Annotated in this window: 45 protein-coding genes and 1 pseudogene (1 of these 46 only partly in view); 27 read left to right on the top strand and 19 right to left on the bottom strand. The window is 49.8% G+C overall.

Going from position 1 to position 57671, the window contains the following annotated elements; translation table 11 throughout:
• Positions 1-5: 5 nt before the first annotated feature.
• On the top strand, positions 6-905 hold the full coding sequence (lipA, locus tag ACR6Z4_RS08510) for a lipoyl synthase (RefSeq protein WP_479716820.1): 900 nt from the start codon (positions 6-8) through the stop codon (positions 903-905).
• A 130-nt stretch (positions 906-1035) separates the two neighbouring features.
• On the top strand, positions 1036-1383 hold the full coding sequence (locus ACR6Z4_RS08515; RefSeq protein ID WP_479716821.1) for a YbaB/EbfC family nucleoid-associated protein: 348 nt from the start codon (positions 1036-1038) through the stop codon (positions 1381-1383).
• 196 nt (positions 1384-1579) lie between these two features.
• Here ACR6Z4_RS08515 and tftA read toward each other — a convergent pair whose 3' ends face one another.
• Positions 1580-2956 (bottom strand): hormogonium tapered terminus morphoprotein TftA, encoded by a 1377-nt coding sequence (gene tftA / locus ACR6Z4_RS08520; RefSeq protein WP_479716822.1) that lies wholly within the window; start codon positions 2954-2956, stop codon positions 1580-1582.
• Between the two features lie 510 nt (positions 2957-3466).
• Here tftA and dnaG point away from each other — a divergent pair.
• From dnaG to pyk, 6 genes are all read left to right on the top strand, one after another.
• Positions 3467-5494 carry a DNA primase gene (dnaG, locus tag ACR6Z4_RS08525; protein ID WP_479716823.1) on the top strand — a complete coding sequence of 676 codons (2028 nt, stop codon included), beginning with the start codon at positions 3467-3469 and terminating at the stop codon, positions 5492-5494.
• Positions 5495-5810: 316 nt separating this feature from the next.
• On the top strand, positions 5811-6911 hold the full coding sequence (locus tag ACR6Z4_RS08530; RefSeq protein WP_479716824.1) for a Vgb family protein: 1101 nt from the start codon (positions 5811-5813) through the stop codon (positions 6909-6911).
• A gap of 488 nt (positions 6912-7399) precedes the next feature.
• Positions 7400-8920 carry a FecR domain-containing protein gene (locus ACR6Z4_RS08535; RefSeq protein ID WP_479716825.1) on the top strand — a complete coding sequence of 507 codons (1521 nt, stop codon included), beginning with the start codon at positions 7400-7402 and terminating at the stop codon, positions 8918-8920.
• Between the two features lie 122 nt (positions 8921-9042).
• Entirely contained in the window at positions 9043-10431 is a 1389-nt protein-coding gene (locus tag ACR6Z4_RS08540) for an outer membrane beta-barrel protein (RefSeq protein ID WP_479716826.1), read from the top strand.
• Positions 10432-10435: 4 nt separating this feature from the next.
• Positions 10436-10615 carry a hypothetical protein gene (locus tag ACR6Z4_RS08545; RefSeq protein WP_479716827.1) on the top strand — a complete coding sequence of 60 codons (180 nt, stop codon included), beginning with the start codon at positions 10436-10438 and terminating at the stop codon, positions 10613-10615.
• Between the two features lie 450 nt (positions 10616-11065).
• Positions 11066-12487 carry a pyruvate kinase gene (gene pyk, locus ACR6Z4_RS08550; protein WP_479716828.1) on the top strand — a complete coding sequence of 474 codons (1422 nt, stop codon included), beginning with the start codon at positions 11066-11068 and terminating at the stop codon, positions 12485-12487.
• Here the strand turns inward: pyk and ACR6Z4_RS08555 are convergent.
• Positions 12472-13032: a GNAT family N-acetyltransferase gene (locus ACR6Z4_RS08555; protein ID WP_479716829.1), complete on the bottom strand. Its 561-nt coding sequence runs from the start codon at positions 13030-13032 to the stop codon at positions 12472-12474. The two genes, pyk and ACR6Z4_RS08555, sit on opposite strands and share 16 nt — an antisense overlap.
• 221 nt (positions 13033-13253) lie before the next feature.
• Here ACR6Z4_RS08555 and sbcD point away from each other — a divergent pair, with 221 nt between their 5' ends.
• The 3 genes from sbcD (at position 13254) to ACR6Z4_RS08570 (ending at position 17088) form a co-directional block, all read left to right on the top strand.
• Positions 13254-14573 (top strand): exonuclease subunit SbcD, encoded by a 1320-nt coding sequence (sbcD, locus tag ACR6Z4_RS08560; RefSeq protein WP_479716830.1) that lies wholly within the window; start codon positions 13254-13256, stop codon positions 14571-14573.
• A gap of 204 nt (positions 14574-14777) precedes the next feature.
• Complete coding sequence (asnS, locus tag ACR6Z4_RS08565; protein ID WP_479716831.1) at positions 14778-16169, top strand: asparagine--tRNA ligase; 1392 nt, start codon at positions 14778-14780, stop codon at positions 16167-16169.
• 28 nt (positions 16170-16197) lie between these two features.
• Positions 16198-17088, top strand: a complete 891-nt coding sequence (locus ACR6Z4_RS08570) for an Rpn family recombination-promoting nuclease/putative transposase (protein WP_479716832.1) — start codon at positions 16198-16200, stop codon at positions 17086-17088.
• A gap of 88 nt (positions 17089-17176) precedes the next feature.
• On the opposite strand, the gene ACR6Z4_RS08575 is transcribed toward ACR6Z4_RS08570, so the two are convergent.
• A complete protein-coding gene (locus ACR6Z4_RS08575; RefSeq protein ID WP_479716833.1) occupies positions 17177-18910 on the bottom strand; it encodes a flavin reductase in 1734 nt (577 codons plus the stop codon).
• A 12-nt stretch (positions 18911-18922) separates the two neighbouring features.
• Positions 18923-20650, bottom strand: a complete 1728-nt coding sequence (locus ACR6Z4_RS08580; RefSeq protein ID WP_479716834.1) for a diflavin flavoprotein — start codon at positions 20648-20650, stop codon at positions 18923-18925.
• Positions 20651-20862: 212 nt separating this feature from the next.
• Between ACR6Z4_RS08580 and ACR6Z4_RS08585 the strand changes: the two are divergent.
• Positions 20863-21114, top strand: a pseudogene (locus ACR6Z4_RS08585) (restriction endonuclease subunit R); the annotation flags it as partial.
• Positions 21115-21219: 105 nt separating this feature from the next.
• Here the strand turns inward: ACR6Z4_RS08585 and ACR6Z4_RS08590 are convergent.
• Entirely contained in the window at positions 21220-22710 is a 1491-nt protein-coding gene (locus ACR6Z4_RS08590; RefSeq protein ID WP_479716835.1) for a bifunctional orotidine-5'-phosphate decarboxylase/orotate phosphoribosyltransferase, read from the bottom strand.
• Between the two features lie 199 nt (positions 22711-22909).
• On the opposite strand from ACR6Z4_RS08590, the gene mscL reads away from it, so the two are divergent.
• The 4 genes from mscL (at position 22910) to ACR6Z4_RS08610 (ending at position 26837) form a co-directional block, all read left to right on the top strand.
• A complete protein-coding gene (gene mscL, locus ACR6Z4_RS08595) occupies positions 22910-23347 on the top strand; it encodes a large conductance mechanosensitive channel protein MscL (RefSeq protein ID WP_479716836.1) in 438 nt (145 codons plus the stop codon).
• A 44-nt stretch (positions 23348-23391) separates the two neighbouring features.
• Positions 23392-23535 (top strand): hypothetical protein, encoded by a 144-nt coding sequence (locus ACR6Z4_RS08600; RefSeq protein ID WP_479716837.1) that lies wholly within the window; start codon positions 23392-23394, stop codon positions 23533-23535.
• A gap of 9 nt (positions 23536-23544) precedes the next feature.
• Complete coding sequence (locus ACR6Z4_RS08605) at positions 23545-24786, top strand: AI-2E family transporter (RefSeq protein ID WP_479716838.1); 1242 nt, start codon at positions 23545-23547, stop codon at positions 24784-24786.
• A gap of 1262 nt (positions 24787-26048) precedes the next feature.
• Positions 26049-26837: a calcium-binding protein gene (locus ACR6Z4_RS08610; protein WP_479716839.1), complete on the top strand. Its 789-nt coding sequence runs from the start codon at positions 26049-26051 to the stop codon at positions 26835-26837.
• A 438-nt stretch (positions 26838-27275) separates the two neighbouring features.
• Here the strand turns inward: ACR6Z4_RS08610 and panB are convergent, their stop codons facing one another.
• Both panB and ACR6Z4_RS08620 read right to left on the bottom strand, forming a co-directional pair.
• A complete protein-coding gene (gene panB, locus ACR6Z4_RS08615) occupies positions 27276-28055 on the bottom strand; it encodes a 3-methyl-2-oxobutanoate hydroxymethyltransferase (RefSeq protein ID WP_479716840.1) in 780 nt (259 codons plus the stop codon).
• 333 nt (positions 28056-28388) lie between these two features.
• Positions 28389-29546: a metallophosphoesterase family protein gene (locus ACR6Z4_RS08620; RefSeq protein ID WP_479716841.1), complete on the bottom strand. Its 1158-nt coding sequence runs from the start codon at positions 29544-29546 to the stop codon at positions 28389-28391.
• Between the two features lie 216 nt (positions 29547-29762).
• Between ACR6Z4_RS08620 and ACR6Z4_RS08625 the strand changes: the two genes are divergently transcribed.
• Positions 29763-30869, top strand: coding sequence for a hypothetical protein (locus ACR6Z4_RS08625; protein WP_479716842.1), 1107 nt, complete (start codon positions 29763-29765; stop codon positions 30867-30869).
• A gap of 92 nt (positions 30870-30961) precedes the next feature.
• Here ACR6Z4_RS08625 and dprA read toward each other — a convergent pair whose 3' ends face one another.
• The 6 genes from dprA to ACR6Z4_RS08655 form a co-directional block, all read right to left on the bottom strand.
• A complete protein-coding gene (gene dprA, locus ACR6Z4_RS08630) occupies positions 30962-32071 on the bottom strand; it encodes a DNA-processing protein DprA (RefSeq protein ID WP_479716919.1) in 1110 nt (369 codons plus the stop codon).
• 228 nt (positions 32072-32299) lie between these two features.
• On the bottom strand, positions 32300-33262 hold the full coding sequence (cysK, locus tag ACR6Z4_RS08635) for a cysteine synthase A (protein WP_479716843.1): 963 nt from the start codon (positions 33260-33262) through the stop codon (positions 32300-32302).
• 41 nt (positions 33263-33303) lie between these two features.
• A complete protein-coding gene (locus ACR6Z4_RS08640; protein WP_479716844.1) occupies positions 33304-33741 on the bottom strand; it encodes an RrF2 family transcriptional regulator in 438 nt (145 codons plus the stop codon).
• A gap of 160 nt (positions 33742-33901) precedes the next feature.
• Positions 33902-35650, bottom strand: a complete 1749-nt coding sequence (locus ACR6Z4_RS08645) for an iron uptake porin (protein ID WP_479716845.1) — start codon at positions 35648-35650, stop codon at positions 33902-33904.
• Positions 35651-36159: 509 nt separating this feature from the next.
• A complete protein-coding gene (locus tag ACR6Z4_RS08650; RefSeq protein ID WP_479716920.1) occupies positions 36160-36261 on the bottom strand; it encodes a hypothetical protein in 102 nt (33 codons plus the stop codon).
• Positions 36262-36659: 398 nt separating this feature from the next.
• The gene (locus ACR6Z4_RS08655) at positions 36660-37709 is read right to left on the bottom strand and encodes an adenylate/guanylate cyclase domain-containing protein (protein ID WP_479716846.1); all 1050 of its coding nucleotides are present in this window, start codon (positions 37707-37709) and stop codon (positions 36660-36662) included.
• A 329-nt stretch (positions 37710-38038) separates the two neighbouring features.
• Here ACR6Z4_RS08655 and groL point away from each other — a divergent pair, with 329 nt between their 5' ends.
• Both groL and ACR6Z4_RS08665 read left to right on the top strand, forming a co-directional pair.
• A complete protein-coding gene (groL, locus tag ACR6Z4_RS08660) occupies positions 38039-39706 on the top strand; it encodes a chaperonin GroEL (protein ID WP_479716847.1) in 1668 nt (555 codons plus the stop codon).
• A 908-nt stretch (positions 39707-40614) separates the two neighbouring features.
• Positions 40615-40956, top strand: coding sequence for a DUF1815 family protein (locus ACR6Z4_RS08665; RefSeq protein WP_479716848.1), 342 nt, complete (start codon positions 40615-40617; stop codon positions 40954-40956).
• 396 nt (positions 40957-41352) lie between these two features.
• Here ACR6Z4_RS08665 and ACR6Z4_RS08670 read toward each other — a convergent pair whose 3' ends face one another.
• From ACR6Z4_RS08670 to ACR6Z4_RS08690, 5 genes are all read right to left on the bottom strand, one after another.
• Positions 41353-42243 (bottom strand): tetratricopeptide repeat protein, encoded by an 891-nt coding sequence (locus ACR6Z4_RS08670; protein WP_479716921.1) that lies wholly within the window; start codon positions 42241-42243, stop codon positions 41353-41355.
• Positions 42244-42766: 523 nt separating this feature from the next.
• The gene (locus tag ACR6Z4_RS08675) at positions 42767-44740 is read right to left on the bottom strand and encodes an FAD-dependent oxidoreductase (protein WP_479716849.1); all 1974 of its coding nucleotides are present in this window, start codon (positions 44738-44740) and stop codon (positions 42767-42769) included.
• Positions 44741-44765: 25 nt separating this feature from the next.
• A complete protein-coding gene (locus ACR6Z4_RS08680; RefSeq protein WP_479716850.1) occupies positions 44766-44918 on the bottom strand; it encodes a hypothetical protein in 153 nt (50 codons plus the stop codon).
• 20 nt (positions 44919-44938) lie between these two features.
• On the bottom strand, positions 44939-46303 hold the full coding sequence (locus tag ACR6Z4_RS08685) for an aminopeptidase P family protein (RefSeq protein ID WP_479716851.1): 1365 nt from the start codon (positions 46301-46303) through the stop codon (positions 44939-44941).
• 499 nt (positions 46304-46802) lie between these two features.
• Positions 46803-47099, bottom strand: coding sequence for a 2Fe-2S iron-sulfur cluster-binding protein (locus ACR6Z4_RS08690; RefSeq protein ID WP_479716852.1), 297 nt, complete (start codon positions 47097-47099; stop codon positions 46803-46805).
• Positions 47100-47418: 319 nt separating this feature from the next.
• On the opposite strand from ACR6Z4_RS08690, the gene psbB reads away from it, so the two are divergent.
• The 5 genes from psbB (at position 47419) to ACR6Z4_RS08715 (ending at position 53456) form a co-directional block, all read left to right on the top strand.
• Positions 47419-48951, top strand: a complete 1533-nt coding sequence (gene psbB, locus ACR6Z4_RS08695) for a photosystem II chlorophyll-binding protein CP47 (RefSeq protein ID WP_479716853.1) — start codon at positions 47419-47421, stop codon at positions 48949-48951.
• Between the two features lie 121 nt (positions 48952-49072).
• A complete protein-coding gene (locus ACR6Z4_RS08700) occupies positions 49073-49171 on the top strand; it encodes a photosystem II reaction center protein T (RefSeq protein ID WP_479716854.1) in 99 nt (32 codons plus the stop codon).
• Positions 49172-49871: 700 nt separating this feature from the next.
• Positions 49872-50435 (top strand): transcriptional regulator NrdR, encoded by a 564-nt coding sequence (gene nrdR, locus ACR6Z4_RS08705; RefSeq protein WP_479716855.1) that lies wholly within the window; start codon positions 49872-49874, stop codon positions 50433-50435.
• Between the two features lie 396 nt (positions 50436-50831).
• Positions 50832-52460 (top strand): peptide chain release factor 3, encoded by a 1629-nt coding sequence (gene prfC, locus ACR6Z4_RS08710; RefSeq protein ID WP_479716856.1) that lies wholly within the window; start codon positions 50832-50834, stop codon positions 52458-52460.
• Between the two features lie 342 nt (positions 52461-52802).
• Positions 52803-53456, top strand: coding sequence for an RNA polymerase sigma factor (locus ACR6Z4_RS08715; protein WP_479716857.1), 654 nt, complete (start codon positions 52803-52805; stop codon positions 53454-53456).
• A 23-nt stretch (positions 53457-53479) separates the two neighbouring features.
• On the opposite strand, the gene ACR6Z4_RS08720 is transcribed toward ACR6Z4_RS08715, so the two are convergent.
• The gene (locus tag ACR6Z4_RS08720) at positions 53480-53839 is read right to left on the bottom strand and encodes a hypothetical protein (RefSeq protein ID WP_479716858.1); all 360 of its coding nucleotides are present in this window, start codon (positions 53837-53839) and stop codon (positions 53480-53482) included.
• Positions 53840-54480: 641 nt separating this feature from the next.
• Here ACR6Z4_RS08720 and ACR6Z4_RS08725 point away from each other — a divergent pair.
• The 3 genes from ACR6Z4_RS08725 to ACR6Z4_RS08735 all read left to right on the top strand — a co-directional run.
• Entirely contained in the window at positions 54481-55083 is a 603-nt protein-coding gene (locus ACR6Z4_RS08725; protein ID WP_479716859.1) for a hypothetical protein, read from the top strand.
• Between the two features lie 284 nt (positions 55084-55367).
• Complete coding sequence (gene ilvB, locus ACR6Z4_RS08730; protein ID WP_479716860.1) at positions 55368-57299, top strand: biosynthetic-type acetolactate synthase large subunit; 1932 nt, start codon at positions 55368-55370, stop codon at positions 57297-57299.
• 239 nt (positions 57300-57538) lie between these two features.
• Positions 57539-57671 carry the beginning of a TauD/TfdA family dioxygenase gene (locus ACR6Z4_RS08735; protein WP_479716861.1) on the top strand. It continues 875 nt past the right edge of the window, so only the first 133 of its 1008 coding nucleotides appear in the window; its start codon is at positions 57539-57541; its stop codon lies beyond the right edge, outside the window.

The raw sequence follows: 57671 nt of genomic DNA on the forward strand, positions 1-57671 counted from the left end.
CCAGGATGCGATCGCAGGCTAATCACACGTCATCTCCATTGCACAACTTGCCCAGCTGGTTGCGTCGCCCCATTGGCAATGCCAGCGAGTTATCTACTGTGCAACGGATTATCAAACAACGGCAGATTCACACCATTTGTGAGGAGGGTCGCTGCCCCAATCGCGGCGAATGTTATGCCAAACAAACGGCAACATTTTTGCTGATGGGACCCACCTGCACCCGTGCTTGCGCATTTTGTCAGGTGGATAAAGGGCACGCCCCCATGCCCCTCGACCCGGCAGAACCCGAAAAAATTGCCGAGTCTGTGCAGCTTTTGGGCTTGCGGTATGTAGTGCTGACCTCGGTCGCCCGCGATGATTTACCCGATCAGGGGGCAGGTTGGTTTGTGCAAACCATGACCGCCATTCGCCAGCGTCATCCCCACACCCAGATTGAAGTCTTAACGCCCGATTTTTGGGGCGGCACAGCCGGGGAAACTGCACAACAGCAGCGCATTGCCACAGTTGTTGCGGCAAAACCTGCTTGTTATAACCACAATGTCGAAACGGTTAGACGGCTCCAAAATCCAGTGCGGCGAGGGGCAAAGTATGAGCGATCGCTTGCTGTTTTACACACCGTCAAAACCCTCGATGCCACTATCCCTACCAAGTCAGGGCTGATGCTGGGGCATGGCGAGACTCAGGCAGAAATTATTGAAACCCTGCACGATTTACGGGCGGTCGGGTGCGATCGCTTGACCCTGGGGCAATATCTGCAACCGTCGCTAGAGCATCTGCCTGTACAAAAATATTGGACGCCTGAAGAATTTGATCAGTTAGGGGCGATCGCCAAAGAAATGGGGTTTTCTCAAGTGCGATCGGGACCGTTGGTACGCAGTTCCTATCATGCCGGAGAGGCGGATTGAGCACTGGTCAGAAAGCACCGACCAGAATAAGTTCTGTGCCAGGCGCATGGTCAATCGGCAGGAAGCCTTTTATGATGGGTATAACGGTTAGGACGTTATTATCCACACTAGGAATTCATCACAGGAAGCTATGTCAAAAGGACAAGGATTCGGCGGTTTCGGTCTAGGCAAGATGAAAGAACTGACCGAAGCGCTCAAAAAAGCTCAGCAGGTTCAAGAAGGTGCAAAGAAGCTGCAAGAAGAGCTAGAAGCAATGGAATTACCAGGTGAATCGGGTGGTGGACTGGTAAAAATATGGCTGAGCGGCAACCAGGAACCTCGTCGGGTAGAAATTTCTCCTGATGTCATGGGAGAAGGGGCAGACGTTCTCTCAGACCTGGTTTTAGCCGCCATGAAAGACGCCTATGCCGTTTCTACTGCCACCATGCGCGATCGGATGGAACAACTCACAGGTGGGCTAAACCTACCCGGAATGTAATCTGGGTTGCTTGAGACGCACCATCTGGTTGAGGATCGAGGATTTTATCAAACCCAATTCCTTTTGAGAGATCGACGGCTGCGCGATTGATCTCTCAAAAAGAGTCGCAGGTTGATTCAGAACGGTGTTGTGGGGCGCTCCGCGCCCCACAACACCGTTCTGAATCAACGAACTTGCATACTGCTATAAACCATCACTATGTGGATAAGATGCCTGCGGCTTCGTATAGCAACGTGAGGACGGCTGAAATCTTGGTGCCGTACTGAAGATCGGCTGCCCACCGTCCATTCAACTGCTGGATCAGCGGTGCAACACCCCGAGTGACAAACCGAAAGCGCGGATCGACCAGCTCTTGCACCAGCGGTTCGGTGCTGGCATAGGCTTTGAGATGCTGAATATGAGCACGCACACCGATGCGGGCACTGGGGAAGGTGGCACCGGCAGCATCATTGCCAATTGCACCTAAACCAGCAAAATTATTTTGTTCGGGTTTGATCGTCCCGCCAAATTTAAGGTAACTGGTTTCGACACACATTTGAGAAAACGCAATGTCGTGATTAATCCCTTCAATTGCTGCCTCTTCGCGATACAGCCGAGGCAGATCAGGGAATTGGGTAATCGCGGCTTCGTTATGGTTTTTAAGGAACAGCCGTAACTGCGTTTCCGTGGTTTTGCCCTGCCCGGCAATTCGATCGAATTGACCGGGGCAGATTTCCAGCACCGTTCTGAGAATGACCGTGCGATTTGCCCCGTCCCAGCTAACCGAGATTTTATAATCGCGTAAATCGACCGCTCGAACGTAAACCACATTGCCGTAGGAAACACGGGCAACATTGGGCGCATTAGACAGATTGATGCTTAAGCCATCAACCAGATCAATCGGAATATAGGCATTGTTGTTCACCAGGATGCCTTGTTCGCCATAAATTCCTCCATTCAGGTTGATATTTATGGCAGCATAGGTGCCTGGGGTGGGGGTCGGCGTGGGCGTAGGCGAGGGTGATCCGCCTGAAACGGCTCGGCTCCAGGAGGCTAGCCCATCGGCAATGCCCAAGGCAAAGTCGCGGCGACGGGTTTGTAACAGATTGCGATCGTCTGGGCTGGATAAATAGCACACTTCACTCAACAAAGAAGCCCCCGTCGTCCGGCGACAAAAGGCTAAACTACCCAGGCCTGTTTGCGTATCGGGTTTGGCACCTCGGCTGGGGAGTTGGGGTACCCGCCGCAGGAGGGCAAGCAGAAGTAATTCGGCATGGGCTTTGCGCTGGTCGTTGTTGGCGATGTAGTAAACGGTTGCTCCCCGAGCGGTTGGGTTGCTAAACGACTCGGCATGAATTTCCAGGGCGATATCACCTGTGCGATAGCGAAAATTGATCCAGTTGATCGTGCCGTCTAAACTCAAATCATCTGGAACCGCTAATACTTCAAAACCACGCGATCGCAATTCCGGCACAATCAGATCTCGCAGCAAGATCATCTCTTGCGCTTCAGTCGTGCCGTCTACGATGCTGCCAGGGTCGGGTCTACCGTTTTCTACGCCTCCATGCCCTGCTGAAATAAAAATTCGTCCCATACGTCCTCGGAAAGTTTAAGCCGATCAATGGCGGATTTCTGTTGAAATCTTCGGTCTCAGAATTGCCTGCAAATCAGGATAACAGGTGACGTAAATTTAGGCGCATCTTGCATATGTAGTTTTGTAGGGAGAATCGCTTGCGACAGGGGCTTTTTGCAACCACACGCTAACGCACCTGCCAAAATTAGCACAGATGCAGACGGTATAGCGCGTCGCGTATGGATAGATTATGGGTGTTGTGAGAGAGCCGCGCTCCGCGCGGCTCTCTCACAACACCTGGACTGCACGCCCTTGGGAATTGCTATAATTTTGCGATCGCCCATCACCAACCACAACGAAGATAGGCTAGGTTTCTTATCAGTAGCAGACTATAATCGACGAGCCGTGATCTAAATCCAATCTTATGTTTGGTAGAGTGCGGCGGAGCCGCACTCTACTAAACAGGCGATCTGCGTTTCCAGCTTAGACACGGCATAAACTCTACGATTAACCTGTTTGCTTTTAGCACCCATGGACATTCCTCGGCTACACCCTGACACGGTTGAACAGGTAAAACAGCGCGTCGATATCGTAGACGTGGTTTCTGAGCATGTGCTGTTGCGGAAACGGGGTAAAGATTTTGTCGGGCTTTGCCCGTTTCACGATGACAAGTCTCCTAGTTTTACGGTCAGCCCCAGCAAACAGTTTTATTACTGCTTTAGTTGCGGTGCTGGGGGAAATGCCATCAAATTTTTGATGGAGCTGAATAAACAGCCCTTTGGCGAAGTGGTGTTTAATCTGGCGCAACACTATCAGCTCTCGATTCGCACTATTGAACCGGAACAGCGGCAAGAATATCAGCGGCAACAGTCGCTGAGGGAGCAGCTCTACGAAATTTTGGCAATGACAATGCAGTTTTTTCAACATGCATTGCATCAACCCCAAGGAGAGGGGGCATTGCACTATTTGCAGACAGAGCGAGCGCTAGACACCGCTATTATTCAACAGTTTCAGATGGGCTATGCACCAGCAGGCTGGCAAACGCTGTATGGCTATCTGGTCGAGCAAAAGCGCTATCCTGTCGAACTGGTTGAGCGGGCAGGGTTAATTGTGCCCCGGCAAGGGGGCAGTGGCTATTACGATAGATTTCGCGATCGCCTGATGATTCCCATCCATGACTTGCAGGGGCGGGTGATTGGCTTTGGTGGCAGAAGCCTGGGCGATGAGCAACCCAAATATCTCAACTCGCCAGAAACGGAGCTATTTGATAAAGGCAAGACCCTGTTTGCGTTGGATAAAGCGCGAGCGGCGATCGCCAAACAAGACCGAGCCGTGGTTGTTGAAGGTTATTTCGATGCGATCGCACTCCATGCCGTGGGGATCACCAATGCCGTTGCATCCTTAGGCACAGCTCTGAGTATCTTTCAGATTCGGCAAATCTTGCGCTATACCGAATCGAAACAAATCGTCCTCAACTTTGATGCTGATACAGCAGGTGCCAAAGCTGCCGAACGGGCGATCAAAGAAGTGGCAGAGCTAGCCTATCGGGGCGAAGTGCAACTGCGCGTCTTAAATATTCCCCAGGGCAAAGACCCTGATGAATTTCTCAAAACCCACACTGCCGACGACTATCACACCCTTTTGGAACAGTCTCCGTTGTGGATTGACTGGCAAATTCAACAACTACTAGCCACCTTGAATTTGACCCAGCCCGAACAGTTTCAACAAGCGACGGAGGCGATCGCCCAATTGCTGGGAAACTTACCCAATGCCACCCTGCGAACCCATTACATTCATCGCTGTGCGGATCTGCTGAGCCAGGGCAATGCGCGGCTTTCGTTGCAATTGGAAACCGACCTGCGCACCCAGGTGCGGGGGCAGCGCTGGCACGGGCGCGCCCAAAAATGGCAAACTCCGGGCGATCGCACCTTACTTGAAGAAGCCGAAGCCCAACTGCTCCGGCTTTACCTGCATTTCCCTGACTATCGCGATCAAATTATTGCGGCTCTGGAAGAAAGAGATTTAGACTTTGGCATTGCCCATCATCGGTTTCTCTGGCAACAGTTGATGGAATTTCATGGATCAGACCTCAAGGCGATCGCTCAGGCAAACGGGGTTAATGACGACGAGATCGAGGTCATGCCACGTGATGGTTCCCAGGAAATCCTGTGGGATGATGAAGCCGATGATCTAATTGGGCGATTACAAAACTGTTGTGCCGAGTTTCCAGAACGGTTTAACCAGATACAGCCGTTGTTTCAACTCGACGAAAAAAACCAACGCGATATTCTCCGGGCACCGCTAGTCATTCGGACGGCGATCGCCTGTATGGAACGGGTGATGTGCGAAAAACGCTGCCGCCACTTCCTCAACCTTTGGGAAAAAACCAATAGCCAGGAAAGTCCCGAACTCAGCCAATACTATCAACAGCAAATTTACGCAGAAAAACAACGCATCGAAGCCCTCGATCGGCAACAGCGGCAAATCACCTTCGCGGATTTGACCCAGGTTCCCTGGGTGGGCGAGTTCTACAATGCCCTGGAATCGTCCCAATCTTGAGACCACAGATACATCGCTTCGCAGCTGAATGGATTACGCCTGCTATAGGAGAGCCGCGCTCTGCGCGGCTCTCCTATAGCAACTTGTTCTGCGCATCCTTAAGAATTGCTGTATAGCGATGTGCAAGTTCGTCAAGTGCAGAAATGGTGTTGTGAGGTGTGGAGCGCCCCACAACACCGTACTGAATCAATCCGTACAGCGGGATAAACCTTTGATGAAGTATCCGTGAAATTTCGGAAGTTGTAACGGTATGAACACCCTCTGAGAAACGGTTTGAGAAATAATTCAAATCGCCCTACTGTTTTTACACAGCATTATGCATCTCACCTTCAAAACATCACTGGTCACTGCGGCTTCAGTATTAATTGGTACCCTTAGCCCCCTCAGCTTCAGCATCTCCAAAGCAGAAGCTGCCCTCTTAGTGGGCAATACTCAAGGTAATAATGTTCTCTTAGTCGATGAAAGAACAGGGAAAATCGGAGGCGAATTTATTTCCGCACTGGAAGGATATTTCTCTCCTGATGACCTGACCTATGGACCAGACGGCAATCTTTACGTTAGTTTTATTACCGATCCCATTACCTATGCAGGTGTCATCCTCAAATTTGACGGCAAGACCGGGGAATTGCTGGGACGGTTTGACCAGGGTGGCGATCTGGTGCGCCCCTACGGCTTAGCGTTCGGACCCGATGGCTATCTCTATGTCAGCAGTTTCCGTTCCGATGAAATTGTGCGGTATGACGCCGTTACGGGCGAATTTGTTGATGTCTTTGCTATTGGAACAGGCACAGCAGATGGCTTAAACGGTCCCAATGATCTGCTCTTTGACGCCGACGGAAACTTGTATGTCACCACTCAAGGCACTGTTGCCGATGGCTTTGGTGGAGCTACGAGTACTTTTGCCAGCCAGGTTTTGAAATACAACATCTACGACAGCACCGCAACTCCGGTAGTATTCGACACCCCCGAGATTGCCCCCGACAGCACAGGATTTGTGAGCTTGTTAGGACTGGCATTTGGACCCGATGGTACCCTCTTTGTCAGCGACTTTGCTAATGCCATTCGCAGCTATGACGTGGCTACAGGGGCGCTATTGTCCGAGTTTTCCAGCAGCACCTTTGGTTTTATGGGCAACCTGACATTTGACCCAGCCGGTAATTTTTATACCCCGATTTTCGATTTTCTCAATGGCAATATTGGCTCGATTTCCCGCTTTGATGCCAATGGCAACCCCTTACCTGGAGAAGGTCTGAGTGGCGATGTCCTCACACCTGCCGATATCCGCCTGAGTCGTCCCGTTGGCATTGCTTACAGCCCCATTGCAGTCCCTGAACCGACCGTCACACTGGGGCTTTTGGGGATAGGTCTGTTGGGTTTGGCACACCGCAAACGTAATAGCACCGCTAGCGAATCCTAAACCCCGACAATACAGCGTATCAGGATCGGTTCTCAATCATCGTCGGATGGGCTGGGGGGTGAGCGGCATTGCGGCTCACCCCCCAGCTACTATTGGCTTGAGAGTTCTGAACTTGATGTTCAACGGCATGAAGTTCACGGTGTAGTGTGAGAGCCGCGCTCCGCGCGGCTCTCACACTACACCCATCCTCTATCCTGGCTCGAAGCGCTATAGTTGAGCCAAATACTCCATGATTGAAGGGCACAAAAAGCCGCCAACTCAGTCATTACTGATGAGCTTTTCAATAACTGCGATGGGAGAGTCAGGACAGCACCACTTCTGACTCTCCCCACAATGTTCCTTCCTGATGGGTCTTGCACCCTACGTTATAAGGGATCAACAGAGGTTGCATCTGCATTGCTGAAATACCTTTGGACGGCAATTTAGCATCAAAACATAGGCAACGTATGTGCGATCAAATTCTGTCCTGAATTATTTGGAGATTTCCAGTGCTTCGCAAAACCGTCTCAGCATTATGTCTGCCGATGACACTCCTACATCAGCATGCCGCGACGACCCACTATGCCCGTCGTATTGCCGATTCATTTCAGACGGTGCTGATGGCAGGATTGATCAGTCTCTCTAGTATTTTACTCTTGCCCAGCCAAAGTCAGGCGCAAACAGCTCTGAATCAAGCCGTGGTTGAGGCAATCCGCAATCGCGTCGAGCTATTGTTGCAACGGCAAGCGTCTCGCCCTGCCCAACTGTCTGATGTCGTTGCACCGGGAGATGGAGTAGCAACGGCACGCGATTCGTTAGCCGAGTTGCGGTTTAATGATGGGTCGCTCGGTCGCATTGGGGAACAGGCGATCTTCTGGTTTACGCCCGGTACCCGCGACTTTCGCATGTCGAATGGTACCGTTTTGCTGTTGATTCCGCCAGGGCAGGGGCAAACCCGCGTGCGCACCCCTAATGCAGCAGCAGGCATTCGCGGTTCTGCACTATTTGTTCGCTATATTCCCGAAACGGATACCACTATTGTCGGGGCTTTGACCGATAGTGGAATTGAGATGTTTAACCGGGACGGGTCGCGATCGCAAGCCTTACAGGGCGGCCAGATGGCGATCGCCACTGGGGACGACATCGTTGGCATTTATGAGTTTGATTTGAATCGGTTTTATCAAACCAGCGATCTGGTTCGCGGGCTGACCCCGGCTGATTTAGCGGGCACCTCTAATCCGGCGATCGCCAGCGTCCAGGCAGAAATGCAAAGTGCCTTAGCCAGCCAAGCGCCACTGACTGCCAGCGACACTCTCAACACCCCCGACTTTGTCCGCTTACCCGAGCGGGTAGATCTCAGCTTCAATCCCAACTCAGAGTTTGATCCAGCGGTTGAAGACGCCACGACATCGGATCTAAATTTGTCCCTTACGGTCGATAACTCAACGTCTGTGGCAGATTTTGGCACCGAAAACAGTCGATCGTTCCTCAGATTTGTGACTGTCGAGGAAGGTGTGCTCACCCCTACAACCGTGATCACACTGCCAGAGAATACAACCATCAACTTTCCCAACGACCTCGTTTCTCCGGCTCAAGACCCCGACTTGATCACCGGAAGAGGCAACAACGCCCTCGAACCGGGCGACGATGCTATGCCTCAACCTGCCCGAGATAGCTTTGGAGGAAGCCGAGAGACACCAGACACGCCCACGCCTGACGATGATCCGACAACTGAACCGGGAGAAACCCCTGATAGCGGTGATCCAGCAACACCCGAACCCGGTGACACCCCAGGACGGGACAACCCCGGCATCGGCTTTGGTGCCGGTGGTAGGCCTGGTGCCGGTGATGCGCCCGGTGGCGGTGTGAGCGATACACCAGGACAAGATAACCCTGGCATTGGCTTTGGAGCAGGCGGTAGACCCGACAATGGCGGGACTCCGGATAACGGCAACGGCAATGACAACGGCAATGGCAATGGCAATGGCAACGGCAACGGCAACGGTAATGGCAACGGTAATAATCCTTGATGCCTAGAGATGTATAGAAACGGGTGTGGAGAGCGCTCTCCACCCTCGTCCGAGCTGAAGAACTTGCCCACGATTTGCACCCAGGCTGAATTATTGATGATTTGTTAAGTGGTTTTGAAACCATGGGTTTCATTTTTTCTAACGCATTGAGATTGCATCCTCTGATGGGCTGGGTTGCCGCGATCGCAGCCATCGGCTCTGGTTTGCCCCAACCGGCGATCGCCGCTGAGATCACCCCTACACCAGCAACGGTTCCGAACATTAGCGATCGGGTAACGCCCTCTTCCGTTCCTCCGGATCGGCGGCCGACCCGCGACAAATCTCGCTCCATCCCCGCCCTTCCCCCTCAGCAACCTGCTGTCCCTGCCCCTCTGACCACCGTTCCACCCCAAGCATCAGCGACGGTGTTCACACCCATCGTTGAACCGAACCAGACATCTGACGAATCGCCCTCCCCTGGTCAATTCAGGGGAAACCGAACCCTTCAACGTCCCCCAGGATTGGGGAATCTAGGGAGCATCAAGCCCCCAGACGACGTCTGTCTCAACGGGTGTACACCCGGTAGCCCAGCGCCACCGAGTCGCGCTATCCGTGACGAAGTTCTCTGCGTCAGCCCAGTTTCACCGCTGATGAGTCAGCGCCCTGCTGCCGATCCGACCTCTGCTCCCATACCTGCGCCTGACACTCCTACCGATCCAGCCAATCCAACCGATCCGGCAAATCAGGATAATGCCGCAGCCGATCCAGAACTGGGCGTATTGCAACTGCGAGAATTAGAATTGCAACTCCAGCGATCGCCCCAACCACCCAGTGTATTTTTCTCGGCAGGGGTCAGCTATTTTCATAGCGATAATATTTTGCTCGATGAAATTGACCCACTGGATGACCAACTCATTGGCGCACGGCTACAACTCTCAGCAGCCCCACGTCTGAATGCGAGAACAATGTTGCTGGCATCGATCGAAGGCAACCTGATTCGGTATGGCGATCTGAGCGATTTAGACTATAACGAATTAGAATTTCGAGCTGGCATCCGTCATTTTCTCTCCCGTCGTATGTATGGCGAGCTGAGTTTGAGCAACCAGCAACTATTTGAAGCCGATGGCGGCGATCGCTTCCTCAATGACCATTCCGTTCGCGTCACCCTGGCACGACGCGACCCAATCTTGCCTCGTCTGAACCTCAATAGCTTTTATCAACTGCGCCTGAGCTTTGCCGATCCAAGCGATCGCAGCCGCATTCTCAATACCGTTGGTGTCTCCCTCACCTACAACCTGCTCAACAACATGCAGACCGGGCTGAGTTATCAATTTCTTTGGGCAGACTTTACCGAACAAGATCGACAAGACACCTACCAACAACTCATCGCCCAATTGAGTTATACCCTCAACCGCACAACCCGACTTTCGCTCTATGGCGGCTTCAGTTTTGGGCACTCAACCGACTCAGATATTGATTTCGATAGTTCCATTTTTGGCGCATCTATCGATATCAACCTATCGTTATTTTAGGATCATGAATGCCATCAAACCCAATCCTTTTGGGAAGAGCGACGGCGAAGCCGTCGCTCTTCCCAAAAGAATGACAGGTTACAGCCATTTTCAATTGATTAAGCCACAGATTTTTTGTTGTGTGCCGCGCGGAGCGCGGCACACAACAAAAAATCTAAACATACTCAAGCGCGAAGCGCTGTAATTCATTTGTGATGCTGCGGCAAAAACACCCGGCGTCAACTGCATTACCGACAACAGCAGGAACATTTGGGATACTTGAGTTGCCACTCTTTTCGGCAGAACAAAAAGCGAATTGGCAATTGGTCAGCATTAAATCATAAGGTGGCGATCGCACCTCTATCCCTTCACCCCTTCACCCCTTCACCCCTCTATCCCCCATCCCGCTAAACTCACAGCAAACCCACCTCCCCCATCTCCCGTTCGACTACGCTCACGGCAAGCCCATCTCCCTCATCCCTTCATCTCCCCCACCTCCCCCATCTCCCCTATCTCCCGTTCGACTACGCTCACGGCAAGCCCACCTCCCCCATCTCCCCTATCTCCCCTATCTCCCCCACCTCCCCCATCCCTTCACCCCTTCACCCCTCTATCTCCCTCACTCCCCCATCTCCCTCACTCCCCCACCTCCCCTATGCCCTTTCCCTTCCATCGCACCAAAGTTGTCGCCACTATCGGACCCGCCAGCAATTCGCCAGAGGTCATCCGGAAGTTGCTGAAAGCAGGCATGTCCGTTGCCCGACTCAATTTTTCTCACGGCAGCTACGACGACCACGCCCGCACAGTCAAGCTATTACGGCAAGCTTCCGCCGAATTGGATCTACCAGTGGCATTGCTGCAAGATTTGCAGGGTCCTAAAGTGCGGGTCGGACAATTGCCGATTGGCGAAATGCAACTCCAGGATGGCGAAACCGTTGTGCTAATGCCGATCGCCGAATTTGACCATCATCCCCACACTATTCCGATCGACTACCCCTATCTGGCAGAAGAAGCCGAACCGGGCGCACGGGTGCTGATGGATGATGGCTTATTAGAATTGCGGGTAGAAGCGATCGCCGATTCATCGGTAATCTGCCAGGTGATCCGGGGCGGCATCCTCAAAAGCCGCAAAGGAATCAATTTGCCCAGTCTCGATCTGAGACTGCCGTCTCTGACAGACAAAGATAAACAGGATTTGGCATTTGGGTTATCCCAGGGGATTGACTGGGTAGCGCTCAGTTTTGTCCGCCGGGCAGACGATGTGCGAGCGCTCAAACAATTGTTAGCAGATTTAGGCGCAGCCACAACGCCGGTTATTGCCAAAATCGAAAAACCACAGGCAGTCAGCCAATTTGACGCGATTGTGAAAGAATGCGATGGCATTATGGTGGCGCGTGGCGATTTGGGGGTTGAAGTCAATCCTGAAAAGGTGCCGATCATTCAAAAGCAACTGATCCGCATTTGCAATCAGCGCGGTATTCCCGTGATTACTGCCACACAGATGCTAGAGAGCATGATTAAAAATCCTCGACCGACCCGCGCCGAAGCCAGCGATGTGGCTAACGCCATTATGGACGGCACCGATGCAGTGATGCTGTCGGGCGAATCGGCAGTCGGTGATTTTCCGGTGCAAGCTGTGGAGATGATGGTGCGGATCGCTACCGAAGTCGAGCAAACGCTTGATATACCCAATCAACCCCCGGCAGAGGACGATGAAACTCATGCCATTAGCGAAGCCATCAACGTGGTCGATAAAATTCTTAAGTTGCGTAGCATCGCCGCATTTACGACCACAGGCTATAGCGCCCGACTCGTGGCGGCTGAACGTCCCTGCACCCCCATCCTTGCTTTCACCCCCGACATCAAGGTTTACCATCAACTCAATTTAATTTGGGGCGTAACACCCTTGCTGCTAGACCGCCCCGTGACATCGGTTGAAGACCTCGTCCAACAGATTGAAACTGAACTCAAACAACGGCACCTGGTCACAACGGGGGACAAAATTTTGATTTTGGGTGGCAGTCCCGTGCAAGCGACTCACAGCACCAACTTCATCAAGATTCATGTTTTGTCCTGATGCAAGTAAGCCCCTGCCCATGGTCCGATCGGTTGGTCGGGCAGCGCTTCAATACACTGCGTTTCTTGATAAATTTGCAATCCTCTCGCTTGATAGTTTGCCAGCGCATAGGGACTATCTAAATCGCACGTATGAACCCACACCCGCTGTGCCCCCATTGCCCATGCCTGCTGAATCCCTGTGGTCAACAAATGTCCGCCAATGCCCTGCCCCATAAATGGTTTGAGCAACCCAAAGTAAGCAATTTCGACCTGATGGTTGGCTTGTGCGTCTAGCTCGATATAGCCAGCCGGTGTACCTGAAACATAGGCAACCCAGGTCTGAACGGCATCACGTTGCAGATAGTCTAACCATTGCTGATACGACCAACTCAAGCGCTGGAGCCAATACCAATCGCCACCGACGCTGGCATACAAAAACCGACTGAATTCGGGTGACGGGATTTCAGCGTGCTGGATTGAGAGATGGGGATGATCGGAAAATTTGGGACGCAGTTGCGCCGGATCGAGCATTTCCAGATACCAGGTCGTGATGGTCGCTTGCATATCAATAAAACAGGAGTACTAATCTATGACGTAGAATGCGGTATGGTTAGGATAAGCTGTTGCGGTGCAAACGTCATGGCACTCGCAAGACCCAGAATTCTGAGCGCCGAAGATTTAGTGTTGTCAGCGCGGCGTTGCCGCGCTGACAACACTAAATCTTCAGGGTTGATCGATCCACGATTTTGAGCATCCTACGGTTCTAGAAAGGTTGGGAAACCTCCATGATCAAAATTCTCCATCTTTCCGATATCCACATGGGCAGTGGATTTTCCCATGGGCGGATTAATCCTGAAACGGGTTTGAATTCGCGCTTAGAAGACTTTGTCCAGACCTTAAGCCGATGCATCGATCGGGCGATCGCCGAACCTGTCGATTTAGTCCTGTTTGGCGGCGATGCCTTTCCCGATGCCACCCCTCCGCCAATTGTGCAACAAGCCTTTGCCAGCCAATTTCGTCGCCTGGCAGATGTACAAATTCCCACCGTGCTATTGGTCGGCAACCATGATCAACATTCCCAAGGACAGGGTGGAGCCAGCCTCAGTATTTACCAGACCCTGGGTGTTCCCGGATTTGTCGTCGGCGATCGCCTGGAAACCCATACGTTAGAAACCCGCAACGGAGCCATCCAGATCATCACCCTGCCCTGGCTCACCCGCTCCACTCTCCTTACCCGCCCAGATACTGAAGGACTCTCCCTAGCCGACGTTAATGAATTATTGATCGATCGTTTAAGGATCGTATTGGAAGGCGAAATCCGTCGCCTTGACCCAAGCTTACCCACGGTGCTGCTGGCGCACCTGATGACCGATACCGCCCGCTATGGTGCCGAACGATTTATGGCGGTGGGCAAAGGGTTCACAGTGCCGATGGCATTACTCACCCGTCCGTGTTTTGACTACGTTGCTCTGGGGCATGTGCATCGCCATCAGATCCTCTGCGAGCAACCCCCCGTGGTCTATCCCGGTAGTATCGAGCGCGTCGATTTTAGCGAAGAGCACGAAGATAAAGGTTACATGTTGATTGACGTCGAACGCGGCCAAACGCAGATCGAGTTTTGTCCGTTACCTGTGCGTCCCTTTCGCACAATTCGAGTTAATCTATCCGAATTAGACGAACCCCACACCGCTTTATTGAAGGCTATTCAGCAGGAAGCGATCGCCGATGCAGTCGTCCGATTAATTTACCAGATTCGCCCCGACCAACTCGAACTCATCGACAACACGACCCTGCATACCGCTCTAGCAACGGCTCACGCCTATACCATCCATCCAGAACTCGTCAGCCAACTGGCACGTCCGCGATTACCCGAGTTAGGCGTTGGCAGTGCCATCGAACCGCTCGATGCCTTAAAAACCTATTTAGACAACCGCCCCGACCTGCGCGACCTCGCCCACGAACTGATGCTGGCAGCACAGGGTTTGATGACCGAAGAGATAGAGTCTCCCAGTGATCAGGCGGACTGGCAGTTTGATCCGCTGCCCGATCCAGCCCTTTCTGAAGCTCTGGTAGAACCGATGACCTCGCAACTGAGATTGCTCTAATGCGATCGCATTAACCGCTCTGCCTTGAACCTGTCATACCAAGACCTGGTTGCAAGGTGTTGTGAGAGAGCCGCGCGGAGCGCGGCTCTCTCACAACAACCGTCATCTATCTAGGCGCGAAGCGCTATAGTTTACAGGGGATATATGACAGGCTTTGCGTTCAGACAGTAGACTCTAGAAAGGATTATTTCTAGTCACGCCAACATGAGCAGCCATCGTATCGCAGAACTTCTCCGCAGTGGTCAGCCCGATGAATCCGTCCACATTCAAGGATGGGTGCGCACCAAACGCGAACTAAAAGAATTTTCGTTTATCGAAGTCAATGATGGGTCGTCCCTGGCAAATCTTCAGGTAGTAATTAACCAGGACTTTCCCAACTATGCCGAAACGGTGCGTAAGTTAAACACAGGCGCGTCAGTAGATGTTGCCGGGGTGTTGCTGCCATCTCCCGGAAAAGGACAACGGATCGAACTCAAAGCAGACACGATCACCGTCTATGGCGATGCCGACCCCGAAACCTATCCACTCCAAAAGAAACGACATTCCTTTGAGTTTCTGCGCACCATTGGACATTTGCGATCGCGTACCAATACTCTGGGTGCCGTATTCCGCGTACGGAATGCCTGCGCCGCCGCCGTTCACCAATTTTTCCAGGAGCGCGGGTTCCTCTGGGCACATACGCCCTTGATCACAGCCAGCGATTGCGAAGGGGCAGGCGAACTGTTTACCGTCACCAGCCTGGACTTAAACCAGGTGCCCAAAACGAAAGAGGGAGCGATCGATTTTAGTCAAGACTTTTTTGGCAAACGCGCCTACCTCACCGTCAGCGGTCAGCTCGAAGCCGAAATCATGGCAATGTCGTTCACCAACGTCTATACCTTCGGACCAACCTTTCGCGCCGAAAATTCCAATACCTCGCGCCACCTGGCAGAATTTTGGATGATTGAGCCAGAAATGGCATTTTGCGACCTGATGGGGAATATGGCGTTGGCAGAAGAATTTTTGAAATATGTCTTCCAGGCGGTGCTAGAGAAGTGCCCGGAAGATATGGAATTTTTCAATCAACGCATCGATAACTCCGTTCTGACAACAGCAGACAATATTATCAACAACCAGTTTGAACGCATTACCTACACCGAAGCGATCGCCCTGTTAGAAAAAAGCGATCGCACCTTCGAATATCCTGTGTCCTGGGGCTTAGATCTGCAATCAGAACACGAACGCTATCTGGCAGAAGACTTGTTCAAAAAGCCCCTGATCGTCACCGACTACCCCGTCGGCATCAAAGCCTTTTATATGCGCCTCAACGACGACGAAAAAACGGTTCGAGCCATGGATGTGCTGGCTCCCCGCATTGGTGAAATCATCGGCGGTTCGCAACGGGAAGAACGATTAGATGTCTTAGAACGCCGCATTCAAGCAGCAGGAATGCCTCTCGAAGACCTCTGGTGGTACCTTGATCTGCGTCGCTTTGGCACCGTCCCCCATGCCGGATTTGGGTTGGGCTTTGAACGACTGGTGCAATTCATCACCGGCATGACCAATATCCGCGATGTCATCCCCTTCCCGCGTGCGCCCCTCAGTGCCGATTTTTAAATCTTAGCCGTTGATGCAGGCACGTTCCGTGCAAACCGATTCCCTCTTTTATCGACTATTTCAAACCGCCCCAGGGCTTTTCTTCGAGTTGATTGGTCAATCGCCTCAGCTCGCCCAGGGCTATACCTTTCGGTCTGTAGAAATAAAGCAAACTGCCTTTCGCATAGATGGCGTATTTCTTCCCTCCAAAGGTACTGCATCCAGAGTCTATTTTTTAGAAGTACAGTTTCAAAAGGATGAATTTCTCTATCGACGATTGTTTGCAGAAGTCTGTCTATTCCTGCGCCAAAATCCTGACATTTTTGATTGGCAAGCAGTGGTACTTTATCCAGAGCGATCGCTCGAACCCACCGACCTGCGCCCTTACCAAAGCTGGTTGGCGTTACCGGAGATTCATCGCATCTATCTGGATGAACTGAACGACGTACCAGAATCTCCAGGGATCGGGCTGATACAGCTCATCATCGAACCAGAGTCTAGCGCCGCTGACAAAGCTAGACAATTGCTGAACCAGGTACAACAAACAGCGATCGCCGGACTAAGTCAGCAAGCGATAATAGAATTGATCGAAACGATTGTGGTGTACAAATTTCCCCAATTGAGTCGCCAGGAGATTGAGCAAATGCTGAATTTGAGTGACCTGAAACAGACCAGAGTCTATCAAGAGGCGCTGGCAGAAGGCTTAGAGCAAGGCTTGGAGCAAGGCTTAGAGCAAGGCTTAGAGCAAGGGAAACAACAAGAAGGAATCGCTCTTATCACCCGACTGTTAACCCGAAAGGTTGGGACTCTGCCGCCCAATGTGCGATCGCTTATCGAACAATTATCTCTGGCTCAGGTCGAGGCGTTGGCAGAAGATCTGTTTGACCTATCGACGATATCGGATGTGTTGATCTGGTTGCAGGCGCATCAGCAAAAGTAAAAGCGATCGCTTTTCCTGCCCGTCATAGAAATAGCGATGATGGTGTAGAGCAGCTCTGCCGCTTTACACCATTACTGCTGGATGTCCTTTAATAGCTGCTGCCTGTTTTACGGAACTGCACCGCTGTCACGCCAACCGCTTCCATGACTTTGCCATTATCTACCGTGGCGTAGACCAGCCAGTGGTCGCCGCATTCCATGCGGTTATGCACCGTACATTCTAAATAAGATAGGGCTTCGTCCAAGACTAAGCAGCCATTGCTTGCCGGGTGGGTTGCCAGATTCGCAAATCGATCATCTCCGGAGACAGGTGGTTTTTGAAAATATCGTCGCAGGGTGCGTCCTTCTTTTAAGACATTTAAGACAAAGCCTTCGCCCGGTTGACTCAATTGGTTGTCAAACTGAGCTTTCGGAACGGCGATCGTCAGTCCAGGCGGGCTAAAGGTAGCTTGCGATACCCAGGAGGTCAGCGTGCCATTGTGCGTGTCTCCGGTTTTCGTGGTTAACACACACAGAGACCCAATAATTCGACCGACGGCTTGAGCGGTGCGATCGGCTTGGGGGTCAGCTATCAGCTGGCGCGGTACCCGTACCTTTTTCACCTTACGCAGAGCCTGAGCAAACTCGGTTCCCGCCGCTTCGCATTGTTGGATGGTGTCATCGGTGGGTTTAAATTTCACCCGAATTGGCTCAAACCCAAAGCTATATCCAGCATCCTGTAATTTACTTTCCAATAAATCGATCGCTTCGCCACTCCAGCCGTAGGAACCAAACACCCCTGCCAACTTGTTTTTAGTAGCCGTTGAAAGGACGATACCCAGCGCCGTTTGCACTTGAGTAGGGGCATGACCACCTAAGGTGGGAGAGCCAATGATAAAGCCATCGTTTTCTTCGATCGCTGTTGTAATGTCGCCCGGTTTGGCAAATTCACAATTGATCGATTGTACGGAAATGCCCGACTGCACTAACCCCTGGACGATCGCCGCTGCCATGGTTGCGGTGTTGCCATAGGCAGAGGCATACAGCAGAGCCACCGAAAAATCCTGGGCTTGCTGCCGTTCGCACCAATAGCGATAGTCAAACATTAAGCGGCTAACGCTATAGCGAATCAAGGGTCCATGACTGGGGGCAACAATCCGGGCGGATGCCGCAAAGGACGATAATCGCTCTAAAGCAGTTTCAACTTGTTTTGCCTGGGCAGCATGAATGCAGTCGAAATAGTATCGTCGATCTTCATCCAACTCGCGCCAATTGCGATCAAACAATTCATCGCTGCAAATGTGGGCACCCAAAAATTTATCGCTATAGAGAATGTGGGTAGCAGCATCGTAGGTGCAAAGGGCATCGGGATGACGTGGGGTGGGGGTGGGGATAAAGTGCAAGATATGACCTTGCCCCAGGTCGATCGTTTCTTCGCTGTTCGCCACGATAATCCGGAGTTTTTGGTCAGGAAACGCGGCTCGTAAGGCAACTTCTCCCGCTCGCGTACAGACAAAGGTAATTTGAGACGCAACTTCTACGCCAATCAGTGCTTTTAAAGTGGTGCAACGATTGGGATTGACATGTCCTAAAACAACGTAATTGATCCGTTGTAGATAAACATGATGCGCTAATTCTTCAATGAAGATTTCGGTAAACGATTCGCCGGGTGGGTCAATCAGTGCGGTGCGATCTGCCTGAATCAAAAAGGAATTAGCTGTGGTTCCCTTTTGTCGGGCATATTCAATCTCAAACTTGAGCCGATCCCACGTGCGCGATCGCAATACCTGCGTATTAGCCCCGATTTCGGCAACCTGAACATCCCGTGGTCTAATATCAGCCATAATTTTTAGAGTTTAGTAATGATTTCCGACCTTGCGATGATGGACAGCCGTCAACCCATCGAGATTAGAGACTCGTCCCGCGTCCACGGAGCTATACACCACCCAGTGATCGCTACATTCCATCCGACTGATCACCTCACATTCCAGATATGCCAATGCTTCCGCCAGAATGGGAGAACCATCACCCGCCGGATAAGTTTTGACATCGGCAAAGCGATCGGCACCGGGTGGAAACCGCTTGAGAAAGTGCTTCATCAACGCCTGGTAATTGCCCTCTTCTAAAATATTGAGAACAAAGCGATCGCCCACATGCATCAACGATTCGATCGCCCGATCTTTGGCAACGGCAATAGTAATCCCCAATGGTTCCAGGCTGGCTTGTGCTACCCACGATGCCAGCATGGCGCTAGACACATCTCCCTTCTTCGCCGTGATGATATAGAGTCCGCCACTCAGCCGCCCCAGGGCTTTGTCTAAATCGCTATCGAGCGATTTCATTTGCTTCACCGTGCGATCGCGCGTCAACCACTGCCCCATATCGGTGCCAGCTTCGTTGCACAGTTGATAGGTGGATTTGTTCGGGGTTTCTTTAATCAAAACAGGCGGAAAAGCTTCGCGTAAGCCAATCTCTTGTAACTTGTTGCGCAGAGGATAGACCGATTCATCATTGCCGCCACCGCTTTCAAATAGTCCAAAGGCTTGCTTAGAGTTGGTCGCTGCAAGGATCGTGCTCAGGGCAGATTGCACTACTCCTACATTTTTGCCGGTTTGCGGTGGCATACCAATAATCACACCCGACGATAGCCCCAGGATTTCGGTGACTTCATGGGGGTCAGTGGATTTTAGATCGACCATTTCAACCTGTACCCCCGTCTTGGCAATACCCTGGGCGATCGCCTCGGCTAAGCGATCGGCATAGCCATACTCTGTCGCATAAAACAGTGCTACTGTCGTCTGAGCCTTTGCCTGAGCACGACTCCATTCGCGATAGCGACCGACCAATTCCGGGACGTTGTATTGCAATAACGGTCCATGCCCCGTAGCAATGGTTTTGATCTCGCCCAATTCACCCATCCGCTTTAATGCCGACAGTACCGAACGAGCATTGGGTCCCATGAGACAGTCGTAGTAGATCTGAAAGTCGGTTTCTAACAGTTCTAAATCTTCGTCATAGGTGTGATCGTCGCAATAGTGCATGCCAAACGCATCACAGGTGAAAAGAACCTGGGTTTTATGGTCGTAGGTAAAGATGGTGTCAGGCCAGTGCAGGTTGGGTGCCGAGACAAACTCCAAGACATGACCGTTGCCCAGATCCAGGCGATCGCCATTCTTCACAATCATGCGCTTAAACGGTTGATGCACCAGGTCTTCAAGAAACTGAATGGCAACTTTTGCCCCGACGACCGTGATATGAGGAGCCAGTTGCAGAACATCTTTGACCAAGCCACTGTGGTCAGGTTCGGTGTGGCTGATGATCAGATAGTCGATTTTCGACAGGTTGACCAATCCCTTTAAGGCATCGAGATAGAGGGTACGAAATTTTTCGTGAGACGTATCAATCAACGCCGTGTGTGCCGCTTGAATTAAGAAAGAGTTATAGGTCGTTCCGTTTTGCAACTCAAACTCAATATCAAAGCGATCGCGATCCCAATCCAGCGATCGCAGCGTCTTGGTATCGGCAGCAATCTCTAATGTTTGCATGGTTAATCTGTGCTGGGTGCGTTCTTCGAGCATCACCATAGCCAATACCTCCAAATGAATAGACTCTCAATACTGCGTCTGAGGAAAGGGGGGTTCACTTAATTGTAGAGGTGCAATGGCTGCACCATGAATTTGCAAGCTCCGCTGTCAAAAATCTGACAAACAACCATTGGATCTAATTCCCCTATTGTCGCCTATATCTCCGTTCTGTAAAGTTTCAATAAGAAAACTCATCTATTAGCTAATTTTATAGAGTGCTCCCTCAGACACTTGCGTATATGTTGAGCAATCCAGCGTTGAGCAATCCAGCGATCGCCCAGCCAACCTTTGGCATGATTACGAACGGCAATGAGTTTTTATTTTTGAAGGCAATGCCCCCACCCACGGCGGAATATGCCAATTCCAAATTGTTTTCCCTGGTGAATCCCAATAATGAACTGTATGGTGTGTTGCAAGTACTGAAACGATTAGGAGAAATGGTCGTTGCAGTTGACTCGGTATAACCTATTGCGATCGCCAAATATCCTGCACCTGCGACGTGGGTGGGGTGGGCTTTGCCCACCCCACCCACCAGGTTTAGATTAGGACGAACTGGCGTCGATTCCACTTCATTGCAAGTCATGAATGCCTAACGCAGCAAATTGCTGATCATCCAATCGACCGGCTTCATATAAGGTCTGGGCGATCGCAGAAATTGTTAACACGGCATGAGCTTGATATCCCTGGTGTTTCAGCCGATCTTTTACCCCTTTCTCATGATCGATAAACACGACAATATCCTGCACCTGTAAGCCAACGGATTTCAACTTACCTGCCCCTTCGATCGCACTATTGCCCGAAATCAAAATGTCATCGACGACGACCGCTGTTTCTCCAGATTCATAGTGACCTTCGATCAACCGACGCGCCCCGTGGGCTTTGACTTCTTTGCGAGGGAAGATCATCGGACGATTGAGCCGCAATGCTAACCCTGTAGCGGTCGGCAGCGCTCCATAGGGAATTCCGGCAATGCGATCGAAGACTAAGGTTTCGAGAATCTCAGCATATGCAGCAATCACCTGTTCAAAAATCTGGGGATTGGAAATGATGGTGCGCAGGTCGATGTAGTAAGGGAATGTAGCACCCGAAGCCTGGACAAATTCGCCAAATTGCAAACAGCCAATGTCAAACAATTGCAAGATCAGTTGTTCATGGGCATGGTGCTGAAGCAGACAAACATCGGGCATCCACAAGGTGCAGTTGGGACTGGTCTGCATCACCGTGTCTCTCACCCGGTTGACGTCGTCTCGCAAGGATTGGATCAGGGTCGGTGCTTCCGTCTGGGATAATACGTCTGGCGAAACCGGAATCAGTAATCCACCGCCACTGGAATTTAAACCTACCTCTAGCGTTTGAGCAATATCACTGCCTTCTGTCCAGACACTCCGTGCCAAAATCACCCGTTCTGGGGCGATCGCCCGAATCCGTGCCAAGACCGACGGCTGCGCTGCGCCGACTTCCAACCCCAGTTGTTCCAACGTGCCCCAGGTTTTGGCTTCTTCAATCAATCGCAAATAAAACGGATGCTCTGGATCGGGATATTCCTGCAACGCTCTGGCAGCAGGATTGGTTGTCGTGCAGACCACAAACACAGCTTTGTCAGGATAGACCAAAAAGGGAGCCGCTAAATCTTGCCCTGCATAGGTATTCAGGGTAACGGCATCAACCTGCCAGTCTAAAAAAATTGTTTGGGCAAAAATGCTACTGGTGTTGAGGTCACTGTGCTTAGCATCCAAAATCACCGGAATATCCGGGGGAATCGCTTGCAACAGGTCGAACAATAATTCCAGCCCCGGTGCGCCCAAAATCCGATATAACTCGGGGTTGACCTTATAGGCACAGACCAGCGATTGGGTCTGCTCAATCAGACGCTTGAGCTGATCGTGTAAATGGCGGAAGGGCGGAACCGTGGGCTGAGTCTGGGCAGAGATTGGCGCGGCTTGGGTGGGGCGGATAGCCTCGTAGCAGGCTGACCAGGCATCAGGGGTTGGGTCTAAGCCAATATACAACAGACTCTGATGATTAGCGATCGCTCGATTCAGCTTGTCAAAGAAGTTCATTTACAGCTCCCCGCAGCCCTTTTTAAGAGCCTATCTGAAAAAGGGTTGCGAAGTTCAACCCCGTTCATGTTGAGGCGGATATTAGGCTGATATTAGCTGGAACCAAAGCGAATTTAATCGATGCTCGATCCGTTGCCCCTAATCAGGTACTATTTCAGGCATAAAGCGAAACTCGTTCGTCAACACATAGGGAAATCGTATGGCACTACAACGGGGAAGAAGAGCAACTGGAGGTTTCATTAACGACTTCCGCGATTTCATCATGAAGGGTAACGTCGTCGATCTGGCAGTTGCTGTGGTGATCGGTGGCGCATTTGGCAAGATTATTTCATCGCTGGTAGAAGATATCTTGACGCCCGCTATCTTAAACCCTGCATTAAAAGCGGCAAATGTCGAAGATCTGGCAAACCTATCCATCAATGGCATTAAGTACGGCGTATTTCTAGCCGCTGTCTTAAATTTTTTGGTGATTGCGCTAGCCATGTTCCTGGTAATTCGCTTATTTGAAGATGCTAAAAAGCAGGTAATTCGCCAAGAAGAAGCCGCTCCGCCGCCGCCCGATCCAGCAATCACAGCACAGGAAAATCTCACCCATGCGATTGAACGGCTGACCCAAGTCATGGAATCAAAAGAATAAGCGATCGCTCGTCTGCCCGTCTTCTCATTTGATCACACGTCTCTTTGACTACAGACGAATTGTCCTGGAGAGATCTGGCGATCGCCATCCCGGTGCGTTTTTATAGCACTATTGCCAATCTCTATGTCAAGTCAGATGCAATCTGCCACAAGGTTCAGGATAATACCAATATCACTGCTCAACAGTAAGATGGTTTCATGGTTAGTTCCGGGTCATCCCCACCCAAAAATCGGCTTATTATCTGGTGGGAGTCGCTGACTCCATCATCACGGCTGCTGACGTTCGCCCTTGTCGCACCGCTGACAGTTTTGAATGCCTGGGCATTCTCCACCATCTTTGGCTATTTTCAGTCTCTCTTCATCATTATTCTGGTGGCAGCTCTGTTTGCCTTTCTGCTCAACTATCCTGTGAGTTGGCTAGAAGGTAGAGGTTTAAACCGCGAACCTGCCGCCATCGTAGTGTTCTTATTAACTATTCTGGTCTTATCCGTACTGGGGGTGACCTTACTACCGTTAGCCTTTGGTCAAGCCCAACAACTGGTCGCCCGCTTGCCAGAATGGATCGACTCCGGGCAACGACAACTGATGATTCTCAATGAGCGGGTCGATAATATGGGCTTGCCCCTCAGTCTAGACGGACTGATTGCCCAAATTAATAATCGCCTCAAAGCCCAACTGCAAAGCATCGCCGGACAAGCCCTAAATCTCACACTCAATCTGGCAGTCTTTACGGTATCCAAAGTTCTCGATGTCTTGCTTACCGTTGTTCTCACCTTTTATCTCCTCCAACACAGCAAAGATATCTGGGTGAGTTTAATTGAATGGCTGCCCACCCGCGTGCAACAGCCTTTCTCTAAAACGCTACGGCTGAGTTTCCAAAATTATTTTATCGGCCAAATTATTATTGCGACCTGTATGGGGTCGGGCTTGACCTCCAGTTTTCTGCTATTTAAAGTTCCCTTCGGCTTGTTATTTGGCTTAACCATCGGGTTTATGGCATTGGTTCCCTTTGGTGGCACTGCTGGAATAGCCCTGGTAACATTGCTGGTTGCCCTGCGCGATATTGGTATGGCAATTCAGGTGATCATTATTGCCGTGATTGTTCAACAAGTCGTCGAAAATCTAGTAGCACCCAGAGTGCTAGGCAGCATTACCGGCTTAAACCCGTTTTGGGTATTTATTTCAATTTTGACGGGGGCAAGGGTCGGCGGATTGTTAGGCGTCGTCGTGGCAGTGCCCATTGCAGTCGTGATTAAAGAAGCCTTAACCGTCGTGCGTTCGGTTCGCAGACCCGATGATGGTCATGATCTGGCGATCGCCAAATCGCATCCCCCTGCCGAAACCCACCTGCAAAAAGTAGACGCATCCTTGGAGGCGCAAGAACCTACGCTACGGGAAGGCAATCAGCCTGTACCGACCAGCCAACCCTCCAATCCTTAATCACAGGAATTTACTACTTTGATCTGGGCTTCGACTGCGCTCAGCCCACAAATCCGAGCGTTGAGCGCAGTCAAAACGTACTCAGCCCATGAATTTTTCAATGGACAGGAGTATTCCAGGTCATCAGCAGGTACAGGAACAGCGCATGATATCAACCTGATGACAGCAGGGTAAGCTTTGACACAGCCACTTCAAACAGATACTCCACGAGGATAGGCACCGCCCAGCTTTTTCTCAGAACACCTATCCATAAGATTTCGTAAACAGTGCCCATCCCACAAGCTGCACTGAACGAAGAGACACACGGCGATAACCCCGATGGAGATCAGATCTCAGCGCTCTGTAATAGCGCAGATAGCACGTTATAAATTTATCTCTTCTTCATCAAAGACTATGGATTATCACTGAATTAAACAACAAAAACTAAAGCGTTATTGAAAGTTCAGTCTTATTTTTTAATGTCCCTGATACCGCAGCAAAAACAAGTAGTCATCCGTCGCAAAATCCAACGATTCTTTCAAATCATGCCAACACTTTAAGCGACATCTTTGTATTTATATACATACTTAACGCACAAGCCCAAAAGATACGTTTTAAAAAGTAGATACATCTTGATTTCAAGATGAAATCAGGATTAATTTTCTAGATCTTTATATCTCATTTGAGGTTATCAAACCATTTCAGCTGTCTAGAATGATCCAGACTTTTTTAAATAGATCAGTTCAGATCAGTTCCCATAAAATGGGTATGATTTTTTTGCTTTGACCCTCAGCCTCCTCTCCATTCTGAGGAGTTGATAAAGCTAAAAACCTTACTTCGCATGAGTTTTAGGTGCTAACCATCTTACTAATACTCCAGTCTTCGATCCACTTATTCCCATTAATACAACCTTATTTTAGAACGGCTGATTTTTGCCAACATCAACCTCTACACAGTCTTATTAAGACAAAACATCAAAATTTTATCGAATCTTTTTAATCTCTTCTCTAAACATAGAAACATATTTCATTTTTCTTATAGAGTCATTCTTTACTTCAATATCCAGGTTTTTGATGACCGATCGTTCCATTACCAAGGAAATAATTAGATCGTATTTTTCCGGTCTAAAAAATGATTAATCATAAAAATTTCAGTGTTTTTACCAATAACTAAAGTGGGAACTTTTTCATGTTCAGTACGTTCATATAGATTGGTGATACGTTGATTTTGTTAGGTTTTAATCGGTGTATCACAGAACAATTAATTTACTGGAGGTACGAAAGATGGAAAGTTCTAAAGGACACAAAGGAAACACAGTCAGACTCGGCAAGGGTGACAAAAACGTTCGTGGCTCTTTAGGTGATGATTTTCTCTACGGCAATGGGGTGTCCAACATCCTACGAGGAGGAGCAGGACGCGATCGCTTAAAAGGCGATCGCGGTAACGACACCCTCGAAGGTGGCGTAGGCGATGATCTCCTGTTGGATGGGGGTGTGGGCAATGACACCATCCTCGGTGGGTTGGGCAGCGACATTATGCTGGGTGGCAACGGCAAAGATACGCTGTGGGGCAACGAAGGCGATGACAGTCTTGAGGGCGGCAATGGCAACGACTTGCTCTACGGTGGCATCGGCAATGACTTGCTAGTGGGTGGCAATGGCAAAGATGTTTTGGTCGGCACAGATGCCTTTTCTAGCGACACCAACGTGGCTGAAGTCGATAGTCTCACCGGCGGTCGTAGCAGAGATACCTTTGTCTTGGGTGTTGCAGCGGAGGGCACAAATCCTGCATCTGTCTTCTACAGCAAGGGAGGCGATGCTGACTATGCACTGATCACAGACTTCACCAGGTTGGATACTGTGCAGTTGGCGGGTGCGACGGAAGACTATGTCGTACAAGACTTCTCCGTGCTCACAGGCACAGGCACAACCGTCGCTGGCGCTGGCATTTATCATCTGGGCAGCACCACCGTGAATGGCGTGGTCACACCGACTACTGAACTGGTAGCTGTATTGCAAGGAGTTGCAGCCAGTGGCGTTGACCTGACAGCTCGAAACTTCAGCTACGTCTAGGTTGAAGGGTCTAGGCTGAAGGCGACAATACTTCTAATCACGCCTCAATGAACCGTGAGCGATCGCAGATGTGCATCAGGGTTGCCACAGGGAACCTCAATTCATTGAGATGATACCCACTACCGCTTGAATACAGGTTTGAATCTAGATGTCGTGTCTAATGCGCTACGTTCGGCACGACATCACACCATCAAAACAGTTTGGGTAGGAGAGTCACGCTTTCCTGCCCAAATCCTATGGCAATTTTCAGACAATATTTCAAACCATACATATAGCGATCCTACTTGATTCGTGAAAATGATCAGTTGTGAAAGCGCCCGCCCTGCGGGCGGGCGCTTTCACAACTGATTTAGGATCGCTATATAATCCGCTGCAATTCAGTCAGGATAATGGATGGATTGAAAAGTGGCGCGGAGCGCCACGGTTTAATCAATCCCGTTAGACCGGAAACTGATGATCGCGGACTTCAGCCGAAAAGGTCTGCACCGCTTGCACCACTTGTTCGCGCAGATTTGCGTAGGATTTTGCAAACGGAGGTTGCCAGCTGGATAACCCCAACAGATCCGGTGTTACCAACACTTGCCCATCACAATGGGGACCTGCACCAATGCCAATGGTGGGAATCGTCAATTTTTGGCTAATCTGCAATGCCAGGTCAGACGGAATGTGTTCTAGCACGATCGCAAATGCTCCTGATTGTTCCAGGGCGATCGCTTCTTGCAAAATTCTTTCTGCCGATTCTGGAGAGGTTCCTTGCTTACGAAATCCACCAAACTGATGCACAGACTGAGGGGTAAGACCGACGTGACCCAGCACAGGAATGCCCACCTGCACAAGTCGGGCAACCGTTTCTACCATGGCTGGATAGCCCCCTTCTAACTTCACCGCCTGGGCACCCGTTTCTTTCATGGCGCGTCCAGCCGAATGCAATGCCTGTTGCCAACTTTCCTGATAACTGAGAAACGGCAAATCCACCACAAACAGCGCATTTTTTACGCCCCGACGCACCGCCTTTGCATGGTGCAACGTTTCATCCAGGGTTAGTGGCAGAGTTGTCTCATATCCCAACGCCACCATTGCCAACGAATCGCCCACCAAGATCAGATCGACTCCCGCTTCATCGAGCAAGTGAGCAAATAAATAATCCCAGGCAGTCAGCGCAACGACGGCACGACCTTCACGTTTATAGCGGATCAATTGTTGGGTGGTGACTGCCATTGTTGAATGCCGAGTAGGGACACAGATTAAAAATAGGTCGGCGTTGCTGATGCCAAAGCTCGTCTGGCTAGTGAATTCGTTGGGTTCACAGCAAAACAAACTGCTATTCGGCAATGCCCGTCAATCAGGGGCTAATGAAGCGAGGGTGAGCGCCTGAAACTTCAGTCCCTTTTATTCAGCATCTTAGCAAACCTGGTTGCGGATTATAGTGTTGCTGGTGTTGACGCCATCACAGCCGATCGGTTTTCTATAAAACACCATCTCAGTTTTGTGGTGGCGCGGCTCTGCCGCGCCACCACAAAACTAAAGATTGAACCCGTAGATCCGTAACGCCTATGTTTGACAATGGGCGGCTGAGAGCCGTTGTCGGCAGGCGGCTTGTTCGGTAGCGGTTAGGTTTTCCCACTCAAGGTCGCGACGAATAACAAACCCTTGATTGGCAGCAATGCTTCTGGGTAACTCTTGCTGATCGATCACCTGCAAGGCTTGCATATCAAACGTAGTGTAAGTGGTTGAAGCCGAGCCGAGGTTGATATCCACCAGAGTTAAGGTTTTTCGGGGAGGTAGAGTGCTGTTAAGCAATTGCCGAGGCCCACTCCCTAACGCCCCCGTATGGAGAAATTGTAATTGCCCCAAATGCCCAGGATAGTAAGCATGATGGTGTCCACTGATGTAGGTATGAACGTGATAGCGCTCCAGTAAGTCGTGCAACACTTCAGCATCCGTCAGTACTTCACCCACGCGATCGCGCCCTACCGCAACGGCATATAACGGCAAATGCCCAATCACAATCCGTAATTTTGCCGTCTGAGCCATCTCACTGGCTAAGCTACGCTCAACCCAAGCTCGATCATTCGGGGGCATCCGTGAGCCACTCGACGCATCCCACACCAGATAAAACACGTCATTTTGCTGAAACGTGTAATAAAACGGAAAGCGATCGCGATCAATAAACGCTAGCCCCGGATCATGCTCTGTAGCATTCCAATACGCGGCCGCTAAATCTCGATCACGTTGATAAATCAAGCGATCGCCCTGCATCGCACGAGAGGCATCATGATTACCCACCGTAAAACCAAATGGCAACCCTGCCTGCCGCAACGGTTGCGCGACATAGCGATCAAACCCTGCCCACATCGCTGCAATTTGAGCTGAGGTCAGATCGCTATCCTGTCCAGCCACCATATCGCCGCCACATAACACCAAATCGGGTTGCCAGGACGGCAATAACGCGATCGCCCTGGTCAGATCTGTACCGTACGTGGTAGACCCATAGCTATCATTGAGATCACTGATCACCGCAATGCGCACATCACCGCGAGGAGGGTTGGATAACCCGGCGGGCAGTGGGTTTTGTGCCAAGATCAACGAATCAGGAACCTCAGCAGGCTGATCGGAAGGAGTAGCAATCAGCTTTTGGTTGAGGGCAGCGCAACCTACCCCTAAAAACGCTCCACCGAGAACCAGAACCTGACGACGCTTCCAACCCATTGCAACATCACCAATATCAATACCTGTAAAACGGTGATGTTCTAGATTTGTTGTTAATTTTTTGGAAAGGCTCGCGGAGCGAGCCTTTCCAAAAAATTAACAACAAATTTGAAACACTACCCTGTAAAACTTTATCGCGTTTGCACCGATGAGTCGCTACACTCAGGTTTGCGGACATCATCTGCCGATTCTATCTGCCGATTCGAGGAAGGGTTCATGTCTGAGCAGCAGCCTAAACAATCAGAATTTGAGGGTCAGGAACTAGACTCCACACCTGTAGACTCCACACCTGCCTCTGAAGCTGATGGTACAGGGCAATCTGAGCCAGCCCACACCAGTGATACAAGCGATGCAGCCTCTACGCCGTCTGCCGCGACAGCATCCTTTGTGGTGGACGATCCTTGGGACACTGATTCAGATCCACCGATCGATGTTCCGGGCAACTCTGCCAATTCTTCTAGTTTTGATAAAAAATTTCCCCGACTTTCTCACCGTTCTGGGTCTGCGAAACGTCAGCCGACGGCTGCGCCAAAACGGACAACGGATGGCGATCGCCCGGTTCAGCCCTCCCAACCGGGTTTAACCAATCTGACCTCTTGGTGGGAAACCAGTATTACAACAGCGGTCGAGTTTTGTCTACGACAGATCGAACACTGGAGTCCACAGCTTGAGTCGTGGCGCAGTCAGATACGTCCCCAATTGCAGAAATTGCAAAAACTATGGGCGATCGCCCTCGGCAAATTGCGTAGCGTATTACCTGCCACCTGGAACGATAAACTATCTGACTCCATCCTCAACAGCATCGTTGTCGGCGTTTTGACCGTCCTGTTACTGCTCACCTTTAGCGGCGGTAAATCCTCTCAGCCAACAGTTCAATCGCCCGATGCCGCTCCACCCGCCGCAGTCGTGGCAGAACCATCTCCGCCGCTACCCGACCTGAGTCGCATGACGGAACCCTTACCGGCGTTGCTGCAACCGACACCCACCGCTGCACCACCCAATTTAGAATTAACCCCGGAGCAAAGCCTGATTGCAGCCATTCAAGACCAGGTTGCCGACGTGACTAATCAGTACAGCAACGGGTTAATTCAGTCTATTCAAGCCAACTTTCGTAGCAGCGTGCTGCTGGTCAAAATGGGTAGCGGCTGGTACGACCTCAGTTTTAGCCGCCAAGATCAGTTAGCCGATGATTTGCTCAAGCGATCGCGCGATTTAGAGTTTCGTAAGCTAGAAATCACCGATGCTGAAGATGCACTGCTGGCACGCAGTCCCTACGTAGGCTCAACCATGGTCATTCTGAACCGCACGGGGGAAACAGAATAAATGCGTCGGGTCATCTTCCTCTGAAGGGATGAATTGGAGAATAAAACCCAGGTTTCACCCGCCAATTCATTTACACAATCTGCGCGATCGCACTATGCCCGTTGATAGCGCATTCCAGGCAACTGATTGACCAGTCCCATTAATTCCAATTGCACCAGAGCGCTCAACACCTCATCGGTGGGCAAACTGGCGGCAGCGACAATGCCATCGATCGCCATAGGGTCGGCAGAGATCGGCTGCAAAACAGATGCCAGTTGGGGCGGCAAATCTAACAGGGGCAACTGGGTCGTTTCTGAGGGCAAGGGATCGAATTGGGGCAAGGCTCCTAATGTTTCTAACAGTTCATCTGTGCCCAAAATTAAGTGCGCCCCAAAATTTAATAGCTCCAGACACCCTTTGCTGCGTGGGTTGTCTAGCGAACCGGGCAGGGCATAAACATCTCGTCCATAATCATTGGCAAGGCGGGCTGTAATCAACGCACCCGATCGCTGAGGCGCTTCTAGCACCAGCGTCGCCCGACACAGTCCAGCAATAATACGATTACGGCGAGGAAAATTAGCCCGATCGGGCTGGGTTCCAGCAGGATATTCACTCACCATCAACCCTGTCTGTTCAACTTTTTCAGCCAACCCTCGATTTGACCAGGGGTACACCACATCAACACCTGTTCCCAAGACCGCAATCGTGCGTCCATTGAGGCTCAAACATTGACGATGAACTTCGGTATCAACACCTTCCGCCAAGCCAGACACAATCGTAAAACCGGCATTTACTAAAGCGGTGGTGATTTTTCGCGTCCATTTTCTGCCGTATTCAGACGGGTTCCGGGTGCCGACCATGGCGATCGCCGCTGTCAGCCCACGATTTTCACTGCGATTCACTTCGCCCCGGTAGTACAACACGGGCGGCGGATCAGGAATTTCTAACAAAAGCCGTGGATAATCCGTATCGGCGGGCGTCCAAAAACAGGGATTATCGGACTCGTGTTGGGTCAGCAAACTGTCAGGATCAATTTGCGATCGCCGTTTAGCAACCGCCATAGCCGTCTGTGAACCTAAGCCATCCACCGCTTCTAGTTCGGTAGGGGAAGCTTCCCAGGCGATCGCTAACGTACCGAAATGCCGTTGCAGACGCAACAATAAAATCGGACCAATGCCAGCCACCTGTGACCACGCCAGCCAAAATGCCCGTTCTTCGCTCAACTGCATCCCCCTCCTTCGTCTTGCAACCCTTGGGTGGACAGCACCATACATGCATCACCCAATTGAGTATGCCCACGAATAGGGCTGCTGACAAAGCTGTACTTAGGAGCACAGATTAATTAACCTGTAATTCTTTTTGAGAGAGCGGCGGCTACGCCGCCACTCTCTCAAAAAGAATCGGGTTTTATTAAATCCACGATCGTTAACGAGCTTGCGCACTGCTATAGATTAATTTCCAGAACTCGAAGCCACCAGATCCGCATCCTGGAATAGGGGTGTACTGAGATAGCGTTCGCCAAAACTGGGCTGAATCATGACAATCAACTTGCCTTCATTCTCAGGGCGTTGACCGACTTTAATGGCGGCTGCTAAAGCAGCCCCACTAGAAATACCGGAGAGTAACCCTTCTTCTCGTGCCAAACGACGACCATAGGCGATCGCCTCTTCATCCGTCACTGGAATGACTTCATCAATTAAATCGACTTTAAGAACGTCCGGCACAAATCCAGCACCAATGCCCTGAATTTTATGGGGTCCCGGTCGCCCGCCTGATAACACAGGGCTATTGGTAGGCTCAACCGCGATCGCTCGAAAGCTGGGTTTAAGCTGTTTCAGCACTTCCGAAACCCCCGTAATCGTGCCCCCTGTACCAACCCCAGCCACCAGAAAATCAACCAGCCCATCCGTATCATCCCAAATTTCCTGAGCAGTTGTTTCTCGGTGAACTTGGGGATTGGCAGGATTTTTGAACTGCTGCAACATATAGGCATACGGAAACGTATTGACAATATCCTGTGCCCGCTGGATGCAACCACTCATGCCTTCAATTCCAGGCGTCAATTCTAGCTCAGCGCCGTAAGCTCTCAGCATGGCACGACGTTCAGAACTCATCGTTTCTGGCATCGTCAAAATCAGCCGATATCCCTTAGCCGCCGCCGCCATAGCTAGGGCAATCCCCGTATTACCCGATGTTGGCTCCACCAGCACCGTTTTACCCGGCGAAATCAACCCAGCTTTTTCAGCCGCCTCGATCATATTAATTCCGATTCTGTCTTTCACAGAGGCGGAAGGATTCATCCCTTCTAGTTTGGCTAAAATCTGGGCAACACATCCTTCTGCTGAGGGAATACGATTGAGTTGCACTAGTGGAGTTCGGCCAATCAGTTCGGTAATATTATGAGCAACACGCATAATTTGCCACGCAAAAATTAAATGAGAAGCGTCCCTGAATCCTAAATGTAGTACATCACGTCTAGCCGTCGTTTAGCATCTCTTTTATCAGCAAGATCTTGAAGAGAATACTTTTGTAAGACAGACTCAGCCGCTCGACCTGCTTCCTGCCAAACTTCTAAGACCACAATGCCTTCGACCGTCTTAGACTCTTTGGTAGCATCGCTGGGTTCAGGATCTGCCCCTTCAATACAACAAACTATATCTAAGAGTGTAATTTTCCAGGGTTCTCTGGCTAACATATACCCCCCCTTAGCACCACGTTGCGATCGCACCAAACCACAACGTCTCAGGGTCGCAAGGAGTTGCTCCAAATATCGATCTGGGATATTTTGCTCAGCTGCAATTTGTCGAATTTGAAGAGGCTCTCCGCTGCTGTAATAATCTGCCAACTCTAGCAGAGCCAGCAACGCATATTCACTTTTACAAGACAGTTCCACAATTAAAAAACTTGGGTTTCAACGCTCTTCCAGTATACCCCGGTTCTCCAGTGGGGTTTATCAGGTTTGCATGGATTTATCAAAAATAAAAGCTCCGCTGTTACAGCGGAGCTTTAACTCATTAAAAAAGTGGAGGAGTTTGACCAGAGTTCAAGACGACCTAGAAGGTGAAGGTTGTCCGAATGGTACCGATGAATGCATCTTCGTTGGTATCGGTGTTACCGGGATCAATTAGCCACAGTACACCAGGAGTGATGGAGATGTTGTCATTCAGCGCGTATCTGTAGAAGGCTTCAATGTGAAGCGTGTTGTCCTGGCTACCAAAGAATCCAAAGCCAGGGAACTCGGTGCTACCAGCATAAGGAGGTACACCCACGATCAAACCAAGCTGGCTACCTTCGCTGCCCAGGTCATTGATACCCACATAACCAGCGTAGGTCCAGATTTCAGACTCAGACGGAGAGACTTCAAATACGTCGCTGTCGATGTAGGAGAACCAACCACCCACAAAGAACTTGCTGCTGACGTCAAAGTTTGCACTCAGACCGTAAGCATTGATGCGGGTTGGGAAGGAAGGATTACCGTAGCTGTTAGCATAGGTCAACGCAACCGTCAGAGGTCCAGGTGTCAAAGTCAACTGACCGAATGCAGTGTAGTTACCGCCGAAGATACCTTGGTCGTTGCCCGTCAAGTTGCCGGTATCGCTCAAATAACCGAAACCGAGCTGGATGCTATCAGTGAAATCAATCGTTGCACCAGCACCGATATTTTGGAAACCAACGTCATAAATCGGGTTGTAACCGAAGTAGGAGATGGAACCTTGACCGGGATCATCGAATGGGCTGACGGTTGTCACGATATCACTGATACCGCCACCTTGAGCTTCAATGAATACAGTTGCAGGACCGAGTGGGAAGCGGTATTCCAAGCGAGACAGACGGAAGTCACCACGACCGCTGCCAGCATTGTCGGTACCTGTTCCAAAGGAATAAGCGGTTTGACCACCGAACGTGCCACGGGTCCAGCCGGTGAAGTTACCAGATTCGAGACGTGCTCTCAAACGGTCTTCACCTGTGAAGCTGGTGTCAAAGTTCAAACGAACACGGCTGGAGAAGATGGATTCATCATCATCATCAGGCAGTCCAGAGAAAGGAACGCCCAATGCCATGATGGTTTCACCACGCAGTTTGGTGGTGGTAGAGAATTGGTTCGCTTCCAATTCACTCACGCGAGCTTCTAAGGCATCAACACGACCCCGCAGAGTTGCCAACTCAGCTGCAAATTCTTCTTGCAGACGTTGCAGAGTTGCCAAGTCTTCACGTGTCACTGCATCAGCCAAACCAGCTGCAATCAGTTCACTTACGCGATCCATACAAGCGTTCAGACCAGCTGCAAATTCGTAGCGGGTCATGAAGTTGCGACCACGGTAGGTGCCATCTGGATAACCAGCGATACAACCGTAGCGTTCAACCAAAGATTGCAGTGCCTGGAATGCCCAGTCAGTGGGGTAAACGTCAGATAGTTGCGAGATGGATGTCACCTGAGACATCGACTCGGTGCCACCTTCACTACCGTACTGCATGATTTCATCTAGCGATGAAACGCTAGGAACCGTTTCAGCAGATTGAGTTTGAGCAGGGGCTGCTTCAACCACAGGAGCTACTTCAACAGCAGCGGGTTCAGTGGTTTCAACAGGAGTCAGTGCTACTTCAGCAGGTGCGATCGCATCTACTTGAGTGGTGCTGAAATCATCAGAAGAGACAGTTACTTCAGAGACTGTCGCCAGAGATTCAGCGGTATCAACAGAAACTTGAGATTCAGCAGCGATCGCAGAAGAGTTAGCGATTAGCGCTGCACCCAGCAATGCTGGGGTAACCAGCAAAGAGTTCCAAAGAACTTTAGACAACATGTTTGATCCTCACACCTAAATCGAAATGGACTTTAACGATCACTAAAATAACATTGCTAGTCAAGTAAGACATAGTCTGACTGTTAAGCCGCTATGAAGATATTGTCTAGCCCGTTCGCTCCTATCCATACACCAGTCTACAGAATTTATTCGAATCAGTAAACAGATCGGTTTTTACGGATCGAATGAGTTCGGTTCCACACACCCTTATTATTTTCCATGCAGATCGGAATATTCCAGGAAATAATAGCGGTGTGGCTGCTACAGAAAGCTTGAATAAGGATAGACCAGGACTCAGCCCCGAACACAGTAGACGCCCAGACGGACAACCCAAAGGAAAAACTAAGGCATGGAGATGTAGCGTCTAGCCTCCAACGTAACTGGATGGCGATCGCCATAGACGGTATCAAATTTTTTCAGATATTAAAAAAGGCTCCATTTTTAGCAGAGCCTGTTCAGAAAAGTCGGGATTTTTAAAGCGGAGATGGGTTTACCAACGCTCAGACCCCTCAGAAAGTGAAGGATAACCGGATGGAAGCGATGAACGCATCATCCGCATCACGGGTGTTACCGGGGGCAATGAACCAACGTACGTATGGCGTGATGAAGATAGTGTTGCTCTGTGCCTATCTCGCCTATCTTCTGCGCCTATCTCACTTATAGTTCTACGCAATCTAGTTAGGACATCAGGGGGGTGGGGGCGGTGTCCCCACGCAGGGGTAAAACCCCTGCACCCCGTCCTAACCCTAATGCGTACCGCTATATCTACAGAAGGCTGCGATGCGCAACGTGTTGTGCTGGCTACGCATGAATTCAAAGTCGGGGAAGTCAACTTTACCCGCATAAAGAGGTATGCCGACAATTAAACCGAGCTGATCAGTTTCACGATTCAAATTAGGTTGCCATAGCAGTCCTATTTGAGTTGTAAAATACGCGGGTTATGAGAGGCACACCCCAAGGGGTGTACCTCTCATAACCCATTTAGAATTGCTATGTAACGTGTAGGCAGTTATCGAAATCGGCACCGAATTTTGTGCCAGTAAAACAACAAGCGAGAGCCAATTTTCGCGATCCAGGATGGCTTGGCTACCCTTAACTGCCGATGATGTTCATGCAATTTCAGTAATGTGGTGGACGGGGCGATCGCCGTAATTTCGTACAACACATATTCTCCTTTCTTGCCGGGAATCTCTACAGAGCAATGCTGCTTAACGGTTGCCAGATCTTTTACTTCGGCATAGGTTGCTTCCGAAACCAACATCGAGCTTCCCACCGTTTTATTGGCAGCTTCAATGCGACTGGCAAAATTGACGGCATCGCCGATCGCCGTAATTTGCTGATTTTTCAATGATGCGCCAATCGACCCGACCACCGCAGAACCATAGTGGATGCCAATGCCAATTCGTAACTTTTGGTGGTAAAGGGTTTCTAAATACTGATTCAGGGTTGCCATTGCCGTCTGCATCTCCAGACCTGCCCTGACCGCAGACTCTGCGGCTCGATGCGGATTTTCCCAGCCAAACAACGCCATCAACCCATCACCCATGTAATTGTTGATCATGCCGTCATAGCGCTCGATCACCTTTCCCATTGCCCGAAAATAACGGTTCAACACATAGATCACATCATAGGCAGGCAACGCTTCCGAAAAAGGGGTAAACCCTCGTAAGTCTGCAAACAAAATTGCAATCTGCTGTTCCTGCCCGATCGGTGCCAGGGATATTTTTTGGGACATTTGCTGACCGATCAGATCGAGATCTTCCGCATCAATCGCCAATCGGCGGACAACTATTTTTCCCTCCCCAAAAATTTGCGTCTGACATGCCAAGCGGATTTTTGGATCAAAATGCAATTGCTTTGCCAGGGCTTGTTCCGCATCATTGCGAGGAGCGCAATGTTCCAAGCCTTCTAAAATCCAGACTCGGCAAGTCGAGCACCGCGCACTGCCCCCACAGACATGGGTATGGGGAATGCCAGAAGATAAAGACGCTTCTAAAATCGTCTCTGACTGGTCAACCGAAACCGTTTTTTCATCCGGTAGATAGTAGATGTGTGACATTTTCAGGAACATGTGACGAGCAGGGGTGAAGGAGTGGAGAAGCGAGGGGGGATCGAGGGATAGGGGGATAGGGGGATAGAGGGATAGGGAATTCCTCTAGAAAAGGACAGATTTTCTCAAACCGCAGAATTTTTGATGGTTGGCAGTGCGGCGACGCCGCACTGCCAACCATCAAAAATTCTGCGGGGGTCATTAATATGTGATCCCAAGTTCTAACCCCTAGCCCTAACCCCTATTTAGATCCCCATTCCTAAAGAGTTTCCATCCGGAATTTAGCAATCTTCGTTAGAGAGTGCTAAATTCTGTTAGGAAGAGATCAAAGAGTGATCATGGTAAAACTGGTTGTCTTTAGTGAAGAATCTCGTCAGGCATTGGAACGTGGTGTAAATGCCCTTGCTGACGCGGTACGGATTACCCTGGGTCCTAAAGGACGCAATGTGGTATTAGAAAAGCAATATGGCGCACCCCAAATTGTGAATGATGGCATTACGATTGCCAAAGAGATCGAACTGGAAGACCCTCTCGAAAATACGGGTGCCCAGCTCATTCGTGAAGTTGCTTCGAAAACGAAAGACTTAGCAGGTGATGGCACCACTACTGCTACTGTACTCGCCCAAGCAATGATTCGAGAAGGGCTGAAAAATGTCGCGGCGGGAGCAAATCCAGTCAGCTTGCGTCGAGGCATTGAGAAAACGATCGCCAAACTCGTGTTGGAAATTGAAGCGATCGCCAAACCAGTTGAAGGCAATGCGATCGCTCAGGTTGCCACCGTTTCTTCTGGAAATGATGAAGAAGTGGGCGAAATGATTGCCGAAGCCATGAGAAAAGTTGGCAAAGATGGCGTCATTACGGTAGAAGAGTCCAAATCGCTCACAACCGAAATGGACTTTGTCGAAGGGATGCAGATCGAACGGGGTTATATTTCCCCCTACTTTGTCACGGATGCCGAGCGCATGATCAGCGAGATCGATAACGCTTACATCTTGATGACCGACAAAAAGATCAACAACCTGGCTGAATTAGTTCCCATCCTAGAAAAAATTGCGCGCGAAGGTCGTCCTTTGCTGATCATCGCAGAAGATATCGAAGGAGAAGCCCTGGCAACGTTGGTGGTCAACCGCCTGCGCGGTGTATTGAATGTATCAGCCATCAAAGCACCAGGATTTGGTGAGCGACGCAAATCTATGTTGCAAGATATTGCGGTGCTAACCGGGGGGCAAGTGATTTCTGAAGAAATCGGACTGAGCCTGGATACAGCAACGATAGACATGCTTGGCAGTGCCCGCAAAATCACACTGACCAAAGACTCGACAACGATTGTGTCAGATACTACCAATACCGAAGATGTGGCAAAGCGCATTGGTCAACTTCGTCAAGAGTTAGAGCGCACTGACTCTGACTATGACAAAGAGAAACTCTCTGAGCGCATTGCTAAGCTAACGGGTGGAGTTGCTGTCATCAAAGTCGGCGCTGCAACTGAAACTGAGTTAAAAGATCGCAAGTTGCGCATCGAAGATGCGCTTAATGCAACCAAAGCAGCCGTGGCGGAAGGAATTGTGCCCGGCGGCGGTGTTACCTTAATTCACTTGAGCGGCAAACTTAATGACTTTAAGGCGGGCCTGAACACAGAAGAGCAAATTGGTGCAGATATCGTCATCAAGGCGCTAGAAGCACCCCTGCGCCAGATTGCAGATAATGCCGGAGTAGAAGGGTCAGTTGTCGTCGAGAAGGTTAAAACCTTAAGCTTTAACGAAGGCTTTAACGCCATGACCAATCAGTACGAAGACCTGATTGCAGCGGGCATTATTGACCCTGCAAAGGTTGTTCGCTCGGCACTACAAGATGCAGGTTCCATTGCTGGAATGCTGTTGACCACTGAAGCTCTGATTGTAGAAAAACCCGAGAAAAAAGCAGCAGCGGCTCCCGGTGCCGGTGGCATGGGTGGCATGGGCGGCATGGGTGGTATGGGCGGCATGGGTGGCATGGGCATGATGTAAACCTACCCTACGATCCTTCTTTTATCAGAGGGTGACGGCTTAGGAGCGTGGATTTAATAAAACCGAAGATTTATTTTTGGAAGCGCGGCTCCGCCGCGCTTCCAAAAATAAACGTCCGGGTTCTAATTAATTTGTGATCCTTTAGTCATCGTTCTTGGATAAGGCATCAAACTTGATTGAATGGGTAGGTCGTAGCAGCCCTCTGATGATGGTTCAGACCATAGCCATCCTAAATGAGGTGTAAGATGCACGGGTTGTAAGAGACGCATCCCGAAGGGGTGTGCCTCTCACAACTCATATGAGATTGCTATATCAACTTATGATTCTCAGGCTGTGGCTGGAAAGCGTCGTTTTTCCTAAAGAAAAACGACGCTTTCTGTTTCTAGTGCTGGGCAGTGCTACACATTTGTTGCGGATGGGTTGGAAAGGAACACTCCTTTGCAAACTATTTAGTAGTCAATCTTGAACATCACCTGAGAAATGTTCAATTTCTGCCCAGATGGGGGAACCCTGAAGCAGGGCAAATAGGATAGGATAGAACCTATTAAAAATAAAAATATGTTAAGCAGATCGCTTAAATCTTGGGCTAGTTCAGAATACTGTGCCATGCTGATCTGTAGCGTGTTATAAGGGCATCTATTGATTCATTACCCAGGTTCAGCCATTGTGAGTGTGGTGGTTGATACCTTGCAAGTTTTGGGGATTCGGTATTCTGGCTAGGTGATTTGGAGGCGTTACGCCAATTCATAATAAATTTGCCGGAATTGTTGTAAATCAAGCGGTTTTAGTATTCAGGGCACTTTTTGCCTCCTTAGGGACTGTTCAGGTCTGGAACCTATCGCTCGAATACAAATTCTTAATAAAATATTAAAAAGGTTAGAATTGAGTGTGGTGATCGGAGGAAAAGCATGTTTATACGACTCGCAGAGCAGCATCGTCAGTTTGTCCAAGACCTCGTTATGAATCTTCAGGCACTGGCAACAGTCCTGGAAAAACGAGGATATTTAGCGTCGTGCTACACCTGCGGCGGTCAGATGAATAGTGCTTCTTTCATGGTGAGTCTGGGTGAGAACCACCTGATTCGGTTTTTGGTGTCTGACTACGGCATTACCTGGACAGAAATGCGAGACGACCGAGAACTGATGAAACTTGAAGGTGCTGAAGCTATTCATCAATTGGAAGAGTTGGCTCATCTTGTGCGGTATCATCAGCCCGTCGAGCGTCGTACTACTCTTACACAACCGTCCTAACTATTTCGTTGCCTTAGGTTCAGAGCGATCGCTGGCACTTCAGTTGTTCATCAATTTCTTAGTTCATGGGTGCGATCGCACACACCTATCTGTAAAAACATTTCTATTCATTCATCGTTGTTCTAGCGAATTGTTTAGCCTCTGCTATCCAGTCGCCATTAGATTTTTAGCCTTCCCGATTCAAGGCTCTATAGCATCAGGATCCCCAACACCCAAGCAATAGAGCGAAGGCGTAAACTTCTAGGAAATCAAATAGGATTTAAATCATGTATCGCAGGAGATGGGTTCAACCCAATGCCCTGCGACATCGCCTTTTTAAACTCATATTTTTTGAGCGAGTGACGGCAAAGCCGTCACTCGCTCAAAAAATATCACAGGTTAATTTAAGTGACGCTCTTAGGGGCTGAGCAGAGGTGGCGTACTGGAGTTGGGACTGCTGTTGATTTGCGCCAGAGTGTCACGCATTCGGGGGAGTTGTAAAAATTCTTGTGCCTGGGTTAGAAGGCGATCGCCCCAAAGATTTTGTCGTAGAAATTCGACATCTGCGTAGCGAGTATCTAATCGCAACGCCGTTTCACCATGCAATAGGGCTTCGTCTAAATTGCCTTGGGCATATAAAGCAACGGCGATCGCCAATTGGGGTTCAGGTTGCTCATTGTCTAGCCTCACCGCTGACTGCCAGTGCCGCAAAGCGCCCTGGGTATCGCCTGTTTCATAGAGCGCCAACCCAATATTGTTGATAGCGGGCCAAAATTTTTCATCAATATCGACTGCTTTTTCATATTGCGCGATCGCATCGTCATATTGCTGCAACATGTAATAAGCATTGCCCAGATCAAACAATGCACCTGGAATTTCTGGCTCCAGTCTTAAGCCAGCTCGGAGGTAATCGATCGAGCGATTGTAATCTTCTTTGCGAAAATAAGCCGACCCTAGAGCAAACAGGACAGCCGAATTCTCGGTATCTAACGTTCTGGCATGTTGAAGCGCTGAAATGCCATCGTCCAATCGTTCTTGCTGAAGGTAAAGACTACCCAAGAGCGTCCAAACTTGAGAATTATTGGGAACCAGCTGAGTCGCTAACTGTGCTCTAGGAATTGCTAACTCAAACTGTTGAAACTGAGCCAGCTGAGCCGCTTCCTGTGCCAGGATAAGTCCCTGCTGCTCTAGCTTGTCAGCATCTAACTGCAACACATGGGGAATCAATGCCTGCGCCTGGACAGGCTGTGCAACTCCCCAAAAACCTGCAACAACGAGAAACGAAATAAGCGAAATACGTTTGAACACGATGATGTAATTATTCAAAAGGAATAGACTTAGCTTTTCAGCTAGCTTAGACGATCTGCCCTTATGGTGACAAAAATCTTATCGATCGACCAGAGTAGTCAAGATAAGAGGACGTATCAGATGTCAAAGGTAATCCTAATAGACTCGTACAATGCTATGCCCTCTAAACCAGGATGGTAACGGAATGAAATGACGTGCAGAGCGCATCGTTTCATCTCGTCATCTGTTCTAATACCAACTTAAACAGACTGCACGGCACATCAATCTTCTGTAAGGGCGCATGGCGATGCGCCCTTACGGGATCTGGTGCAATCGCTAATTAAATTGGTATGACCTAATTGCGTCAGGCTAGAGATCAGAATACTAGAGATCGGAATCAAGGAAGCGTTCGGTTAGAGCTCTATTTTGTGGTAAAGACAAAGCCCACACCACAGAACAATATTCCTGGTTTATAGCAATGACGACTGGAGGAGTCATTTTGTGCGCCTTGAGATGGAGAAAATCATTACTTCTCTGAGTCGGATCACCATTTGAACCGCAAACCCTGTTGCTTGAGATGCTGTTGCAATTGAGGCATCAACCCCTTAGGCACAATGTCCGCAGGGATGACATCGGGGGTTTTGGTGATCAACCATCCCGCTGTTGCCCCAGCGGCACCGCCAATGCTCCATTCGCCGTAATGCACCCGTGTTAAGGAGTTAACGATATGGGTGACTGCGATCGCTTTACTACCGATCAACAAATTATCGACCCCCTGGGGAATTAAACTTTCTAGCGGGATGATTGCCGGATGCACCTTCGACTCGATGCTGCCAGCACGTTGGGCTTCCCAGGCAGGTTCCCAATTGCGATAACGGCAGCCATGGATATCGATCGCATAATGGGTGATGGCGATCGCCGATGGACTAAAATTTCGCCCGCCTGACATATCTTTTCGTAAGTCTGCTTCTCGCATTAAAAACGCCTGATCGCCATACCCAGATCGACCTAAAATCCGTCGTCCTTCCCGAATGTAGGGATACAGACTTAACCCAGACGCCGTTCCCATCGGCGAATCTTTCCCCATCACATAGGTCAGCGGAAATTCGGGCTGAGACTGATGATCAATCAGCCATTGAGCAAACAATAATGCATGGGTTTCAGCATGGCGTAACGCACTCCAGGACACCCCCCCCATCCAATTTTGGTACTGCCCCGTCGAGGTCAGTTTTTCATCCGACAGAATCAGGGGTGGATTCATCCAATTCCAATCATTGCCGCGAGTCCAATTGACCATCGTCATATCTCCCCTGACCGGGGTGCCATACAACGGGTCACTTAACGTTTTACTCACGATGCGACGGTAGTTAAACAGACTCCCACCCCGAAACATGGGAAACCCATCCATCGAAAATACGCGCAGATGCTCACGCTTAGGATAATCCGAGTAAACCGTGTTTAACGCCGCCCGACTTTGCCCCTGGTCATCATGAATCGCCAGCACAAAGGGAAAGGTAAACGCCTGGGTGCAATCGGGGTTGCTTTGGGCAGGTGCATTGATCTCTCCCGTCAGCTGCTGCGATTCTGACCCAACCCGATAGGGAATTTTTGCCCATGCCACCAGTTCACCAGTATCGGTCGCATCGATCACAATCAATTTCTTGCCGGGAGGAGCTTCTAGCCGTATCGGTACCTTATCAAACGTGTCATCTCCTGACCAGCCATACCAGGACGATAGTTCTTCAGACAACAACCCCTGTGGTTGGTAATTGGGATCACGTGGAATCCGCCGCACCGCATAAATGCCAGTAATGTTCTGTCCTGTCAGATCAAAGCTGGCTCCCTTGAAGGCGATCGCCGTACCCCAACGACTTTGGGGGGCAGCGTGGGACGATGCTCGAAGCCATTGCTCTGCCGCGATCGCTCCGGCTTTAGGAGGAAAACACAGCCGTCCAACCCAGCAACTGTTGAGGTCATCTACCAGCGTCCCCGCAGGAATGCCAGACCACGACGGTAATTGAGTGGGTTGCTGACGAATCAGCCACTTAAAATCTTTCCAACTCTGAGAGAAGTTTTGCAGCCATCGCATTGCCAGCGACTCATCGACCGCAGACACCCCTTGTGAGCTAATTTGTCCTCCCAGCCAGGGGGTCAGCTCAATTAAACAGGTCGTTGCCCCAGTTCGCATGGCGTGCGAAGCGGCAGCTACTCCACCCAGAGAACCTCCTACCACAATCACCTCACACTGCCACACCTCTTGAGGGTCAGGCAAGGGGGATAGATGCGGTCTACCATTGAGGGTTTGGATGGTGCGGGCGATCGCATCGGCACTGAGTGACTCCTTCGCCTGGGTAGATACATTGGAAGCCCCAAGAACAGCAAAAATATTTTCTTGAGGAAAATTTTTACCAGAGTAGTACTCAAATGCGCCAACAAGAAGAACGGAGGTCACCAGCAGCAGTGAACTGGCAGCCGTAGCGATTTGAATTAAACTGCGACGAGAAAAGAAAAAATTCACACGCTAATGCAATATTTACAAGTGTTCACGTCTCTGACCATGACAGATTAGACATTAAATCCCAAGATCGCCGTTGGTCGCAATAAATCTTAGCCGCTTGCTTGGGCAAAATGTCGCCGCCTGTGTCCCGAAAGGGTTGGGATAGTTGAATGTTGCCCGCCTCCAGGGCGGGCAACATTCAACTATCCCAACAGGTGTTTAGCCTCTGACCAAAGCTTCAATGGCCTCTGGCGTAGTGGGCAAGGCGGCAGTTAAAATCTCACTGCCAGTTTCTGTGACCCACACATCATCCTCAATGCGAATGCCTCGAACATCGGCAAACTGGTCTAATCGTTCCCAGTTGACCACACCCTGATATTTTTCTCGCCGTGCTGGATCTTGTAAAATCGCGGGAACCTGATAGAAACCCGGTTCGATCGTTACCACCATACCCGCTTGCAACGGTCGATCCAGCCGCAAGTATCCCAAACCAAAGCGATCGCTTCGAGTTCTTCCGGCTTCGTACCCTGCGCGATCGCCCAGATCCTCCATATCATGCACATCTAACCCCAGCAGATGCCCCACCCCGTGGGGAAAAAATAGCGCGTGGGCATCAGCCTCCACCAAGGTGGCTGGATCACCCTGCAAAATACCCAACTGCACCAAACCCTCGGCAATCGTCTGAGCTGCCAACAGGTGAATATCGCGATATTCCACTCCCGGACGCACTGCTGCAATGCAAACATCATGGGCTGCCAAGACGACGTCATAGAGATCGCGTTGCGTTGCAGAAAATTTCCCCGACACGGGCCAGGTACGTGTTACATCCGATGCCCAGCCTGACTCTGCTTCTGCGCCGACATCTGCCAACAGTAAATCCCCCGGTTGCAACAGGTTAGAGTAGCGATCGCTATGCAACACTTCTCCCTGAACCGTGACAATGCTGCCATAGGCAGACGACATATGCCGCGCCAACATCACCCGTTCCATCGCGGCGCACACCTCTGCCTCCGTGGTTGCAGTAGGGGTCACTGCCATCCCCTGCTGATGAACTAATACGGTGGTTTCTACTGCTTTACGAATTTCTGCCAGCGCCATTTCATCGTGGGTTAGGCGCAATTTCACAATGGCATCTGCCAATCTCTGATCCAATCCCTCAGGCTGATCTGCCGGATGAATCGGACGTTGCAATACATCAACCTGGGTTAACCGAGTCGCGGCATCCTGAACAGCGATCGTGGCAACACCATCAGCATAAGCGTGTAACTGCGATAACGGATACGCCGCATCCGCGCCAATTTGCTGCGCAATTTCATCTCTAGACGGTGTACTGCCATGCCACAAAATGCTGGCAGGTGTCGGATCGTCTTTGAACAACGTCAACGTCCCTGCATCCAGAAGAATCGCTGAATTCTCTAACGGTAGCCCTGCGAAATAAAGAAAATGGCTACTGGCACGAAACGGGTGAGGATTCGCAGGAAAATTACGCGGACTACGCCCCCCCGACCACAGCATGACAGGAAAATCAATCGCCTCATACAGTCTTTGGCGACGGTACCGGAGACCCTCTTTCCAGGCAGACATGGGAGACTCTACTCTGTCCCGCGTTGATAAGAAAGAATGTGGTTGAGCTTGCATCGCGACCCCCCCGGACGTCAGAGTCCATTCAATCAGAATCCATTCAAATAGTCAGTCATCGCGCTTCGCCCTCAGTGAGAGACCATTTGCAAGACTGATTCAGAGAGACTTTCAAAAAATGATCTATCCTTCACCCCAGCGAAAATTGCTCTAGTATTACAAACACTAAATTTTGCAACATGGGGGGTTTGGGGGCTGCGCCCCCAAGAGGGGGTTTCACCCCCTCCACCCCCTCTAAAACTTTTAGGTTGGTGTACTAGATGGAACGATAGTTCTGGAGCAACGATAGGTTGCCGGAGAACCCGACGGGTTCCCCAGCAACCTATCGTCAGCATCAGCCAAACCCTAAGGATTCTCACAAAAATAACTTGAATAACTTTTTTGGAAGAGTGCGGCTCCGCCGCACTCTTCCAAAAAAGTTGTGGGTTTTAATTTTGTAAAGATCCTAAGGCTTGGTATTAATCTCGACCGAACCGTTGACCAAAGTCTGACACGCCAGACGATAATTTTCGGGTTTTTTCTTGAGCTTGCGCGTTTCAAAATCAGTTTTAGGAGATAGATTTTCCATCCCCTCAACCACTTCCACAACGCACGTGCCGCACTGCCCATACCCGCCACAATTCGTCATCTTACCGACGAACGTGTAAATATCGATGCCATTTTCCAATGCCTTGAGACGAAGGTTCGCCCCATCCGCAACAATCACCTCTTTGTCTTCTTTAAGAAACTTAATAGATGTCATTTTTGATACTTTACCTAACTGCTGCATAGATACGCTCCAGCGATCGCTATACAATTCCTATCATCTAGACAAAATCGATCTAGATATACAAGATCTGAGTGCTTGCAATAGCCTCAGGCACTGGTTACACTTCTTTATACACTTTCATTTTTACAGGCTTATCGCCAAACTGTCGAAATTAAGCTGTGTTGAAGCTTGGAATGTATAGACAGTGCATAACGATTGATCTTTAGAGATACCTGATCTGGTAGGCTTACCTGTATCAGAAAACTTAATAAGATCCTGCAAGTGTTGAAATATATTAGGAGGAGCGTAGTCGATGGGACTACCCTGGTACCGAGTGCATACAGTCGTCCTGAATGATCCAGGGCGCTTGATTGCCGTACATCTTATGCATACTGCCTTGGTCGCAGGTTGGGCTGGGTCTATGGCTCTTTATGAGTTAGCGATCTTTGATCCGAGCGACCCCGTCCTGAATCCCATGTGGCGTCAGGGTATGTTCGTACTACCCTTCATGGCACGCCTGGGTGTGACCCAATCTTGGGGTGGATGGAATGTTACAGGCGGAGCCGCAACCGATCCTGGCTTCTGGTCATTTGAAGGCGTTGCTGCGGCTCATATTGTTCTTTCAGGTCTGCTGTTCTTGGCTGCTGTCTGGCACTGGGTCTTCTGGGATCTTGAACTGTTCAGAGACCCTCGCACTGGCGAACCTGCTCTAGATTTGCCGAAAATGTTCGGTATTCATTTATTCTTGTCGGGTCTACTCTGCTTTGGGTTTGGCGCGTTCCACCTAACGGGTCTATTTGGACCGGGAATGTGGGTTTCTGATCCATACGGCTTGACCGGCAGTATTCAACCCGTTGCACCATCCTGGGGACCAGAAGGGTTTAACCCCTATAACCCCGGTGGCATTGTGGCTCACCATATTGCAGCAGGAACTGTTGGCATTATTGCTGGTTTATTCCACCTGGCAGTCCGTCCTCCAGAGCGGCTCTATAAAGCACTGCGGATGGGGAATATTGAAACCGTTCTCTCCAGCAGTATCGCGGCTGTCTTCTTCTCTGCTTTCGTGGTCGCTGGAACCATGTGGTACGGTAGCGCAGCAACCCCGATTGAACTATTCGGGCCGACTCGCTATCAATGGGATAACAATTACTTCCAACAAGAAATTGAGCGTCGGGTTCAGTCTGCGATCGCAGATGGAGCAAGTCCGTCTCAAGCCTGGAATGCCATTCCTGAAAAACTGGCATTTTATGACTATGTTGGCAATAGCCCTGCCAAGGGTGGTCTGTTCCGCGTTGGTGCGATGAATAGCGGTGACGGCATTGCTCAAGGATGGTTAGGTCATCCTTCGTTCAAAGATTCCGAAGGGCGAGAGCTCTCGGTTCGCCGTTTGCCTAACTTCTTTGAAAACTTCCCGGTTATCTTAACGGATAAAGATGGGGTAGTTCGGGCAGATATTCCTTTCCGTCGGGCTGAATCGAAGTACAGCTTTGAGCAGACAGGCGTAACGGCAACCTTCTATGGTGGTGCTCTCGATGGAAAAACCATTAAAGACCCAGCAGAAGTAAAAGCCTATGCACGGAAAGCTCAATTGGGTGAACCCTTTGAGTTTGACATGGAAACCTTAGGTTCCGACGGTGTATTCCGCACTAGCCCTCGCGGTTGGTTTACATTCGGACACGCTTGTTTTGCATTGCTCTTCTTCTTCGGTCACATCTGGCATGGTTCACGTACCTTGTTCCGTGATGTGTTCGCTGGGGTTGACCCTGACCTATCTGAAGAACAGGTGGAATGGGGCTTCTTCCAGAAAGTGGGTGACAAGACCAGCCGTCGTAAAGAAGCAATCTAGTTTCCCCATTTTGTTTGAGTGGGGTCTGGGGATAGATTCAACGATTGGATGAATTGATTTCCCTGGACCCTTCTCATTCACAGTAAACTGTAAGTGTTAGACAATCGGGAAGTTTGTCATTATGGAAAGCGTCGCCTACATTCTATTTTTGACTGGGGCTTTAGCAGTGTTGTTCTTTGCGATCGCCTTCCGAGAGCCTCCTCGGATTAGTAAAGACTAAGCATTCCAAAGATAAATAAAAGCTCACTAGTTCGTTTGTCAGAGTGCTAGAAATAGGATTTCTGAGAACCAACTAACCCTTACTTTATTTACTCTTTGAGTTGCATAGTTTTAGCGTGATTGTTGTTTAGGATCTTAGATTTAATAAAACCCAATTCTTTTTAAGAGAACAACAGCGCAGCCGTCGTTGTCTTAAAAAAATGACAGGTTGGTTAATCTGTGATTCTTCGGAATTCTAAATCACTACGATTCTCAATTTTTATAAGACCTGAGTCAGCCAGCACCAATGTTAATTTTAATTAACTAGGTGATTGAATAAGGCTACTCAGGTTTTTTACATTCTGATTGAGGTATGATTGCAATGCCCATAAATTGGGCGAGAGGTGGTATGATCCAACCTCAAAATTTAATCTCAAATCGAAGGATCGTGAATTTCATAATTCCCCATTCTTTTTGAGAGAGCAACAGGTTAAATCGTCTGAGATCTGGGGATCGTGAATTTAATAACTCCAAAAATTTATGTTCAGGCGCGCGGCGATGTCGCGCATCTGAATATAAACTTCCAGGTTTCAATTAATTTGTGATCTCAAGTGGGCACACGACGGTTTGAGTCGATTCAACATGTGAATCGCATCAGCCCACCTTTTTATTAACTCTATTCATTTACAGATTCCATTTATTTTGCCTGAAGGGTTTGCCCCATGCGCTGTCCATTTTGTCAGTTTACCGATAACAGGGTATTAGAATCGCGATCGGCAGAATCAGGTCAGAGCGTTCGCCGGAGAAGAGAATGCTTGAGCTGTGGTCGGCGGTTTACAACGTACGAAAGAATCGAGTTTGTCCCTGTTGTGGTGATTAAACGAAATGGCGATCGCGAGTCGTTTGATAGCTCTAAATTGCTGCGTGGCATTATGCGAGCTTGCGAAAAAACGGGCATTCCCCAACTCGATTTAGAAAATTTAGTTGATGAAATTGAGGCAGAGTTGCAACAACGAGCCACTCGGGAAGTCTCTAGCAACGAAATTGGCGAACTGGTGTTGTATCACTTACAACGGCTCAATGAAGTGGCTTACGTACGCTTTGCCTCGGTCTATCGTCAGTTTCAAGGCATTCGCGATTTTGCCGATACCTTACACCATCTGCAAGACTCCGCCAATCGGGGTGGGTTTGAGCAACGCCAACTAACCCAAAAGACCCCAGAGTCTGATAATTACGATCCAGAGCCGAATGGCAGAGAGACGTCTTCGGCAAGTCATTTGCGATAGCGACCCAGCCATTGATACTGACATTGACCCATGTCGAAACCCTCTACTCTGAAGCAAAATAGAGTAGATATCCCTCATTTTATTTTGACTACGAGAGTTGGCTGGTGTTGCAAACACTAAATTTTGCAACATGGGGGCTGGGGGCTGCGCCCCCACGCCGGGATTCCACCCCTGCACCCCCGTTGTAAAACGTTTAGGATCGTGGATTAAATAAGGTCGAATATTAAATCGTTTGGAGGGGCGAACGGCCGTTCGCCCGTACAACAAATCATCGGAGTTATTTAATTCCCATTCCTTAGCTGGCTCTATTAGTGCGGCAAGCTCTCGTTGCCCAAATTAGATTGGGTTTACAAAGGTTTTTGAGAAAAATTCTATATCCCTTTAACTGACCCTGGCATGTCCACCGAACTTCAGACCGAATTGCAGACTCACATTCAGCGGCGACGGAACTTTGCGATTATTTCGCACCCGGACGCCGGAAAAACAACTCTCACCGAAAAATTGCTCCTGTACGGCGGGGCAATTCACGAAGCGGGAGCGGTCAAAGCCCGACGGGCACAGCGACACGCCACGTCCGACTGGATGGCAATGGAGCAACAGCGAGGCATCTCGATTACTTCGACGGTGTTGCAATTTCTCTATGGTGGTTACTTTATTAATCTGCTCGACACACCTGGGCACCAAGATTTTAGTGAAGACACCTATCGCACCTTAGCGGCGGCAGATAATGCCGTCATGCTAGAAGACGCTGCCAAAGGCTTAGAGCCGCAAACCCGGAAGTTGTTTGAAGTTTGCCGGATGCGCTCGATCCCAATTTTCACATTCTTCAATAAGCTCGATCGTCCGGGGCGCGATCCGTTGGAGCTAATGGATGAGATTGAACAGGAGCTGGGTTTAAAGACTTATGCCGTGAATTGGCCGATTGGCATGGGCGATCGCTTTAAAGGAGTTTTCGATCGCCGGAAACGCCAAATTCACCTGTTTGAACGCAGTGCCCACGGTAGTCGGGAAGCCGTTGATACCGTGATGGATCTGGGAGACCCCCGGATCGAAGAGGTATTGGAACAAGACCTTTATTATCAGCTCAAAGAAGAACTGGAAGTCTTAGAAGCTGCCGGATCAGAGTTTGATCTCGATCTGGTGCATCAAGGCAAAATGACTCCCGTCTTTTTTGGCAGTGCCATGACCAATTTTGGTGTGGAGCTGTTTTTGGATGCGTTTTTAGAATATGCCTTGAAACCGGGTAGCCGTCGCAGCAGCCTGGGTGAAATTACCCCCGATCATCCCGAGTTTTCTGGATTTGTGTTTAAGCTCCAGGCCAATATGGATCCCAAACATCGCGATCGCGTTGCTTTTGTGCGCGTCTGTTCGGGCAAATTTGAGAAAGATATGGTCGTCAGTCATGCGCGATCGGGCAAAGTCGTCCGCCTATCGCATCCTCAAAAGCTATTTGGTCAAGGGAGAGAATCCCTATCGGAAGCTTATCCCGGTGATGTTATCGGGTTAAATAACCCCGGGGTATTTGCTATCGGCGACACCATTTATATGGGGCAAAAACTGGAATACGAAGGCATCCCCTGCTTTTCACCAGAACTGTTTGCCTATCTCAAAAATCCCAACCCTTCCAAATTCAAGCAGTTTCGTAAAGGGGTTAATGAACTGCGAGAAGAAGGGGCAGTGCAAATTATGTACTCCGCTGACGAAGCAAAACGCGACCCCATTCTGGCAGCGGTAGGGCAGCTTCAGTTTGAAGTCGTGCAGTTCCGCTTACAAAATGAATATGGCGTTGAGACCCACATCGAAATGCTGCCCTACAGCGTTGCTCGTTGGGTGGGGGGTGGCTGGGAGGCATTGCAAAAGGTCGGACGCCTGTTTAATACCGTCACGGTGAAAGATAGCTGGGGTCGTCCGGTGCTGCTGTTCCGCAACGAGTGGAACTGTCAGCAAGTAGAAGGTGAGCATCCTAGCCTGCAACTCAAGACCATTGCACCCGTCGTTTCAGGTCAAGAACCCGAAAGCTTATAACCCCGATCCCATAGCAGTTCTCAATGGCGTGAAATACAAGGTGTTGTGAGAGAGCCTCGCGAAGCGAGGCTCTCTCACAACACCCGCGATCTACCTAGACGCGTAGCAACCTATTTCGCAGGAAGATTGCCGAGGGGGAGTTGGGCACGTCCCAGGGCGTGTTTTAAAAATTGCTAAGAGGATTTTTTTCGTGCGCTTCGCGCACGAAAAAATAACTTCTAAAACAGACCCTAAAATAAATTTAGTTTAGGAATGTGTTATCGACGAAAACTGTAGGTATATTGGGAGCAACTTAGCTGATTTTTTCAGCGTTTGAATCGCTCCTTGCCCTGCTAAAGAACCGTGCAAATTCCTCAATTTCCTGAATGTAATCATTCGCTGGTTAAGTCACTCCAGCATTACAGCGACCAAGAGTTACTGACGCTATTCCAACGGCATCCCGACTCAGGTCAATATTTTACGGCGCTGTTTTGTCGCTATAGTCCCATTGTTTATAGCCTGATTCGTCACACGGCGCGATCGCCCGTTCAGGCAGACTATCTGTTTGCGATTACCTGGCGACATATTTATCACGAATTGGGTGGGCTAGATTTGCGATCGCCTCATGCAGAACCGTTAAACCTGCAAAGCTGGCTGATCAACCTGACCGCTGTCTGCATTAACCAGGCTGATTTACCTGCCGTTGAAGATATTCACTATTCTCTCAAAAATGCCTCACCTCCCTTCTGGTGTTATTTAGAACGCGCCCTCGATCAACTACAACCTGTTCAGCGGTTAATCGTGTTGATGGCACAAACGTTCCACTGGAGCGAAACTCGGATTGCAGCCTATTTACAAGCCGAGGGAGAGGTGATCACTCCAGCAGAAGTCCGCACCCAATTACAAACCAGTTACGAACAATTGGAAGCGGTGCTACCGGAAGATATTCGAGTGATCTACTTAAATGCACAATCCTCGCAATGGCGAGCATCAGAAAGCGATCTCGATCCGGTCTAATTTTGGGTCACTCTGACGTGGGGTTAACCAAACCAGCTAGAAAGATTCGTTGAAGACGTTAACTCTTCCTCCCTCGAAACAGACTGATGCAGGCTGTTCGATTCCGGCAAAATATGTTCTATCCCTTCGCAGATCAAGGTCTTAATCTGCTGGCGATGCTCTACAGAACAGTAGACGGGCTTGTCATTGAACACAGATTCCTCGGCTTCTTCGATAACTGCATAGATACCTGGAGTGCGGGTGAGAACATACGCAATCAGTTTATGGTGGAGCTCGGGTAACGCAAACGCACTTCGACAAGAAGCCTTAGGGTATTCATTGAGAACGTTCTTCGTTTCGTCCAGCACGACTGGCGTAACTAAATTGACAATTTTCCTGCTCATAGTTGAACTCCTATGGATGCCTAAATGTTTATGTCGTTAGCATTAATGAATTTGGCATATCACGTCATCGGGGAATGAATCTGAAGCTGGAATTCACTATCCCTGATGAGTCAATATCGTGAAATATCGTGAATTAATAGTAGTTATTTTTATCCCCATTTCACCAGAACTCATCACAGCTCAGAGGATAGGGTTGCACTCTTTGCACCATGATCCATAGGCTATAGTTTTCAGCCTGTCGCTTGCAAATTGATAGTAGTTTCTTTAGCAGACGAATATTAATTTCCGATCAACTTTGAGTCGTGAGTTTGATCGTGATCAAGACGTTTTTTCGTCCTAATTCCAACCCTATTTAACGAGTTAATTAACGTCGTTTCGGCTGATATTGGGTAATTTTTTCTGAATCTTTATTGGGTCACGCTGCGCGTATATACTTAGATTATGACGCTCTTCATAAAATCTTGACTTACAATCTCATCAAAAATTTTCAATTATTTTCATTGTGTTACAGCTCCTGAATGCAGGTGATTCTGCTTCTATTTCTTTAATCCATCTCGTCAGAATATGAGTTAGAAATCAATGGGATGCGATCGCCAACCCTACAATTAATAAGGGTCGTAAAACACGCCTAGGAGACTGATGTGTATCTCGTCATTTGTCCCGGATTTCATGAAAAAGAATTGACCACCCAATTGATGACATGGCTAAACAGGTTTACTGATGAATATTCATTCGATTATTTAATCTTTCCTGTAGAGCAATATCCAGCCTATTCCGCTTTCCATCTCCTCAATTTTTTGCATCAGCAACCTAACGCGATCCATCAACCCTTAGTCTTTCTTGCGTTTAGTGCAGGCGTCGTGGCAGCAATCGGTGCAGCCACCGTATTACAAGGTATAGGGAAATCTGTTCAAGGCTTGATTGCGATCGATGGTTGGGGCGTACCACTCGCTGCTTGCTTTCCTGTTTATCGCCTGAGTCATGACTACTTTACGCACTGGAGTTCTGCGCTATTGGGAGCCGGACACGAGAGTTTCTACGCAGACCCGCCGGTCGAACATTTGCAGATGTGGCGATCGCCCCAAACCGTTCAGGGATGGTGGGTTAAATCTCAACAAAACTCAATCTCAAGTAAATCTCTATCTAATCTTTGGGATCAATCTGATCCACCCCAAGCGACGACGGCAGGCGAGTTTATTTTAAGCCTATTAACCCGATCAACAGAGCGATCGCAAACGGCATAAAACCGATAACAGGGCAGGTTTCCAGGCAGCATAGATATCTGGATGGGCGATCGCTCAATGCCATTCACCCTAGAAAAGTGCCGATCATTATTGCGAACTGTAACGTGTCAGAAAACCTTGATAGCTCAGCGATCGTCGGAAATGCCGCTGAATACCTTAACGCAAGGCGGCTGAATGTTTCAAGCCATTGATATAGCCAGCAAAGGGCTATCGACAGGAATGTAGCATCGGAATTAGACTGAAGTATTACCAAAATAGTGCATCAATAGATACAAATCTAAGCTATGCCTAAGGCTGTCCCGATGTCTCCCAAAACGATAACTTCTGCGTCTCTGGAAACTGCGGTTTCTCCAGTTTCTTCGGTCTCATCTTCTTCAGTCTCATCCCATACGTCTGTCTCTGCAACCCGTGCAACGGGGGCATTTGCTCTCATTGACGGTCTGAGACGTCACGGTGTACAACACATTTTTGGTTATCCCGGTGGTGCGATTTTGCCGATTTACGATGAGCTTTATCGGGCAGAAGCAATCGGAGGGATTCAGCATATTCTGGTCAGACACGAACAAGGGGCGTCCCATGCGGCTGATGCCTACGCCCGTGCGACTGGAAAAGTCGGGGTCTGCTTTGGCACCTCCGGGCCCGGTGCAACCAATTTGGTGACCGGAATTGCGACTGCCCAAATGGACTCGATCCCGATGGTGATCGTGACGGGGCAGGTAGGGCGCGCTTCCATCGGTAGCGATGCGTTCCAGGAAACTGACATCTACGGCATTACGCTGCCCATCGTCAAGCATTCTTATGTGGTGCGTGACCCGAAAGATATGTCACGGATTGTGGCAGAAGCATTTTATATCGCCCGTTCGGGTCGCCCCGGTCCTGTTCTCATCGACGTTCCCAAAGATGTTGGGTTAGAAGAATTTGACTACATTCCCGTTGAGCCAGGGTCTGTGAAGTTGCCGGGATATCGTCCTACAGTCAAGGGCAACCCTCGGCAAATTGCTCAAGCACTGAAGCTGATTCGCGAAGCCCAACGCCCCTTGTTATATGTGGGTGGTGGTGCCATTAGTGCAGATGCGCATGTCGAAGTGGCAGCTCTAGCAGAACGATTCCGCTTGCCCGTTACGACGACGCTGATGGGGAAAGGTGCGTTTGATGAGCACCATCCTCTATCCGTTGCCATGTTGGGGATGCACGGCACTGCCTATGCCAACTTCGCTGTGACCGAGTGTGATTTGCTCATTGCCGTGGGGGCGCGGTTTGACGACCGGGTGACGGGTAAGTTAGATGAGTTTGCCTCCCATGCCAAGGTGATTCATATCGACGTGGATCCGGCGGAAGTGGGTAAGAATCGTGCGCCAGACGTACCCATTGTCGGGGATGTGAAGCATGTGCTGAAGGCATTGCTGCGTCGCGATCTGGAAGAGGGTATTATCCCAAATCCGACGCAAACGCAGGAATGGCTACAACGGATCGATCGCTGGAAGCAAGACTATCCGTTAGTTGTACCTCACCGTGCCGAAGGACTCACGCCTCAAGAGGTGATTGTAGAAGTTGGACGGCAATCTCCTAAGGCTTACTACACCACCGATGTCGGGCAGCATCAAATGTGGGCAGCTCAGTTTCTCAAGAGTGGACCTCGGCAATGGATCTCCAGTGCCGGTCTGGGCACCATGGGCTATGGTTTACCGGCGGCGATGGGCGTCAAGATTGCACTGCCCCATGAAGAAGTCATCTGTATTAGCGGTGATGCTAGCTTCCAGATGAACTTGCAAGAGTTGGCAACGGTGGCTCAGTATGAGATTAAGGTCAAAACCATCATTATCAACAATGGTTGGCAAGGCATGGTGCGCCAGTGGCAGCAAGCGTTTTACGGTGAGCGCTATTCCTGCTCGAATATGCAAACGGGGATGCCCGATTTTGTTAAATTAGCGGATGCATTTGGCATTAAGGGTATGGTCATTCGCGATCGCTCTGAATTGCAAGATGCGATCGCCGAAATGCTGGCACATGATGGTCCTGTGTTAGTCGATGCCCAGGTGGTCAAAGACGAAAACTGCTATCCCATGGTTGCTCCGGGTAAGAGCAATGCTCAGATGATTGGTCTGCCTCAACGTCCGCAGTCAGACGCAGACGCAGAATCGATGACCTGCAATAACTGTGGCACGGTCAACTCTACCCAGCACAACTTCTGCCCAGAATGTGGCACTAAACTCTAATTTGATCATCGGATCAAATCCATGATCGGGAATGCGGTGACGCGGCTCTGCCGCGTCACCGCATTCTTTTGTCTTGTCCCCAGCGTGACAGGTGCGATCGCCTCATACCGCCCGTCATCGATTCAGGCACAAATGGCTATATTGCTTGCCGTAACAAACTACAGACAGACATTCTTGGGAAGACTAGGATTGAGGTACAAAAATATTTTCAGCGGATTTAACACGCGGATGGGGTAGATATGGTGCAGGCTTCGACGACTTCGGCAGCCGCCGTTCAGGTAATCGATTGTCGTGGGTTTGACGAAGAGACCCTGCATCTATTTCTGGCTCCGGGTTCTAATCCTTATCAGCAAACAGAAGAGTTTTTGTTTG

This window comes from Calyptranema fuscum S582 (genome assembly GCF_055793305.1).

Coding starts and splice junctions, on each gene's coding strand:
- ACR6Z4_RS08720 (WP_479716858.1), bottom strand. CDS start 53,839: ATGAGCAGGAAAATTGTCAATTTAGTTACGCCAGTCGTGCTGGACGAA.
- ACR6Z4_RS08575 (WP_479716833.1), bottom strand. CDS start 18,910: ATGGCTGATATTAGACCACGGGATGTTCAGGTTGCCGAAATCGGGGCT.
- ACR6Z4_RS08555 (WP_479716829.1), bottom strand. CDS start 13,032: ATGCAAGCGACCATCACGACCTGGTATCTGGAAATGCTCGATCCGGCG.
- ACR6Z4_RS08700 (WP_479716854.1), top strand. CDS start 49,073: ATGGAAAGCGTCGCCTACATTCTATTTTTGACTGGGGCTTTAGCAGTG.
- prfC (WP_479716856.1), top strand. CDS start 50,832: ATGTCCACCGAACTTCAGACCGAATTGCAGACTCACATTCAGCGGCGA.
- panB (WP_479716840.1), bottom strand. CDS start 28,055: ATGGCAGTCACCACCCAACAATTGATCCGCTATAAACGTGAAGGTCGT.
- ACR6Z4_RS08590 (WP_479716835.1), bottom strand. CDS start 22,710: ATGAACTTCTTTGACAAGCTGAATCGAGCGATCGCTAATCATCAGAGT.
- dnaG (WP_479716823.1), top strand. CDS start 3,467: ATGGACATTCCTCGGCTACACCCTGACACGGTTGAACAGGTAAAACAG.
- ACR6Z4_RS08515 (WP_479716821.1), top strand. CDS start 1,036: ATGTCAAAAGGACAAGGATTCGGCGGTTTCGGTCTAGGCAAGATGAAA.
- ACR6Z4_RS08540 (WP_479716826.1), top strand. CDS start 9,043: ATGGGTTTCATTTTTTCTAACGCATTGAGATTGCATCCTCTGATGGGC.
- ACR6Z4_RS08610 (WP_479716839.1), top strand. CDS start 26,049: ATGGAAAGTTCTAAAGGACACAAAGGAAACACAGTCAGACTCGGCAAG.
- pyk (WP_479716828.1), top strand. CDS start 11,066: ATGCCCTTTCCCTTCCATCGCACCAAAGTTGTCGCCACTATCGGACCC.
- ACR6Z4_RS08645 (WP_479716845.1), bottom strand. CDS start 35,650: ATGTTGTCTAAAGTTCTTTGGAACTCTTTGCTGGTTACCCCAGCATTG.
- ACR6Z4_RS08580 (WP_479716834.1), bottom strand. CDS start 20,650: ATGGTGATGCTCGAAGAACGCACCCAGCACAGATTAACCATGCAAACA.
- groL (WP_479716847.1), top strand. CDS start 38,039: ATGGTAAAACTGGTTGTCTTTAGTGAAGAATCTCGTCAGGCATTGGAA.
- ACR6Z4_RS08530 (WP_479716824.1), top strand. CDS start 5,811: ATGCATCTCACCTTCAAAACATCACTGGTCACTGCGGCTTCAGTATTA.
- lipA (WP_479716820.1), top strand. CDS start 6: ATGCGATCGCAGGCTAATCACACGTCATCTCCATTGCACAACTTGCCC.
- cysK (WP_479716843.1), bottom strand. CDS start 33,262: ATGCGTGTTGCTCATAATATTACCGAACTGATTGGCCGAACTCCACTA.
- ACR6Z4_RS08685 (WP_479716851.1), bottom strand. CDS start 46,303: ATGTCTGCCTGGAAAGAGGGTCTCCGGTACCGTCGCCAAAGACTGTAT.
- psbB (WP_479716853.1), top strand. CDS start 47,419: ATGGGACTACCCTGGTACCGAGTGCATACAGTCGTCCTGAATGATCCA.
- ACR6Z4_RS08545 (WP_479716827.1), top strand. CDS start 10,436: ATGAATGCCATCAAACCCAATCCTTTTGGGAAGAGCGACGGCGAAGCC.
- nrdR (WP_479716855.1), top strand. CDS start 49,872: ATGCGCTGTCCATTTTGTCAGTTTACCGATAACAGGGTATTAGAATCG.
- ACR6Z4_RS08690 (WP_479716852.1), bottom strand. CDS start 47,099: ATGACATCTATTAAGTTTCTTAAAGAAGACAAAGAGGTGATTGTTGCG.
- ACR6Z4_RS08665 (WP_479716848.1), top strand. CDS start 40,615: ATGTTTATACGACTCGCAGAGCAGCATCGTCAGTTTGTCCAAGACCTC.
- ACR6Z4_RS08605 (WP_479716838.1), top strand. CDS start 23,545: ATGGTTAGTTCCGGGTCATCCCCACCCAAAAATCGGCTTATTATCTGG.
- ACR6Z4_RS08655 (WP_479716846.1), bottom strand. CDS start 37,709: ATGTCACACATCTACTATCTACCGGATGAAAAAACGGTTTCGGTTGAC.
- ACR6Z4_RS08680 (WP_479716850.1), bottom strand. CDS start 44,918: ATGTTGCCCGCCCTGGAGGCGGGCAACATTCAACTATCCCAACCCTTT.
- sbcD (WP_479716830.1), top strand. CDS start 13,254: ATGATCAAAATTCTCCATCTTTCCGATATCCACATGGGCAGTGGATTT.
- ACR6Z4_RS08625 (WP_479716842.1), top strand. CDS start 29,763: ATGTCTGAGCAGCAGCCTAAACAATCAGAATTTGAGGGTCAGGAACTA.
- ACR6Z4_RS08620 (WP_479716841.1), bottom strand. CDS start 29,546: ATGGGTTGGAAGCGTCGTCAGGTTCTGGTTCTCGGTGGAGCGTTTTTA.
- ilvB (WP_479716860.1), top strand. CDS start 55,368: ATGCCTAAGGCTGTCCCGATGTCTCCCAAAACGATAACTTCTGCGTCT.
- mscL (WP_479716836.1), top strand. CDS start 22,910: ATGGCACTACAACGGGGAAGAAGAGCAACTGGAGGTTTCATTAACGAC.
- asnS (WP_479716831.1), top strand. CDS start 14,778: ATGAGCAGCCATCGTATCGCAGAACTTCTCCGCAGTGGTCAGCCCGAT.
- tftA (WP_479716822.1), bottom strand. CDS start 2,956: ATGGGACGAATTTTTATTTCAGCAGGGCATGGAGGCGTAGAAAACGGT.